Origin of the sequence: Modestobacter sp. SSW1-42 (assembly GCF_046635825.1) — a bacterium.
Lineage (GTDB): Bacteria > Actinomycetota > Actinomycetes > Mycobacteriales > Geodermatophilaceae > Modestobacter.
Genome location: NZ_JBISCA010000002.1, coordinates 650338 through 707545 on the forward strand (window position 1 = coordinate 650338; position 57208 = coordinate 707545).

The following is a 57208-nucleotide window of genomic DNA, read 5'->3' on the forward strand; positions in this document are numbered from 1 at the left end:
TCGTCGCGGAAGGCGCGGATGGAGGCGTCGGGCTCACCGGCGGCGTACTGGGTCGCCGGGCGCTCGACGGCGTCGGCGGACAGCGGGCGGCTGTCGAGCTCCCACTTCTTGCGGCCGCCGTCGATCAGCTTGACGTCGCGGTGGCCGTAGACCTTGAAGTACCAGTACGCGTAGGCGGCGAACCAGTTGTTGTTGCCGCCGTAGAGCACGACGGTGTCGTCGTTGGCGATGCCCTTGGCCGACAGCAGGGCGCTGAAGCCCTCACGGTCGACGAAGTCGCGGGACTCGGCGTCCTGGAGGTCGGTCTTCCAGTCCAGCTTGACCGCGCCCTCGATGTGGCCCTTGTCGTAGGCGCTGGTGTCCTCGTCGACCTCGACGAAGACGATGCCGGGCTGACCCAGGTGCTCCTGGGCCCAGTCTGCGGTGACGAGCACGTCGGTACGGCTCATGGGTGTGGTTCCTCCATCAGGTGGGACGGTGGGTGGGGTTCCGTGCAGTGCGCCCGGCCGGTGCCCGCTGCGGCGCGTGGGCCGACGAGGGGGCAGCTCAGACCCGGGGGGATCGAGGCGCGGGAGGGGCTCAGCGAGCCGGACAGAGGCTGCTGCCGACACGGCACAGGTCGACTGTGCGGCGCGAGGTCAGCAGGGTGCCCACGGCGGCAGGGTAGCGGATCACCGTCGTGCGCCGGTGTGGGTGTCGGCCAGGGCGGCCAGCTCCGCCGGTCGCGGCGCGCCGGTGCCCCGCGCGACGACCGCGCCGGCGCGGTCCAGCCAGATCACCGTCGGCGTCGCCGTGACCTCCAGCGCCCGGACGGCGTCGAGGTGGCTCTCGGCGTCCACGTGGACGTACGCCAGCCCCGGGCGGGTGCGCTCCAGCTGCTGCAGGCGCGCCCGCGTGGCCCGGCACGGGCCGCAGAAGGCGGTGGAGAACTGCACCGCCGTCAGGTCGGCGTCCTCCGGCCGCACGCCCAGGTTGCGCAGGACGGCCAGCGTCTCGTCGGGTCCCGGCGTCACCTGGGCTGCAACGGGACCCAGTGCGCCCTCATTCCGGACGGCGCCGGACGGCTCAGCCGGTGAGGACCGTGTCGGTGGCCTCGACCCGGACGTCGACGCCGTCGGCCGCCGGGACCACGCTGGTCAGCTGCAGGCCGAAGGGCAGCGCCGGCACCGGGTACCGCAGGTCGAGCAGCTGCGCGGCCTCCTCCAGCACCGCGCCGGGGACGTCGAGCGAGCCGGCCGAGGCCTCGCCCACGTCGACGACCACGTCGCCGTCCTCCAGGCGCACCGTGCCGGTCGCGGTGAGCGGGACCTCGAGCCCGAGGACCTCCACCCGCCGGGTGACCCGGATGCCGTCGCCCTCCTGGCTCAGCGTCGTGTCGCCGCCCAGCTGCTGGGCCAGCAGCGCGTACGAGAGGGTGGCCGTGCCGTCGACGCGGTCGACCGGGACCTGCTGGACCGAGCCCGACACGACGTCGGACAGCGGGACGTGCACGCCGCGCAGCGACACGTCGGCGGCCGTCCCGGCCGGCTGGCCGAGCTGCTCGGCGGTCAGCTGCAGCCGGACGTCGTCGTACTCACCGCCCAGGGCCTGGGTGAGGAACGGGAACCCGGCGATCTCGACCTCCGGCGGCCCGGCCAGCCCCCCGCGCTGCGCCACCTGCTCGGCGACCCGGTCCTCGGCGATGCCCACGCCGACCCGGTCGACGACGACCAGGAGGCCGACGACGAGCAGGAGCAGGAACACCAGGGCGCCCAGGCACCCGGCCCGGCGGCTCACCCGGTGCCCGAGAGGGCGAGCGCGTAGGCGACCGGCGCCACGGCGGCCAGCGGCAGCACCGACTGCAACACCGGCAGCGACCAGCTGGCCGCGCCGCGCTCGGCCACCACGTAGGAGGCCGCCACCGCCGTCAACGCGGCGACCCCGCCGAGCGAGGCGCCGTAGACCGCCGCCGACAGCGAGTCGACCAGCGCGCCGCCGTCGCGGCGCAGCAGCGCCACCACCACCGCGGTGAGCACCGCGACGACCAGGCCGACCAGACCGCGCGGCACGCCGTCGGCGATCTGCGGACGGGGCAGCACGAGGTCGACGAGGTGGCCGGCCAGCACCGCCGCCCCGACCGCGAGCACCGCGGTCTGCACGGCCCGCTCGCCGTCGTCGACCCGGGCGACGGCCAGCAGCACCGCGAGGGAGCTGACGCAGCACAGCAGGAGCAGGACGCCGGCCAGCGACGCGACCAGGTAGCGGCGTGGGGACGGGCGGGTCATCTGGTGGACGACGGCCAGCAGGAAGCCCAGCCCCAGGACGGCGAGCAGCCGGTCGAGCTCCGGGCGCTCGGGCAGCACCATGGCCAGGTCGGCGCCGACCGCGGCCAGCCCGCCCAGGGCGAGCGAGCCGGTGGACCCGCGGATGCCGGTGGCCACCACCCAGGCGGCCACCAGCGCGAGCTGGAGCACGAGCACGGCGGCGAACCGGCCGGCGTCGCCCAGGGCCACCGGCAGACCGGCGACGAGCGCGGTCGCCACGACCACCGCCCCGGCCGCGGGCAGGTGGTGCACGCGCGGGGACGGCTCCACGTCCACCCCTGCCGCCGTCACCCCCCGATCGTCCCAGAGACCGGCGCCGGAGCCGTGCGGACCCGCCCGGCGGCGACGGGTCCTGGCGGCGTCGTCCGTCCGCTATCCTGCCCTCTCACCTCGACAGCGCGGTCGACGGCCTGGGACTCCACCCCAGTGAGGAGAGACATGCGACTCGTGCTCATGACCTCGGCCCGGCAGGCCACCACGGAGGTCCTCCCCGCGCTCGGGCTGCTGGCCCACCAGGTGCGCGTCGTGGCTCCCGAGCTGTCCAGCCTGCTCGACGGTGACGCCGGTGACGTCGTCCTCGTCGACGCCCGGCACGACCTCGTCTCCGCCCGCACCCTCTGCTCGCTGCTCGCCTCCACGGGCGTGGCCGCGTCCCTCGTCGCCGTCCTGTCCGAGGGCGGCCTGGTCGCGCTGTCGGCCGACTGGGGCGTCGACGACGTGGTGCTCGACACCGCCGGCCCCGCCGAGGTCGACGCCCGGCTGAAGTGGGCCACCGCCCGCCGGCTGGCCGCCTCCACCCCGGCCGACGGCGCCGAGGGCGGCGTGACCAAGGCCGGCGAGCTGGTCATCGACGAGCACAGCTACTCGGCCAAGCTGCGCGGCCGCCCGCTCGACCTCACCTACAAGGAGTTCGAGCTCCTCAAGTACCTCGCCCAGCACCCCGGCCGGGTCTTCTCCCGCGCCCAGCTGCTGCAGGAGATCTGGGGCTACGACTACTTCGGCGGCACCCGCACCGTCGACGTCCACGTCCGCCGGCTGCGGGCGAAGCTGGGCACCGAGCACGAGGCGCTGATCGGCACGGTCCGCAACGTCGGCTACAAGCTCGACCAGCAGGTCGCCGACGCCACGGCCGCAGCCGGCGTCGCCGCGGCCGACACCGTCTCCTGAGCACCGGTCCCCTGAGCACCGACCCGCCCGTCCTCTCCGTCGAGGTCACCGACCGGCTGTCCGCGCCGGTGGTGGCCGCGGTGGAGGCCCTGCTGGCCGCCGCCCTGGCCGCCGACGGCGTGCGGCCGGTCTCGGAGGAGTCGCAGCTGCGGCTGGCCCACGGCGGTCCGGCCGGCGGCGCCGACGTCACCGCCCGGGACGCCGCGGGGACCCTGGTCGGCTACGCGCGCCTGGAGCGGCCGGACGGCGACCCCGAGGCCGAGGCCGAGCTGGTCGTCGCACCGTCCGCCCGCCGCCGCGGTGTCGGCACCGCGCTGCTGGGCCGGCTCGAGCAGCTCGCCGGCGACCGGCCGCTGCGGGTCTGGGCGCACGGCGAGCTGCCCGGCTCCGCCGAGCTGGCCCGCGGGCGCGGGTACGAGCGCGCCCGGGTCCTCCTGCAGATGCGCCGCCCGCTCGACGGCGTCGACCCCGACCCGCAGCCCCGCCTGCCCGCCGGCGTCACGGTGTCGACGTTCCGGCCGGGCGCCGACGAGGACGCCTGGCTGCACGTCAACGCCCGCGCCTTCGCCCACCACCCCGAGCAGGGCCGCTGGACCGCTGCCGACCTCGCGCTGCGCGAGGCCGAGTCCTGGTTCGACCCGGCCGGCTTCTTCCTCGCCTGGCGCGAGGAGCCGGCGGGCCCGCGCCTGCTGGGCTCGCACTGGACCAAGGTCCACCCCGCCGGCGAGGCGGGGGACGCCCCCGTCGGGGAGGTCTACGTGCTCGGCATCGACCCCGACGCGCAGGGCCTCGGGCTGGGCCGGGCACTGACCGACCTCGGGCTGGCGCACCTGCGCGGCCGAGGGCTCTCCCACGTGCTGCTGTACGTCGAGGAGGACAACACCGCAGCGGTCGCGCTGTACGAGCGCAGCGGTTTCACGCGGTACACGGTCGACGTCTCGTGGCGGCGGCCGACCTCTCGCTGAGGGTGCAGTTCCGGTTCCCCATCGTCTCGCCACGCGGGCGTTCACCCGTTGGACGGACAGCGTCCGCCGAGTCGTGGCCGACGTCTCAACGGGCGTTCACGCCTCGTTCACCGAGGCTGCCGGATCCGTCCACCTGGCCTGCTTAGCGTCTTGCCACGTCACGCAGACTGCCCGGCTTCGACGTCCGGGCACCCTTCAGTTGAAAGGCACTGAGTTGAAGCTCAGCACCACGACGCGCGCCGCGGCGGTCTCCTCCGCCCTCGCTGCCACCCTCGCCCTGGCCGCCTGTGGCGCCTCGAACGAGACCGGTGGCGACGCTGGCGCCGCCACCTCCGGCGGCAGTGCGTCGAGCGCCGCCCCCGAGCTCAGCGGCGCCCTCGCCGGCGCCGGTTCCAGCGCGCAGCAGTCCGCCATGGAGGCGTGGCAGGCCGGCTTCGAGGGTGAGTACCCCGACGTGCAGTTCAGCTACGACCCGAGCGGCTCGGGCAACGGCCGCAAGGCCTTCCTCAGCGGTGCCGCCGACTTCGCCGGCTCCGACGCCGCGCTGAAGGACGAGGAGCTGGCCCAGGCCGCCGACCGCTGCGCCACCGCCGACGTCTTCGAGCTGCCGAACTACATCTCGCCGATCGCCGTCGCGTTCAACCTCGAGGGCGTCGACTCGCTGAACCTGAAGCCGGCCACCGTCGCCGACATCTTCAGCGGCAAGATCACCACCTGGAACGACCCGGCCATCGCCGCCGACAACGCCGGCGTCACCCTGCCGTCCACCGCGATCGTCCCCGTGCACCGCGCCGACGACTCGGGCACCACGGAGAACTTCACCGAGTACCTGCACGAGGTCGCCCCCGACGCGTGGACCGCCGAGCCGGACGGCGTCTGGCCGCTCGAGGGCGGCGAGAACGCCAACGGCACCTCCGGCGTCATCGACGTCGTCACCAGCACCGCCGGCGCGATCACCTACGCCGACGCCAGCCGGGCCTCGGACCTGGGCATCGTCAGCGTCGCCGTCGGTGGCGAGTTCGTCGCCCCGTCGGCGGAGGCCGCCGCCGCCGTCGTCGAGAACTCCCCGGTGGTCGAGGGCCGTGGCGAGTACGACTTCGCCATCGAGCTCAACCGCGCCACCGAGGGCACCGGCGAGTACCCGGTCGTCCTGGTCAGCTACCACGTCGGTTGCGTCCAGTACGACGACGCCGCCAAGGCCGCCAACGTCAAGGGCTTCATGCAGTACGTGATCAGCGAGGAGGGTCAGTCCGCGTCGTCGGAGAACGCCGGCAGCGCCCCGATCTCCGAGACCCTGCGCACGCAGGCCCAGACGGCGATCGACGCCATCACCGCCGCCGGCTGACACCGGCACACCGCGCTGGCCCGGGACGTCGACCGACGTCCCGGGCCATCGCACCGCCCGGCCCCGGGCACCCTGCACGACACTGAGAACCTCCACGGCACCCCACGAACCACACGGAGCACCGGTGACCGCCACGAAGGCCCCGATCGAACCACCGTCGCAGCAGCGAGCCGTCCGCCGACCGGGTGACCGCATCTTCTCCGGCGCGGCCCGGGGATCCGGCGTCTTCATCCTGCTGGTCCTGGCCGGCGTCGCCGCCTTCTTGATCAGCGAGGCCGTCCCGGCCCTCACCGCCCCCGCCGCGGAGATCCCCGACGGCAACGGCCTCGCCCCCTACATCGGCCCGCTCGTGCTCGGCACCCTGCTCGGCGCGGTGATCGCCCTGCTGGTCGCCACGCCCCTGGCCGTGGGCATCGCGCTCTTCATCACCTACTACGCGCCCCGGCGGATCGCCGCGACGCTGGGCTACGTCATCGACCTGCTCGCCGCGATCCCCAGCGTCGTCTACGGCTTCTGGGGCCTGGCGGTGCTGGCGCCCCAGCTGGTGCCCTTCCACACCTGGCTGGCCGACACCCTCGGCTTCCTGCCCTTCTTCGCCGGCCCCGCCTCTGCCAGCGGCCGTACGATGCTCACCGTCGGCATCGTCCTCGGCGTGATGATCCTGCCGATCATCTCGGCCATCTCGCGGGAGGTGTTCAGCCAGGCCCCGGCGCTGCACCGCGAGGCCGCGCTGGCCCTGGGCGCCACCCGCTGGGAGATGATCAAGATGGCGGTGCTGCCCTACGGCAAGTCCGGGGTGATCGCCGGCGCGATGCTCGGCCTGGGCCGCGCCCTCGGCGAGACGATGGCGGTCGCGATCATCCTGTCCGGCGGCGCCGGCGCGACCGTGAACCTGATCAGCAACTCGAACCCCTCGACGATCGCCTCGAACATCGCCCTGCGGTTCCCCGAGGCCACCGGCATCGGCGTGAACACGCTGATCGCCAGCGGCCTGGCGCTGTTCCTCATCACGCTCGCCGTCAACATGCTCGCCCGCTGGATCGTCAACCGGCGCGCCGACTTCTCCGGAGCCAACTGATGAGCACCGAGACCCCCCTCGCCCCCGTCGGCGCCACCAGCCTCGGCAACGCGGGCCCGGTGCGCGAGCAGCGCAAGCTGCCGCGCTTCGCCCCGGTCGGCATCTTCCTGGCCGGGGTCGCCCTCGGGGCCCTCCTGTCCGCGCTCACCGGCTTCAGCGTCGCGCTGACCGTCATCTACGGCGTCGTCCTGGGCAGCCTGGCCGTCTACCTGGTGTCCCGCGCGGTCGAGGGCCGCCGCAAGGCCACCGACCGGCTGGTCACCAGCCTGGTGACCACCGCCTTCGCCATCGCCATGGTGCCGCTGGTCTCGCTGGTCTACACCGTGCTGGACAACGGTCTCCCCCGGCTCGACGGCGCGTTCTTCTCCAACTCGATGTACCGGGTCGTCGGTGAGGGTGGTGGCGCCTACCACGCCATCCTCGGCACCGTGATCATCACGGCCCTGGCCACGGTGATCTCCGTGCCGATCGGCCTGTTCGCCGCCATCTACCTGGTCGAGTACGGCACCGGCCGGCTGAAGAAGGCCATCACCTTCTTCGTCGACGTGATGACCGGCATCCCCTCGATCGTGGCCGGCCTCTTCTCCTACGCCCTCTTCACGCTGCTGTTCGGCGTCGAGGTCCGCATGGGGGTCATGGGCGCCGTCGCGCTGTCGGTGCTGATGATCCCGGTGGTCGTGCGCTCCTGCGAGGAGGTCCTCAAGCTCGTCCCGAACGAGCTGCGCGAGGCCGCCTACGCCCTGGGCGTCCCGAAGTGGCGCACGATCGTGAAGGTGGTCATCCCGACCGCCATCGCCGGCCTCGGCACGGGCATCACGCTCGCGGTCGCCCGCGTCATCGGCGAGACCGCGCCGCTGCTGATCACCGTCGGCCTGATCACCGGCACGAACCTCAACCCGTTCGACGGGCGCATGGCGACGCTGCCGGTCTTCGCCTACTACCAGCTCACCCAGCCGGGCACCGCGACGCAGGCGTTCATCGACCGGGCCTGGACCTCGGCGCTCGTCCTCATCATCCTGGTCATGGCGCTGAACGTCATCGCTCGCCTGATCACCCGCTTCTTCGCCCCCAAGACCGGTCGCTGACCGACCCATCCGGAGGACCCACCCGTGGCCAAGCGCATCGACGTCAGTGACCTGGACATCTACTACGGCAACTTCAAGGCCGTGGAGAGCGTCAACATCTCGATCGAGCCGCGCAGCATCACCGCACTGATCGGCCCCTCGGGCTGCGGCAAGTCGACCTTCCTGCGGTCGCTCAACCGCATGCACGAGGTCATCCCCGGCGCGCGGGTCGAGGGCAAGGTCGTCATCGACGGCCAGGACCTCTACGGCGCCGGCGTCGACCCGGTCGACGTCCGGCGGCAGATCGGCATGGTCTTCCAGCGGCCCAACCCGTTCCCGACGATGTCGATCTACGACAACGTGGTGGCCGGTGTCCGCCTGAACAGCACCAAGCTCAAGAAGAGCGACATGGACGACCTGGTCGAGCGCTCGCTCAAGGGTGCCAACCTCTGGACCGAGGTCAAGGACCGCCTCGACCGCCCCGGTGCCGGCCTGTCCGGTGGCCAGCAGCAGCGTCTGTGCATCGCCCGCGCGATCGCGGTCGAGCCCGAGGTGCTGCTGATGGACGAGCCGTGCTCGGCCCTGGACCCGATCTCCACGCTGGCCATCGAGGACCTGATGACCGAGCTCAAGGAGCGGTTCACCATCGTCATCGTCACGCACAACATGCAGCAGGCCGCGCGCGTGAGCACCTCCACCGGGTTCTTCAACCTCAACGGCGTGGGCCAGCCCGGCCGGCTCATCGAGTTCAACCCGACCGAGAAGATCTTCAGCAACCCCGAGGAGAAGGCCACGGAGGACTACATCTCCGGCCGCTTCGGGTGATCCCGCGCTGAGCCACCCGGCTCTCCCGCTGCAGACCACGGCCCCGTCCCCGCTCCCGCGGGGGCGGGGCCGTGGTCGTCCGTGCGGCAGGCCACCGGGCCCGGGTCGGCACGGGGCGGACCAGCACGGGGTGGGTCAGCTGGTACAGGCCCCGTCGCCGGCCTCGGCGGGCGGGGCCGCGGACGCCGGGACGGGCGTGCCGAGGTCGGCCGGCGCCAGGCCGGTGTAGTCGGGGCCGACGACGAGCTGCACGGCGGCGCCCACCGCGGGGGTCTCCAGCAGGACGGCGCCGGGCACCGCGGCGGCCACGGTGCGGGCCGGCTCCAGGGCCGCGGGGCCGTAGCGGACCACCGTGCGGTCCACGGCCCCGGGCTCGACCCCGCGGACGCCGACCCGGAACCCAGCGGCGGCCAGGGCGTCGGCGACCTCCGCGGTGCGGCCGGCGCCGGTGGCGTCCAGCACGTCGACGGTCACCCCCTCCGGCGGGATGGTGACCGTGGTGCCCGCCGGCACCGGGTCGGCGACGGCCGGGGCGGCCGCCTGAGCGGCGTCGGCGGGCGCGGCCTCCCCCGCGGCGGGCTCCTGCGGCGCCGGCAGCCGGCCGCTGTTGATGACCTCGTCGAACAGCTCGCGGGTGGCGAGCGCGTCGACGACGACGGCGGCCTGGTCGCTGCCGGTCGCCACCCGGCCGACCTGGGCGACCGGGAGCGCGGTGACCTCGACGGCCGACTGCCCGTCCGGGCCGAGGGCCAGGCCCAGCGAGCGCACGTCCTGCAGGCTGGTGTCCTCGTCGACGGTGAGCGTGTCACCGGTGCGGGACAGGAACCGGGCGAGCGTCAGCGGGTCGGCGAGTGCGCCCCCGGTCAGGCCGGCGGACAGCGTCGAGGCGAGCACCTGCTGGCCGCGGGCGCCCACGATCGCCCCGGTCACGTCGGAGCCCGCGCCGCCGGGCCGCAGGTGGTCGGCCACCGCGTCCCCGGCCAGCTGCTGCTCCCCGACGGTCGGGCACATCTGGACCTCGCCGAGGACCTCGACCAGGCCCGGCAGCCGGGCGGCGTCCACCCCGACGTAGTGGTCGACCCGCAGCCCGGTCAGCTGCTGGACCGAGCGCACCAGGCAGGACGGCCCGCCCTGCAGCAGCGCCGCGGCGAACGGCTCGGTGGCCGGTTCCCGCAACGAGCCGTCGGCGGCGCGGCAGGCAGGGGTGTCGGTGAGCGCGGTCGGGGGCAGCGCCACCACCACCGCCCGACCGTCGTCGGCGACGTGCGCGACCAGGGCGGCCACCGATGCCAGGCCACTGCGCCCGGGCAGGCCGCTGGTGACCACCAGCGAGGTCTCCGCGCCGGCCTGCAGCTGCGGGGCCAGCACCTCGGGCCCGTCGGGGACCAGCGCGTCGACCCGGCCGATCGCCTGGTCGCCGTAGACGTACAGCCCGCCGTAGGCGGCGACCACCACGCCCAGCAGGGCGAGCAGCGCGAACACCGCCCGGTTGAACCGGCGCCGGGCCGGGCTCGGTGGCGTGCGCACCCGCGCCGGTCGCCGGGCGACGGTCGAGCCGGTCGCGGTGGGCAGGTCACGGCCGGGGATCGGCGGGATCGGCAGGCTCCGGCGGACACCGGGGACCGGCACCGAGTGCTGCGGCCCGCCCGGCGGCGGGACCGCGGGCCGGAGCGGGGTCCCGGGCGCGCCGCTCAGTCCGGGGATCGGGGGCACCGGCACGGACGGCGAGGCACCACGCGCCGGGGCCGCCGGCGCGGCCGGGCTCGGGCCAGGGGCCGGCCGCGGTGCCGGGGACGCGGGCGCCGGCGGGGCCACCGGCACGGGCCAGGCCGTGGCGCCGGACGCGCGCGCCTGCTGCGGCGCCGGCCCGGCCGACGGACGCACCGGTGGGGCCGCGGGTGGGGGTGCGTTCCGCGCGGTCGCCGGCAGCGGTGGGGCCGCCGACCGTCCCGCCGGCCCGGCCACGGGCGCAGCCGGTGACGCGGGCGCCGGGCGGGCGGGGGTCGCCACGTCGGGCGTCCCGGGCAGGAGCCCGGTCGCGGGCGCCGCCGGCGGCCCGGCGTCGGGGGCGGGGGCGGCGGGCTGCCAGCCGGTCGGCAGGACCGGCGGCGACGGGGCAGCGGCCGGGCGGCCGGGTGCACGGCGCGCACCGACGCGGGGCGCGGGGTCGCCGCCGGGTCGCTCGGCACGCCGGGCGTCGTCGGGCAGCTCGGGCGCGCCCCGTCGCGGCAGCCCCTGCTCGTCGACCGCCTGCTGCCGGCCGGTGGCCTCCGCCTCGCGCCGCTCGGCGCGGCGCCCCACCCGCGCGCCACCGGACCGGGCGACGAGCTCGGCCACGGTCAGCGGGGCGGCCGGACCGTCGCCGGCCGCGCGGGAGCCCGTGGCGGACCGGTCGCCGACGGGTCCGCCACCGTCGGTCCCGCTCGGCCTGGGCTCGTCCGCCACCGGTGTCGACATCCCATCGTCGTGTCCTGCGGCGCCGTGGCCGGGCCGCCCGTTCCGCGCCCCGGCCGAGCTCGCGCCGCCCGCCGTGGGACCTTCCCACGATACGGGCGCGGCGACGGCCCGACGGCCGGACGCGCGGACGGCGGGGGCATCTCCTGCCCGGGCTCGACCGGCAGGGACGCGGGCCGGACCGTAGCGTCGGCCCGGTGAAGCTGCCCTTCCCCGGCCCGACCGACGTGCTCAGCGCCGCCGGGGGCCTGCGTGACGGCGTCGCCGAGGCGCTCACCCTGCTGCCCAGGATCGCCGGCGCGATGGGCGAGCTCGAGCGGCTGCTCCAGCGCGGCACCGCCCTGATCGACCGGGCGGAGCTGCTCGCCGACTCCGCCGAGCGGGCGATCGCCGCGGTGGACGCGACCCGCGCGCACGCCGACGAGGCGATGACCCGGATCGAGCGGACCCAGGCGGCCGCGGACGACGCGATCACCGGCGTGGCGGCCACCCGGGCGCGCGCCGAGGAGGCGATCGAGCACATCGGGATCACCCAGCGCGCGGCCGACCAGACGGTGCTGCGCATCGGGGAGACGCAGGCCGCGGCCGACCGGGCCATCGAGCATCTCGGCGTGACGCAGGCGGCCGCCGACGAGGCGGTGACCCGGATCGGCGGCACCACCGACGCGGCCGAGCAGGTGGTGGCCCGGATCGGCGGCACCACCGACGCCGCCGAGCAGGTGCTGGGCGTGGTCGGCGGGACCGCCACGGCGGCCGGTGGCCTGCTGGGCCGGGCCGAGGACCTGCTGGAGACCACCGCTTCCCTGCTGGACACGGTGACCCCGCTGGTCGGTTCACTGGTCCCGCTGGTCGACCACTACGCCGACCCGCTGACCCGCCTGGCCCCGGCGCTCACCCGGTTCGCCGAGCAGCTCGACCCCGACGAGGTCGCCGCGCTGATCGCCCTGGTCGACCGGCTGCCCGACCTGGTGGTGCACCTGGACGAGGACGTCGTCCCGGTGCTGGTGACCCTCGGCGACGTGGTGCCCGACGTGCACGCGCTGCTGGACACCGTGCAGGACATGCGCCAGGTGGTGAAGGGCTTCCCCGGCTCCCGGCTGCTGCGCCGCCGCGGCGCGGAGGAGATCGCCGAGGAGGAGGCGGAGGCGGGCACGCACTGAGCGCACGACCGGCGCCGTCCCCCGCGGGGACGGCGCCGGTCGGAGGCCCGCCGGGGGCTCAGGTCTCGGTCGGGTACCCGAGCGCGCGGACGACGTCGCCGATGCGCTCGTAGGTCTGACCGTCGGGCAGCTTGGCCAGCTCGTCGGCGACCGCGTCGGGCGCCCGGTGGTCGCGGGCGGCCTCTACCAGGTCCGGGCCGGTGGCGGGGAAGTCCGCGCGGTCCAGCCAGCGGGCCAGCTCGGCCCGGGCGACGACCGCGTCCGGCGTCATGCCGTTGGGCACGCCGCCCAGCAGGGTGTCCGCCGGCGAGCTGTCGACGTCGGGCTCGCCCTCGGCTGCGGGCTCGGGGTCCTTCCACTCCTCGGCGTGGGTGGACCGGCCGGCACGGATCATGCCCTCGATCTCGTGCTTGAGCTGGTCGTCCTCGCGCGCGCTGTGCGTGGTGCTGCGGGCGGCCGTGCCCGCGAAGGTGTCGTCGTTCTCGCTCATCGGGTCTCCTCGGTCAGTCCTCGTGCAGGGCGCTGGGCTTGTGGACGGCGGTGCCGCCGCTCTTCTCGCTCTTCACCTCGTACTGCGGGTCGTCCTCGCTGGCCCGCACGGTGCGCCCGGCCGCCTCGGTGTCCTTCGTGATCTTCTTCGTGACCGTGCCCTCGGCCTCGCCGCCGTGGCTCTTCCAGCTCACGTGGTCGCCCTTGTCGAACTCCTGCGCCATCGCCGGCTCCTGTCGTCCGCTCGTCGTCCGCTCGGTGGGTCCGCCCTGCCTGCCCGGGGCGGGACGGGCGCACACATCGGGCTGTGCGCCACCGGGGGCCTCACCCGTTCGGGGGGACTCCACCGGACGGGGTGGGCTGCACCCGCAGTCGTCACGTAGCGTGCTCACTCGACGGGTGGCCCGAGCGTCTTCCCCGGTCAGCGCAGTCAGCTGATCACGCACGGTGAGCACCCGTCCCCGATCGCCGGCCCGGTCGGCCCCATTCCCCCGGGGCTGGCCGGGTCGGCCCCCGTTAACCTGGGGCTCGTGGAACCGACCGAGACCGCCGCCGCCCCGACCGTCGACCCGGCCGTCGACGTGGCCGCCCGTCCGGTCGACGTCCTCACCGTCAGCGCCGTGCGCGACGTGACGCCCGCGGTCCGCCGGGTCACCCTCACCGCCTCCGCCACCGTCGTGGCCGCCGCCGGCCCGACGCTGTCGCTGCTGGTCCCCTGGGTCGGCGACCCGGCACCGCGCTGGCCGCAGGTGGCCCGCGACGGCCGCATCGTCTGGCCGCAGGGCAGCCACGGGGTCGCGCTGCGCAGCTACACCGCCCGCCGCCAGGACCCCGGGGCCGGTGAGCTGGACGTCGACTTCGTGCTGCACGGCGACGGGCCGGCCGCGACCTGGGCCGCGGCCGCCGCGCCCGGCGCGGTGCTCGGCGTGGCCAGCGCCGCCCCGCTGGGCGCCGAGCCGGCCGGCTGGCTGCTGCTGGCCGGCGACGAGACCGCGCTGCCCGGGATCAGCCGCATCCTCGCCGCCGCCGCGCCGGACACCCGCGGGGTCGCGCTGCTGGAGGTGGCCGGCCCGGCCGAGGAGCAGGAGCTGGACGCGCCGCCGGGGGTCGAGGTGCGCTGGCTGCACCGGGCCGGCACCGGCCCCGGCGAGAGCACCCTGCTCGTCGACGCGGTCGCCGCGCTGGAGCGGCCCGCCGGCGACGACCTCTTCGCCTGGGTCGGCGCCGAGTCCGCGACGGTGCGCGCCGTCCGGGCCGACCTGCGCGGCCGGTGGGGGCTGCGGCGCCACCAGCACCACGCAATCGGCTACTGGCGCCGCGGCCGGGCGATGTCCCCCGCCGGCTGAGTCCCCCGCCGGCTGAGTCCCCCGCCGGCTGAGTCCCCCGCCGGCTGAGTCCCCCGCCGGCTGAGTCCCCCGCCGGCTGAGTCCCCCGCCGGCTGAGTCCCCCGCCGACCGAGTCCCCCGCCGGCCGACCGGGCGCCCCCAGCGTCCTCACAGGGAACGTCCAGGCCTCGCGCAGTCCGCCGCCGCAACCTGTCACCATGACCACGACGGCGGCGCAGAGTGCAACGGGAGGCCCCGTGTCCGGCAGCAGCACCGGCTCCACGGCGTCCGGCTCGAGGCCGGAGGCCAGGCTGCTGGTGGTCGATGACGAGCCCAACATCCGTGAGCTGCTGTCGGCCAGCCTCCGCTACAACGGCTTCGAGGTGGCCACCGCCGCCGACGGCCAGCAGGCCCTCGCCGTCGCCGAACAGTTCCGCCCCGACCTGCTGGTGCTCGACGTGATGATGCCCGGGCTCGACGGCTTCGGCGTCGTCCGCCGGCTGCGGCAGAACGGCAGCTCCACGCCGGTGCTCTTCCTGACCGCGCGCGACGCCGGCGAGGACAAGGTCACCGGCCTGACGCTGGGCGGCGACGACTACGTGACCAAGCCGTTCAGCCTCGACGAGGTGCTCGCCCGCATCCGGGCGGTGCTGCGGCGTAGCCAGGGCGTGCAGAAGGCGGCCGAGTCGCCGAAGCTCACCTTCGCCGACATCGAGCTGGACGAGGAGTCGCACGAGGTCCTCAAGGCCGGGAAGCTGGTCAGCCTCTCCCCCACCGAGTTCAAGCTGCTGCGCTACCTGATGACCAACGCCGGGCGCGTGCTGTCGAAGGCGCAGATCCTCGACCACGTGTGGAACTACGACTTCAACGGCGAGGCCAACGTCGTGGAGTCCTACATCTCCTACCTGCGCCGCAAGGTCGACACCACCGAGCCGCGACTGCTGCACACCCTGCGCGGCGTGGGCTACTCCCTGCGCCTGCCCCGCGGCACGTGACGACGACGGACGTCCCGGTCTCCTCGGCGGCGGCCCCACCCCTGGCGCCCACACCGGTCCCCGAGGCACCCGTGCCGATGCCCGGGCCCCGGGTCCCGCTGCGGGTGACCCTGGTGGCGCTGCTGGTCGTCCTGGTCACCGTTGCGCTCTGTGCGACCGCGCTCGCGTCGACGTCCCTGCTGCGCGACTACCTGCTGGAGCAGCAGGACCAGCAGCTGAACAAGACCCTGGACGGGCTGCAGCAGCAGCCGAGCAGCGTGACCCGCAACTGCCTCACCCAGGCACCCCGCTTCCCCAGCACCACCTACGCGGCCTGCCTCGACCTCACCGTGGACGACGGTGTGCTGACCGTGGTGCAGGGCCCGATCGGCGACCGGGTGCTGCCCGACCTGGGCGGCGTCGACGTCGGCGCCATCGACGCCCAGACCCGGGCGCTGTTCACCGCCCGCTCCCTCGACGGCAGCACCACCTGGCGGGTCGGCGTCGTCCAGGTCACCGGCCAGTTCGCCATCGTCGTCGGGCAGGACCTCTCCGACGACCGCAACGCCATCAACCGGCTGGTGCGCACCGAGCTGGTGGTCGGGCTGATGGTGCTCGCCGCCATGGCCACCGCCGGGTACCTGCTGGTGCGCAACAGCCTCCGCCCGCTGCAGGACGTCGAGCGCACGGCGCAGGCGATCGCCGCCGGCGACCTGTCCCGCCGGGTGCCGGTCGGTGACGAGCGCACCGAGGTCGGCCGGCTGTCCAACGCCCTCAACGGCATGCTCGCCCGGATCGAGCGCTCGTTCCGGGCGCAACAGGCCTCCGAGGAGCAGGCGGTGGCCTCCGAGGCCCGGATGCGCCGCTTCGTCGCCGACGCCAGCCACGAGCTGCGCACCCCGCTGACCTCCATCCGCGGGTTCGCCGAGCTGCACCGGCAGGGCGCGGTGCGCGACCCGGCCGAGGTCCAGCGGTTAATGCAGCGGATCGAGTCCGAGGCGACCCGGATGGGCCTGCTGGTCGAGGACCTGCTGCAGCTGGCCCGCCTCGACCAGCAGCGGCCGCTGGACGTCGTCCCGGTCGACCTCGCCGAGCTGGCCGGCGACGCGGCGCACGACGCCCGCGCCGTCCAGCCCGACCGTCCCGTGGACGTGGTGCTCGACCCGTCACTGACGGAGGTGCCCGTGGTGCTGGGCGACGAGGCCCGGCTGCGGCAGGTCATCGGCAACCTGGTCACCAACGCGCTCACCCACACCCCGGCCGGGACGCCGGTGACCGTGCGGCTGTCCGAGCCCGCCGGCGACCCGGACACCGTCTGCGTGGCCGTCTCCGACGCGGGCCCCGGGATGGCGCCCGCCGACGCCGAGCGGGTGTTCGAGCGGTTCTACCGGGCCGACACCTCACGCACCCGGGCGGCCGGGGGCAGCGGGCTGGGCCTGTCGATCGTCGCCTCGCTGGTCGCCGCGCACGGCGGCCGGGTCGAGCTGACCACCGCACCGGGCGAGGGCGCGACGTTCACCGTCCGCCTGCCGCGGTCGGGACCGGCCGGCCAGGGTCCGCTGGAGGACTGAACGGTCCCACCCGGCAGCGCCGCGCAGGCCATGCCGGACACTGGTGCCGGGGAATCCGCATCACGTCGATGCGGTTGCCCCGCTGACGTGTACCGCCGCCCGGCGGTGCGTGCCGCCGTCCCCGGGAGCCCGACAGCGTGACGACCGCAGACCACCGGCTCACCCAGCTGCAGACGCTGGAGGCCGAGTCCATCCACGTGCTGCGCGAGGTGGCCGCCGAGTCCGAGCGGCCGGTGCTGCTCTTCTCCGGCGGCAAGGACTCCATCGTGATGCTGGAGCTGGCCCGCAAGGCGTTCGCCCCGGCGCGGATCCCGTTCCCGGTGATGCACGTCGACACCGGGCTGAACTTCCCCGAGGTGCTGGCGTTCCGCGACCGGCGGGTCGCCGAGCTGGGCGTGGAGCTCATCGTCGCCTCGGTGCCCGACGCGATCGCCGCCGGGACGGTGCGCCAGGAGCCCAACGGCTCGCGCAACCGGATCCAGACGCCGGTGCTGCTGGACGCCGTCGAGCGGCACGGCTTCACCGCCCTGTTCGGCGGCGCCCGGCGCGACGAGGACAAGGCCCGGGCCAAGGAGCGGGTGTTCAGCTTCCGCGACGAGTTCGGCCAGTGGGACCCGAAGAACCAACGCCCGGAGCTGTGGGACCTCTACAACGGCCGCACCCACCTCGGTGAGTCGATCCGGGTGTTCCCGCTGTCGAACTGGACCGAGCTGGACATCTGGGGCTACATCGCCCAGGAGGAGATCGCGATCCCGCCGCTGTACCTGGCGGCCGAGCGCGACGTCGTCGACCGGGCCGGGATGCTCTACGCGGTCAACGAGTTCATCACGCCCAAGGACGGCGAGCAGGTGCAGCGGCAGAGCGTCCGCTACCGCACCGTGGGGGACGCGAACCTGACCGCCGCCGTCCCGTCGGTCGCGAGCACCGTCGCCGAGGTGATCGCCGAGATCGCGGTGACCCGGCTGACCGAGCGCGGGGCCACCCGCGGCGACGACAAGGTCAGCGACGCCGCCATGGAGGACCGCAAGAAGGAGGGGTACTTCTGATGACCGCGCTCGCCCAGGCCGCCGCCGAGCTCGCCACCGCCCGCAAGGACATCCTGCGCATCGCCACCGCCGGCTCCGTCGACGACGGCAAGAGCACCCTGATCGGCCGGCTGCTCTACGACAGCAAGGCCGTCTTCGAGGACCAGTACGCGGCCATCGAGCGGGCCAGCCGCGGCGACCACGTCGACCTGTCGCTGCTCACCGACGGGCTGCGCGCCGAGCGCGAGCAGGGCATCACCATCGACGTCGCCTACCGCTACTTCAGCACCCCGCGGCGCACCTTCATCCTCGCCGACACCCCCGGGCACGTGCAGTACACCCGGAACATGGTCACCGGGGCCTCCACCGCGGACCTGGCGATCGTGCTGGTCGACGCCCGCAAGGGCATGGTCGAGCAGAGCCGTCGGCACGCCTTCCTCGCCTCGCTGCTGCGGGTGCCGCACCTGGTGGTCGCGGTCAACAAGATGGACCTGGTCGACTGGTCGGAGGAGGTGTTCGAGGGCATCCGCGACGAGTTCGCCGCCTTCGCCACCAAGCTCGAGGTGCCCGACCTGACCGTCGTCCCGATCTCGGCGCTGCTCGGCGACAACGTCGTCACCCGCTCGGCCAACACCCCCTGGTACGAGGGTGCCTCGCTGCTGCACCACCTCGAGCACGTGCACGTGGCCAGCGACCGCAACCTCGTCGACACCCGGTTCCCGGTGCAGTACGTCATCCGCCCGCAGACCGACGAGTTCCGCGACTACCGCGGCTACGCCGGCCGGGTCGGCGCCGGCGTGCTGCGCCCCGGCGACGAGGTGCAGGTGCTGCCCAGCGGCCTGACCACCACGATCGCCGGCATCGACGGGCCCGACGGCCCCCTGGACGCCGCCTTCCCGCCCATGTCGGTGACCGTGCGGCTGACCGACGACCTCGACGTCTCCCGCGGCGACATGATCTGCCGGCCGCACAACGCCCCGGCGGTCACCCAGGACCTCGACGCGATGGTCTGCTGGATGGCCGACGCGCCGCTGGTGCCCCGGATGCGCCTGGCGGTCAAGCACACCACCCGCTCGGTGCGCGCCGTGGTCAAGGACCTGCAGTACCGGCTCGACGTCAACACGCTGCACCGGGACACCGAGGCCACCGGCCTGGGGCTCAACGACATCGGCCGGGTCACCCTGCGCACCACCCAGCCGCTGTTCGTCGACGACTACCACCGCAACCGGGTGACCGGCCGGTTCATCCTCATCGACGAGGCCACCAACGCCACCGTCGGCGCGGGGATGCTCACCCCCCGCTGACGCCCGGGGTGCCGGCGTGGTCGCCGGCACCCCGTGCAGCCCCGGGACGTGACGATCAGCGGGGCGGGCCCAGCACGGTGCTGCCGTACGCGGTGGCCACCTCCGGTCGCGGTGTGACGCTGAAGCCGTCGGGTCGCGGGGTGGACCGGTCGCGTCCGGTCTCCCGGAACATCCCCTCGATGCCGGCCGGGGTGTTGATCATCAGCAGGTCGGCCTTCTCCGAGGTGATGCGGTACGAGTGCGGCACGTTCCTGGGCAGCCAGACGATGCCGCCCGCGGTCAGCTCGCTCTCCTCGTCACCGGCCCACACCAGCGCGGTGCCGCTGATCAGCAGGAACACCTCGTCCTCCCTGCTGTGCACGTGCCAGGGCGGCGCCTCACCCCTGCTCACGTCGAAGCGCCCGACCATGAGCCGGCCGTCGGTGGCTGCACCGTCGAGCAGGATGGACAAGGTGTCGCCGTGCAGCCACTCCAGCTGCTGGTGCTGCTCGGGTCGTGCGAGGTACGGGATGCTCATGGCTCGACGACGACCTTCCCGGTGACGCGACCGGCGGCGGCCTCCGCGTGCAGCGCGGGCAGCTCGGTCAGCGGGATGCGACGGGTGACCTCGAGCCGCAGGTCGCCGCTGTCCACCAGCGACGCCAGCTCGGCCAGGCGGTCCCGGTTCGGCAGCACGAACACGGTCGCCGCACTGACGCCGCGGGCCTCGTCGCCGGGGGTGGCCATGAAGGCGGTGGTGCTGACGACCCTGCCGCCGTCGCGGACCACGGCGACGAGCGCGGCGAACTGGTCCGGCTCGATGGGCGCCAGGTTGAGCAGGACGTCGACCTGCCCGTCGACCGCGCCGAGCACGTCCGTGGTGGTGTGGTCGATGACCTCGTCGGCCCCGGCCGCGCGGACCGCGTCGCTGCTGCGCGGGCTCGCGGTCGCCACGACGTGCACGCCGGCCCGCTTGGCCAGCGCGACGGCGTACTTGCCGACCACTCCCCCCGCGCCGTTGACCAGGACCCGCTGCCCGGCGGTCAGCTCACCGAGGTCGAACAGCGCCTGCCAGGCCGTCAGCGCCACCGACGGCAGACCGGCCGCGTCGGGGAGCGGGACCTTCGTGGGTGCCAGCACCAGCGCGTCGGCCGGGGCGATGACGTACTCCGCCGCGCCGCCGTCCCGCTCCATCGGCAGGAACCCGATCACCGCGTCCCCCACCTGCAGCCCACCCTCGCCGACGACCCGGCCCACGCCGTCCCCGAGCGCGTCGACCGTGCCGGAGACGTCGTAGCCGGGCACGTGCGGCAGCTGGACCGGGATGGGGAGGAACCCACCGCGCATGCCGTTGTCGGCGGCGTTGAACGCCGAGGCCGCCACCCGCACGCGCACCTCACCCGCGCCGGGAGCCGGCAGGTCGACGTCCTCGTACCGCAGGACCTCCGGACCGCCGACCTCGTGGAACCGCACTGCCTTCATCGCTGGACCTGCCTTCTCCGGGTGCCGTCGGGGGCGTTGCCCGACCAACGTCGCAGGTCCCGGCGAGATCATCCTGGGCCGGACTGGCCCACCCTCACGACCGCACGGCTCTCGGCTGCACCGACCACCTCGACCAGCCGGGCTGCGTCGCGCGAGCCCGGCGCCGCGGTCAGCATGACGGCCGCGAGGTCGTCGCCGGGGAGCGCGATCAGGTTCCCGACGAGGGTGACCGAGTCCCCGTCGGACTGGGTGAAGGTCGCGGCGCTCTCGTAGGCCGCCACCGGTCGCGGCGCCCGCCACAGCGTGTCGAACCGCCGGCTGCGGCTGCGCAGCTCGTCCACCAGGGCCGCGAGCGACGCATCGGCGGGGTAGCGCAGCAGCGCGGCCCTCAGCTGGGCCACCTGGATCGTCTCCTGCATGGCCGCGTCGGCCGGGGACTGCTGGAAGGCCTCGAACGGACTGCAGAAGATGCGCCACGCCACGTTCCAGTCCCAGCGCTCGCCGGGGAGGTCCCAGTGCTCCAGCGCCAGGAAGGCGCTGTTGACCGCGACGAGGTTCATCGCCGCGTCGGTGACGATCATCGGGGTGTCGGAGAACCGCTCCAGCAGCCGCGTCGCCCCCGGGCCGAGGTCGGTCGGCACCTGCCCGTCCGCGGCGGCGTACCCGGCCAGCGCGGACAGCCGCTCGTAGTCCGCCCGCCCGGCGCGCAGGGCCCGGGCGATCGCCCGCACCACGCCGGCCGAGGGGTGGCTGCGCCCCTGCTCGAGGCGGCGCACGTAGTCCGCGGACATCCCGGCCAGCTCACCGAGCTCCTCCCGGCGCAGCCCGGGCACCCGGCGCCGGCCCGCCGGCAGCCCGACGACGACGGGGTCCGTGCTCTCCCGCAGATGGCGCACTGCTGCGCCGAAGTCCGAACGCTCCACGGCGCGATTCTGCCGGGCCCGGACGCCCTCCGGGCCCGGCCCGGCACGCCGATCGGGACGGGGCGGCCCCTGCGGGACCACCGTCGTGTGCCGGAGCGCACGCACGTCGACATGTCGACTCACGTGCGGTCCTGGGTGAACCTGTGCGTTCCTGGGTGGTTACTGTGCGGCAGGTCACCTCCCACCCTGAAGGGACCCCATGAGACACCGTCGTCTCCACCGCTCCGCCGTCGTCCTCGGCGCCGTCGGGCTGGCCCTGACCACCGGCACCTCCCTCGCCTCGGTCGCCACCGCCGCGCCGCCGGTACCGCCGCCCGCGGCCCACGTCTGGGTCACCACCCCCGACCGCGCCGAGCTCCTGCACGACCGCGGGTACGTCGGCTTCGGCACGACCCCGAGCAGCGCGCCCACGATCACCGTCGACCCGAGCCGGACGTACCAGACCGTCGACGGCTTCGGCGCGTCCATCACCGAGTCGACCGCCGAGGTCCTCTACTCGCTGACCCCGGCCGCCCGGAACCGCGCGATGCTGGACCTCTTCCAGCCCGTCCAGGGCATCGGCATCAGCGCGCTGCGCCAGCCCATGGGCTCCTCGGACTTCACCGGCGGCGACCACCACACCTACGACGACGTCCCGGCGGGGCAGACCGACTTCGAGCTGCGGCACTTCTCCATCGAGCGCGACAAGGCACGGATCCTGCCGCTGCTGCGCCGGGCCATCGGGCTCAACCCGCACATGACCATCGTCGCCACGCCGTGGAGCGCGCCGGCGTGGATGAAGACCAACGACTCCCTCATCGGCGGCCGGCTCAAGGACGACCCGCGGATCTACGCGGCCTACGCCCAGTACTTCGTGGAGTTCGTGAAGGCCTACGCCGCCAACGGCGTGCACGTGGACTACCTGACGCTGCAGAACGAGCCCCAGAACCGCAAGCCCCTGCAGTACCCGGGCATGGACCTGCCGGTCGAGCAGGAGGCGGAGCTCGTCGCGGCCGTCGGGCCCGCGCTCAAGGCCGCCGGCCTGGACACGAAGATCCTCGGCTACGACCACAACTGGTCGACCCACCCGGACGACGTCGCGACCACCCCGGTCGGGTCGGACCCGGAGACCGACTACCCGTACCGGCTGCTCGACCACCCGGCCGCGCAGTGGCTCGCCGGCACCGCGTTCCACTGCTACTCCGGTGACCCGAGCGCGCAGACCGCGCTGCACCAGGCCCACCCGGACAAGGGCGTCTGGTTCACCGAGTGCTCCGGCTCGCACGGCGCCACCGACACCCCCGAGCAGTACTTCCGCGGCACGCTGACCTGGCACGCCCGCACGATCACCGTCGGCGTGATGCGCAACTGGGCCAGGTCGGCGATCACCTGGAACGCCGCGCTGGACCCGCGCGGCGGCCCGCACAACGGCGGCTGCGACACCTGCACCGGCCTGGTCACCGTCAACGACCACGGCACCGTCACCACCAACGCCGAGTACTACACGATCGGTCACCTGTCGAAGTTCGTGAAGCCGGGGGCGGTGCGGATCGCCAGCACCTCCTTCGGCACGACCGGCTGGAACGGGGAGATCACCGACGTCGCCTTCCGCAACCGGGACGGCTCGACGGCGCTCGTGGTGCACAACGAGAACGACGCCCCGCGCGCTTTCGCCGTCGCCGTCGGCGGCCGGACGCTGGAGTACACGCTGCCCGGCGGGGCGCTGGCCACCTTCACCTGGCCGGCCACCGGGCTGCTCGCCGACGACCGCACGCTGCTCCCGGCGGACGGCGTGACCGCCACGTCCTCCAGCGGCGACGCGACCACCGCAGTCGACGACGACGCCTCGACCCGCTGGTCCAGCGGCGCGGGCCAGACGCCCGGGCAGTTCCTGCAGATCGACCGGGGTGCCGGCGCCCGGCCGTTCGAGCAGGTCGTGCTGGACGCCGGCGCGAGCACCGGGGACTTCGCCCGTGGCTGGGCGCTGCAGGTCAGCGACGACGGCAGCACCTGGCGGCAGGTCGCCGCGGGCGTGGGCACCGGCCAGCTGACCACGATCGGCGTCCCGGCCACCGGCGCGCGGTTCGTGCGGGTGCAGCAGACCGGCTCGGCCGGCAACTGGTGGAGCGTCGCGGACGTGCGCTTCTACGCCTGAGCAGGCGCCCCGGGAGCAGGCCGGCCGCGTGCCGGCCTGCTCCCGGGGTGACGCACCCCCGGCTCAGGCCGAGACGGCGTCGATCGCCTTGTAGATGCGCTGCTCGGAGATCGGGCGGGGTGTGCCGACGGTCTGCGCGAACAACCCGACCCGCAGCTCCTCGACCATCCACCGCACCCGGGCCACCGGGTCGTCGGGCGCCCCGGTCGGGGGCACGGCGGCGCGCAGCTGCTCGTACTCCTTCGTCACCGCCTCGACGGTGGCCGTCCAGAGGGCGTCGCGGGCGGCGTTGGCCGGCAGCTTCTCCAGCCGCAGCTCCATGGCCTTGAGGTAGCGCACCAGGTCCGGCAACCGCCGACGCCCGGCCGAGGCGACGAAGCCGCGGTGCAGCAGCCCGCCCATCTGCTCCCGGAGGTCGGCGATCGCGGCGTCCGGCACCCGCCGTCCCGGTGCGGCACCGATGGCGATGGCGGTCTCCCGGGCCTGGGTGAGCACCGCCTCCACCTTGCGGACGGCGTCGGTGGTGACCGACGGCAGCTGCTCGCGGACCGACGCGACCAGCGCGGCGAACGCGGCCTCGGTGCGCGGCGGGCCCCCGGCGGCGGCGATCAGCTCGTCGGCGGCGGCGTCGACGCAGTCGGCCACCAGGTCGGGGATCTCCCCGTCGGGGTTGAACTGCAGCGCCAGCCGGCTGCGCGGGCCCAGGCCCTTGACCACCTGCTTGACCGGGGAGCCGACCACCAGCAGCACCAGCCGGCGGGTGCCGCGCCAGCCCAGCCGGCTCGCCTCCGCCTGCGTGGGCACGACCCGGACACCGACCGTCTCGCCCTCGTCGACGAGCGCGGGGAACGCGGTGACCACGTGCCCGCCGCGCTCGACCTCGACGGTGGCCGGCAGGTCGCCGAACGTCCAGGTGGTCTGCCGGCTGCGCTCGTAGGTCGAGGCCGCGCGGGCCAGGCTGGCCCGGGCCTGCGGGGCGACCTCGGCCCGCAGCGCGGCGAGGTCCTTGCCCTGCGCCAGCGGGCGCTGGGCGTCGTCCAGCACCCGGTAGGTGGCGCGCAGGTGCGCGGGCACCTCGGCCGGCCGCCAGGCGTCGGGCGGGATGACCACCGACGTGGCCCGGCGCAGCTCGCGCTCCAGCGCCGGCAGCAGCGCCTCGGTCGGGTCGATCTTCGGCAGCACCTCGCGCACCCGGTCGGGGATCGGCACCAGCCCGCGGCGCAGCTGCTTGGGCAGCGAGCGCAGCAGCTCGGTGACCAGCTCGGCGCGCTGCCCGGGCACGGTGAACGCCAGCGACTCCCCCGCGGTCCGCTGGGCCACGGTGTCCAGCACGCCCAGCGGCACGTCGACGGTGACGCCGTCCTCGGCCGCGCCGGGGGCGAAGGCGTAGGACAGCGGCAGGGTCAGGCCCTGCGTCAGCTGCACCTCGTCCGGGAAGTCCTCGAGCTGGACCTGCCCGGCCGCCGCGGCGTTGGTGAGCATCTCCGGGGTGAAGGTCAGCAGGTCCGGTGTGGCGCGCCGGGCCTCCTTCCACCAGCGGTCGAAGTGCCGGGTGGAGACGACGTCGGCCGGGATGCGCGCGTCGTAGAGCTCGAAGATCGTCTCGTCGTCGACCCGGATGTCGCGGCGGCGGGCCCGCTCCTCCAGCTCGGCGACCCGCTCGATGGCGCGGGCGTTGTCGGCGGCGAACCGGTGGTGCGTCGTCCACTCGCCGTGGACCAGGGCGTGCCGGATGAACAGCTCACGGGAGACCACCGGGTCGATCGAGCCGTACTGCACCCGGCGGCCCACCACCAGCGGCAGGCCGTAGAGGGTGACCCGCTCGGTGGCCACGACCGAGCCGCGCCTGGCGTCCCAGCGCGGCTCGCTGTACTGCCGCTTGACCAGGTGGTCGGCCAGCTTCTCGACCGTCTCGGGGTCGATCCGGGCGACGGTGCGGGCGAACAGCCGGCTGGTCTCGACCAGCTCCGCGGCGACCACCCAGCGCGGCGGCTTCTTCGCCAGCGGCGTCCCGGGGGCGAGCACGAACCGGGTGTTGCGGGTGCCCAGGTACTCGCGGCTCCCCCGCTTGTCCCCCCGAGAAGGGCCGTTGTCGCGACTTTGGCCCTTCGCGGGTTCGGCCTGCATGCCGACCTGGGACAGCAGGCCGGCCAGCAGGGACGCGGTCACGCCGCGCTCGTCGGGCGCGGGGGCCAGCTCGCCGAGGGTCATGCCCAGCCGGCGGGCGGTGCCGCGGAGCTGGCCGTGCAGGTCCTGCCACTCGCGGATGCGCAGGTAGTGGAGGAACTCCTTCTTCACGGTGCGGCGGAACTGGTTGCCCGACAGCTCCTCGGCGCGCTCCTCCAGGTAGCGCCAGAGGTTGAGCAGCCCGAGGAAGTCGGAGTTCTCGTCGGCGAAGCGCTTGTGCAGCTCGTCGGCGGCCTGCTGGTGCTCGGCCGGGCGCTCGCGGACGTCCTGCACGGTGAGCCCGGCGGCGATGACCAGCACCTCCTCCAGCACCCCGCGCCGGTCGGCCTCCACGACCATCCGGGCCAGCCGCGGGTCCAGCGGCAGCGTCGCCAGCGAGCGGCCGGTCGGGGTGAGCCCGCCCTGGGCGTCGAGGGCGTCGAGCTCCTCCAGCAGGGCGACGCCGTCGGCGATCGCGCGCCGGTCGGGCGGGTCGATGAAGGGGAACTCGGCGACGTCGCCCAGCTCGAGCGAGGCCATCTGCAGCAGCACCGAGGCCAGGTTGGTGCGCAGGATCTCGGGGTCGGTGTACTCGGGGCGGCTCTCGAAGTCGGCCTCGGTGTACAGCCGGATGGCGATGCCCTCACTGGTGCGCCCGCAGCGGCCCGAGCGCTGCCGGGCCGAGGCCTGGCTGATCGCCTCGATCGGCAGCCGCTGGACCTTGGTGCGATGGCTGTACCGGGAGATGCGCGCGGTGCCCGGGTCGACGACGTACTTGATGCCCGGCACCGTCAGCGACGTCTCGGCGACGTTGGTGGCCAGCACGATCCGCCGTCCGGTGTGCGGCTGGAAGACCTTGTGCTGGTCGGCGGCCGACAGTCGGGAGTAGAGCGGCAGCACCTCGGTGTGCGGGAACCCGCGCTCACCCAGCGCGTCGGCGGTGTCACGGATCTCCCGCTCACCGGCCAGGAAGACCAGGACGTCGCCCGGCCCCTCGGCCACCAGCTCGGCGCAGGCGTCGACGATCGCGGTGACCTGGTCGCGGTCGGGGTCGGCCTCGGGGTCGTCGGGGTCGATGACCGGGCGGTAGCGGACCTCGACCGGGTAGGTGCGCCCGCTGACCTCGACGACAGGGACGGCGGCGCCGTCCACGGAGAAGTGCTTGGCGATCCGGTCGACGTCGATGGTGGCCGAGGTGATGACCAGCTTCAGGTCGGGGCGTCGGGGCAGCAGCCGGGCGAGGTAGCCCAGCAGGAAGTCGATGTTGAGGCTCCGCTCGTGGGCCTCGTCGATGATGATCGTGTCGTACTGGCGCAGCATCCGGTCGCGCTGCACCTCGGCGAGCAGGACGCCGTCGGTCATGAGCTTGACCAGCGTGCGGTCGCCCACCTCGTCGGTGAACCGGACCTTGAAGCCGACGACGTCGCCCAGCGGGCTGCCCAGCTCCTCGGCGATCCGCTCGGCGACGGTGCGCGCGGCGATCCGGCGCGGCTGGGTGTGCCCGATCCGCCCGCGCACGCCGCGACCGAGCTCGAGCAGCACCTTGGGCAGCTGCGTGGTCTTGCCCGAGCCGGTCTCGCCGGCGATGACGACGACCTGCGAGCTGCGCAGCGCCGCGGCGATGTCGTCGCGGCGCTGACTGACCGGCAGGTCCTCGGGGTAGCTGACCGCCGGGACGGCGTCCCGGCGGCGGGCGATGCGCTGCTCGGCGGCGCCGACCTCGGTGGCGATCTGCTCGAGCTGCCGGGCACGCGCGGCGGGGTCCTTCGTGCGGCGGGTGCCGTCGAGCCGACGGCCGAGACGGTGCTCGTCGGCGAGGGTGAGTGCGGACAGCCGGGACCGGAGGTCGTCGTGCGGGGTGGTCACGGTGTGCTCGCAGTTCCTTCCATGGGCAGTGGCTCCAGGGTCTCACCCCGGCGGGTGCGGTCGCGCGCCTCACAGCGGGTCCGGCGCCGCAACGATTGCATGCACAGCGCAACGGCTTGTACCGTGCACGTGTTCCTCCCGGCGCAGTGCGGCGCCCCCGCCGACCCCCGGAGTGCCCCCGTGTCCGAGACGGCCGTGTCCGAGAACGCCTCCCCGTCCGACCCGCTGTCCCTCCCGGAGGAGCTGGTCCACCTGGTCCGGGTGATGCACCTGCTCAAGAACCAGAGCACCGGCGGCGCCGGGCCCGAGGCGCGCGAGCGCGCGGCGCACGTGCTGCTCTTCCCGCTGACCCGGCTGGGCCCGCTCCGCCAGGGAGCGCTCGCCGAGCTGGTGCACGCCGACCCCTCGACCGTCAGCCGGCACGTGACCCTGCTGGTCGAGCGCGGACTGGTCCGCCGGGTCGCCGACGCCTCCGACGGCCGGGCCAGCCGGCTGGTCGTCACCCCGGCCGGCGAGGCCGTGCTCGACCAGATGCGCCAGGAGCGCGCCGCGCTGTTCGCGCAGGTGACCGCCGACTGGGACGCCGGCGAGCTGCACACCTTCACCCGCCAGCTGCACCGCCTGGTGCGGCAGCTGAGCGACCACCTCCCCACCCTGGGCACCGCACCCGGCGGCGCCACCACCACCCCCGAGAAGGACCGATGACCCAGACCTCCGATCGCGGGACGGGGGCACAGCGCCGCGACGCCCGCGCCTCGGCCGCCGCGCCCGACGCCTCCGGGGCGTTCACCCACCGGCAGATCATGACCATCCTGGTCGGGCTGCTGCTGGGCATGTTCCTGGCCGCGCTGGACCAGACCGTGGTCTCCACGGCCATCCGCACGATCGCCGACGACCTGAACGGCTACGACCTGCAGGCCTGGGCGACCACGGCGTTCCTGATCACCTCGACGATCGCGACGCCGCTGTACGGCAAGCTCAGCGACATCTACGGCCGGCGGCCGTTCTACCTGTTCGCCATCGCCGTCTTCGTGATCGGGTCCGCGCTCTGCGGGCTGGCCGACACGATGTACCAGCTGGCGGCCTACCGCGCGGTGCAGGGGATCGGCGCCGGTGGCCTGATGTCGCTGGCGCTGGCGATCATCGCCGACATCGTCCCGCCGCGGGAGCGCTCGAAGTACCAGGGCTACTTCATGGCCGTCTTCGGCACCTCGAGCGTGCTCGGTCCGGTCATCGGCGGCTTCCTGTCCGGGCAGTCGTCGATCCTGGGCATCACCGGCTGGCGCTGGATCTTCTACGTCAACGTGCCGCTGGGCATCCTGGCGCTGGTCGTCGTCTCCAAGGTGCTCCACCTGCCGCACACCAAGCGTGAGCACCGCATCGACTGGCCCGGTGCGCTGGCGCTGATCACCTTCCTGGTGCCGCTGCTCATCGTCGCCGAGCAGGGCCGCACCTGGGGCTGGGGCTCCACCCGGGCGCTGGTCTGCTACGCCATCGGCGCGGTCGGCTTCGTCCTCTTCGTGCTCGCCGAGCGGGCCTACCGGGACGACGCCCTGCTGCCGCTGCGGATGTTCGCCAACCGCACCTTCTCGGTCAGCAGCGTCAGCAGCATCGTGCTCGGCGCCGGCATGTTCGGCGGCATCCTGCTGCTCCCGCAGTACCTGCAGATCGTGCACGGCTCCAGCCCCACCGAGGCCGGCCTGCAGATGATCCCGCTGGTCCTGGGCATCATGTCCGGCTCGGTCATCGCCGGTCAGACGATCGCGCGCACCGGCAAGTACAAGCTCTTCCCGCTGGTCGGCGTCGTCTTCATCGTCACCGCGCTGGTCTCGCTGTCACGCATCGTCGGCGCGGACACCTCGATCTGGGCGCTCGTGCCCTTCATGCTGCTGCTCGGTCTGGGCCTGGGTTTCAACTTCCAGCCGGTCATCCTCGCCGTGCAGAACGCGGTCAGCCCGCGCGAGATCGGGGTGGCGACCTCCTCGGTCACCTTCTTCCGCCAGATGGGCGGCACCCTCGGGACGGCGGTCTTCCTGTCGGTGCTCTTCACCCGCCTGCCCGGCGACATCGGCGGCGCCGTGCAGGACGCCGCGGCGGCGGACCCCGCGATCGCCCCGCAGCTGCAGCAGGCCGGCGCCGGCGGCACCGACCTGTCGAACACCTCGTTCATCCAGGAGCTGCCGGCCGAGATCGCCCTGCCCTTCAAGACCGGTTTCTCGCACTCGCTGGACGTCGTCTTCCTGCTCGCGGCGGTCGTCGTCGCGCTCGGGTTCTTCGTGCTGCTGTTCCTGCCCCAGCTGCCGCTGCGCACCCAGTCCGGCATCCAGGCCGCCCAGGGCGGCGCGGACGGCGAGCAGCCCGCCGACGGCCCCGCGCTGGCCGCCGCCAACGCGGCCGGCGCCGCGGCCCCGACCTCGGTCGAGCCGCCGGTCGACGACGCCGACCGCACCGGGGAGAGCGACATCCCGTCGGCTGCGCCCCGCGCGGCCACCGGACCGGCCGTCACCCGGGCCGCCACCGGGCCGGCGGCCGGAGGTGGGGCCACCGCAGCCCGCCACGCGGGCCGGCACGAGGCCGCCGACGGCGACGTCGACGCCCCCGAGGGCGGGAAGCACGAGGCCACCACCGCCGACCAGCCCACCGGGCTGGCCAGCGTCCCGGCCGACCACCTGCCCGAGGAGCTGCGCCCCCGCGACTGACCTCCCCGTCCACCCGACCGGCCCCTGCCGCCCGCCCCCGCGGGCGGCAGGGGCCGGTCGCGTCCGGGGGAGCGACCGCGGGCCGATCACGGGCGTCGTGCCACCCGACACGCGGCGGTCCGCGTGCCTTCCGGCCATGACCATCGGCAGGAGGTCGGACGGCGGACGGGCCCGGACGTGCGACGACGGCGGCCCTCGGGGAGGACCGCCGTCGCGATGTCGGTGGCGCCGGGTTGCGGCGCGGGGGTGCTAGAGGACGGCCGTGGCCGCCGCGGTGGCGCGCGCGGCGGACTCGGGGGCCGTGTGCCGCACGGCGGAGGCGGCCTGCTTCTCCGCCTCCCAGCGCTTGGTGGACTGCATGCCCATCAGGACGACGAGTGCCGTCAGCACCAGGAACCCGAGCACGCTGACTGCCGGCCACATCACCATCTGGTCTGCTCCACCTCTTCGTTGCACGCCGGTCTCCCGGCGACGTCCCGCAGGAGTCCGCTCCCCCTGCCTGACGCACACTTCCCGGCCCGAACCGCCGCGAACCCTGCGCAGAGCGACTTCTTGGTGGACAGCGTGTGACGGTCATCGCACTTCCCGGTGCCGGCCCGGTGCCACCGGCGGGTTCGGCCGGCACCGGGCACCGGTCCGGACCGGCCGTTGCCGGAATCCGGCGCCGGTGCGCGTGGCGTGGCCCCGGACGGGGCACCCAGCATCGACCAGCCAGTGTCACACCCACCCGGAGGCCCCCATGGCCGGAGCCAGTGCACGAGCCCCCCGAGAGGGAGCACGCGGCGGCACCGCGCAGGACAGCAGGGACGCGGGGCGCGACACCGCGCCCGGCGACGACAACATCACGCACGAGCGGGCCGACTACGCGCCCACCGGCACCGACACGAAGGCCACCACCGGCGGCACGTTCAAGCGCACGCTGAAGGAGTTCAGCGAGGACGGTCTCACCGACTGGGCGGCCACGCTGACCTACTACGGCGTCCTGGCGCTGTTCCCGGCGCTGACCGCCCTGCTGTCGATCGTGGGGCTGCTGACCAACCCGCAGCAGCTCACCGACGCGATCACCCAGGTGGTGCCGGCCCAGGCGGCCGACACCCTGACCCCGGTGATCCAGCAGATCGCGGGCAGCTCGAGCGCGGCCAGCCTCGGCCTCATCATCGGCATCGCGGCCGCCATCTGGTCGGCCTCGGGCTACGTCGGCGCCTTCACCCGGGCCGCCAACATCGTGTACGAGACCCGTGAGGGCCGGAAGATCTGGAAGCTCAAGCCGCTCCAGCTGCTGGTCACCCTGATCGGCATCCTGTTCGCCGCGCTGATCCTGGCGATGCTGGTGCTCAGCGGCCCGGTCGTCGACGCCATCGGGCAGAGCATCGGTCTCGGCGAGACCGTGCTCAACATCTGGAGCTGGGCCAAGTGGCCGGTCATCCTGGTGCTGCTCGCGCTGATGATCGCGGTGCTGTACTACGCCACCCCGAACGCCAAGCTGCGTGGCTTCAAGTGGGTCAGCCCCGGTGCCGGTGTCGCGATCTTGGTCGCGGTCGTCGCCTCGGCGGCGTTCGCGTTCTACGTCGCCAACTTCGGCAGCTACAACAAGACCTACGGCGCTCTGGCCGGCGTGGTGATCTTCCTGATCTGGTTCTGGCTGATCAACCTGGCACTGCTCTTCGGCATCGAGCTCGACGCCGAGATCGAGCGGACCAAGGAGCTGAAGGCCGGCGTCCCGCGCGCGGAGAAGGAGATCCAGCTCGACGCCCGCGAGGCGCCGAAGCGCAAGGAGACGACCTGACCTGAGGGTCGCCCCGCACGACGAAGGCCCCCGCACTCCGTGAGGAGCGCAGGGGCCTTCGTCGTCGTCGTCGTGGGGTCAGCGGCTGGTCGGTGGCCGGTCACCCCGGCGGGACAGCGGCACCCGCTCCACCCAGCCGGCCACTGCGGCCAGCCCGCGGCTGACCGCCCGGCCGACGGGCGCGAGCCGGTCGGGGGCGTGCTGGACACCGGCGTCGACCAGGTCGCGGCTGCGGTCGAGGACCGACAGCGGGAGCCCGGAGACCGCGTTGCCCGGGGGACGGCGGGACACGGTCGGGTGCGGCCGGGTCGGAGACACCCGGCGGGCGATCTCCCACTGCCGGCCGAGCCGGCGCAGGGCAGGGCCGTCCAGCGCCTGCTGCAGCCGCGGGAACATGACGTCCTCCTCGTCCCGCACGTCCTCCCGCAGGACCTCGACCAGCCGGGCGAGCGTCGCGGCGCGGCGCGGGTCGTCGTGCCCGAGCGTCTCCAGCTCGCTGACGAGCTCGTTGACCTCCTGGTGCTCCTCCTCCACCTGCAGGGTGAGCGCCTCGCCGTCGGGCAGGACCCGCCGGATGACCGGCCAGAGCACGGTCTCCTCGGCGAACGCATGGCTGAACACCAGCCGGTCGATCCGGCGGAGGACACGCTCCTGCTCGGTGCCGGTGGTGCCGTCGAGCTCCTGCAGCAGCCGGTCGAGCTGCTCGTGGTCGGCGCGCTGGCGGACGAACACGCTGCCCGGTCCGCCGAGCTCGGTCACGGTCTGGTGGGCGATGGACCTGGTCATCCGCTGCTCCTGCGTACGTATACGTACCGGCGTCCATGGCTCGGACGCCGCTCCTCCCTGCCCACGGCCACCGGGTTGCATGCACCACCTGGGCCGACGGGCGGGTCCACCGACGGGCAGTGCATGGTGGGGGCATGGCGAACCTGGTCGGACGCTCCCGGCGGAGTGCAGACGACAGCGGCCCGGCCGGCGAGAGGCTGGCCGGGCCGCTGCACGCGGTGCCCGAGGCGGTGGGCCGGGTGGCCCTGGAGTCGCACGAGGACGTGCCGGCGCTGTGCGGCCAGCAGGTCCAGGTGATCGCCGTGGAGGACGTGCCGGACGACGTCGGCCTGTGCCGGGTCTGCCAGTACGGCTCCTGAGGGGTCAGCCCGCGGCGACCGGGGCGGCGATGAGGCTGCTGAGCCGGTGGGTGGCCACCAGGTCGGCGCCCACCGCGTCGAGGACCGCCGGGCGCGGGGTGGGCACCAGGTCCAGGACCATCCGCGTCGGCGCGAACGCCTCGGCGTAGCCGATCCGGGCCTGCGCGCCCCAGTGCCGGGCCGAGGCCACGACGGCGTCCGGCTCGACCATCGCCGACATCTCCACCTGCGAGGCGTGCGCGCCGAGGGCGGCGAGCTTGCCGGACAGGTGGGCGGTGACGTCGACGAAGACCGTCGGGGTGAAGGTCAGCGTCGAGGGGCTCTGGTAGTGCATGACCCGGGACAGCCGGCGCGCCGCGGACAGCGTCGCCGCGGACACCGCGCGGTGGTCCTGGTGGCTGTCGTCGGGGGCGTGGACGTAGACCAGGTCGGCGCCGGTGGCCCGCAGCGCGGACTCGATGATGCCGATGGTCGCGGAGTCGGGGACGACCGTGCAGTCGCGCAGCCCGCCCCACCGCAGCTCGGCGCCGAGGGTGCGGGCGGCCTGCTGCTGCTCCTGGCGGCGCCGGCTGGTCTGGCCGAGCTCGTCGCCGGGGCCGTTCTCCCCGCCGGTGAGCACCAGCATGGTGACGCGGTCGCCGGCGGCGTGGTGGGCCAGCAGCGTGGCGCCGCAGCCCAGCTCGATGTCGTCGGGGTGGGCCCCGACGGCCAGCACGCTACGCATCGACGGTCTCCTTCACGGGGGTGGCGCCCGCCCGGCGGCGCGCACGGTGCACGACCAGCGCGCCGAGGCCGGCGGCGACGGCCAGGGCCCCCACCACACCGGTCCCGTTGCCGTCGGCGGGCATCTGGGTGTCCTTGGGGCAGGCGGCCGCGGCGGTCCGGCTGATGGTCAGCTTGGTGCTGCCGAGCGTCCAGTAGACGGTGCCGGAGCTGACCGGCAGCGAGAAGACGCCGTTGTAGGTGCCGGGCTTGAACGTGGTGGGCTGCCGGCCGTTGTAGGACGACGGGGAGAACACGTTGTAGTCACCGGTGATGCTGTAGGTGCTCGTGCTGGTGTTCCGGTAGCCGAGCACCGCGGTGAAGGCACCGTTGGAGCCGGACTGGATGCAGTTGAGCACCGGGAAGACCACGACCGGGCCGGAGTACCCGCCGCCGCTGTACCCGCCGTTGTAGCCGCCGTCGTACCCGTAGTAGCCGGTGGCCGAGGCGGAGGCCGGGGTCAGCAGTGGGGCGACCACCGCGAGCAGAGCGGTCAGCACGGCGAGCGCCGCTGCGCGCAGCGGGCGCCGGGTGCGCTGCCCGGTCACTGGTGTCTTCGTCATCTGCCTGCCCTCGACTCTGTGGCGAACGGTCCGCCTGGTGCTCCTGTCATCGACAAGTCAGCGCCTCGGCTGGAGCCCCGGGAGGGGATGTCCTGCCTCCGGGTGAGGGACCCGGCCACGGTCGGGTGGGCGATCACGGAGAGTGCGCGCTCCACGGCCTCGGGGAAGGTGTCGGTGACCGCCCACGCAGCCGGGACGTCGGGGGCGCCGGCGTACTCGCCCTGCCGGACGCGGATCGCCCAGGCGCCGACGGCGGCCGCGACGGCGACGTCCTTGCCCGGCCGGTCGCCGATCATGAGCAACCGGTCGGCCGGGACCCCGAGCCGCGCGGCGATGGTCAGCAGTCCGGCCGGCGAGGGCTTGCGGGTGGCCCGTCCGCCCAGCTCGTCGCTGAGGACGACCAGGGGCAGCAGCCGCTCCAGCCCGGTGCCGGCCAGCTTGGCCCGCTGGATCGCCGGGGCGCCGTCGGTCAGGCAGGCCAGCGGCGCGGCCGCGGCGAGCGCGGTCAGCGCGGCCTGCACACCCGGGTAGGTGGGCAGCCGGTCCGGCACGTGGCCGGTGAACGCGGCGACCAGCGGCGGCAGCAGCGCGGGCAGCGCCGCCGCGTCGACCCCGGTCGCCAGCAGCGCGCGGTCGATGGTGCCGCCGGTGTCGGAGCCCGCGGCCAGCTCGGCGGCGAGCGCGGCGTGCACGGCGGCGCCGTCCAGGCCGGCGGTGGCCGCGGCCGCGCCGACGGCCGCGGCCGCCCCGGCCAGGTACGAGGACTGCGGGTAGAGCGTGTCGTCGAGGTCGACGACGACGGCCAGCGGCGGCGGCCCGGACCAGCCGGTCACCACGGGAGCCGGCCGTCGGTGAAGTCGGGCTCGGGGAGCTCGAGCAGGGCGTCGGTGCGCTCGTCGGCCAGGATCGCCGCGATCCGGGCGCCGGTCGTGCCGTCGCCGTAGGGGCAGGGCAGCGCGGCGGCCCGGGCCTGGCCGGCGGCGGAGGTGTGCGCGGCCGCGGCGTCCAGCACGGCCTCGGCGGCGCCGTCGTCGGTCAGCCCGGCCAGCGTCGTCGTCCCGGCCTCCACGCCCTCCCAGCGGGGGGTGGAGGAGCGCAGCACCACCACCGGGACGCCGAGGTGCGCGGCCTCCTCCTGGATGCCGCCGGAGTCGGTGACGGCGAGCTTCGCCGAGCGCAGCGCGGCGAGCAGGGTGTCGTGGTCGACCGGTCCGGTGAGCCGGATGCCCGGGTGCTCGAGGGCGCCGGTGAGCCCGGCGGCGGCCAGGCGCGCGGCGGTGCGCGGGTGCACCGGGAAGGTCACCGGACCGACCCGCTCGGCCAGGCCGTGGACGACGGCCACCAGCCGGGCGAGCCGCACCGGGTCGTCGACGTTGGTCGGGCGGTGGGCGGTGACCAGCACGCCGGTGCGCTCGGCGACCGGGACGGGCGTCACGCCGCGGGTGACGAGGGTGTCGATGACCGGGTTGCCGACGACGAACACCCGCTCGGCGGGCACGCCCTCCCGGTGCAGCGAGCCGGCGGCCCGGACGGTGGGCGCCAGGTGCAGCTGGGCGGTCGCCGCGGCGACCCGCCGGTTGACCTCCTCGATGCTGCGCATGTTGTAGCTGCGCAGCCCCGCCTCCACGTGCGCGAACGGCACGCCGGCCCCGCGGGCGGCCAGCGCGTAGGCCGGGACGGTGTTCGTGTCGCCCAGCGCCAGGACGACGTCGGGGCGGAAGCGGGCCAGCGCGGTGGCGGCGTCGGCGTGCAGCGCGCCGGTGCGGGCCGACGCCGGCTCGGTGGGCAGCGTGAAGCGGTGGGTCGGGGTGAGGCCGAGGGCCTCCTGCAGCTGCGAGGCCATCGCCGCGTCCGCGTGCTGCCCGGTGTCGACGACGTCCACCCGGTGCCCGGCGGCGACCAGCGCGGACACCACCGGGGCGAGCTTGACGACCTCCGGGCGGGTGCCGAAGGGCACCAGCACGTGCCGGCTGCGGCTCACCGGGTCACCGCGGGGGCCGCGCACGGGTCGCTGACCGGCGCGCCGTCGAGGGACGTGTAGGTCTCGGCGAAGTACCGGCTCATCCGCACCCCGGGGCTGAAGTACAGGTACGGCAGCTGGGCGGCCGGCTCGCGGACGCCGGCCAGGTAGGCGCCGACGACGTCGGCGCCGGCGGCGAGGGTGAGCGGGAGCCCGCCGCTGAAGCGGGGGTTGATCTCCACGACGGTGACGGTGCCGTCGTCGGCGACGAAGCCCTGGACGTTGGCCGGACCGGTCAGCCCGACCGCCTCGAGCGCGTCGGCGACCACGGTGGTGACGGCCTCGGACTCGAAGGTGGTGCCCTGCACCGAGATGCCGGCCTTGGTGGCGTCCCGCCAGCGCGGCACGACGGTCAGCAGCTCGCCGTCCCGGGCGACGAGCGCGTCGGCGGTGAACTCCCGGCCGGCGAGCCGGGTCTGCACGATCAGGCCGGGGTCGGCGGTCATCGCGGCGGTGACCTCGGCGGCGGAGTCCAGCAGCTGCACGCCGCGGCTCCCCCGCCCGGCCCGGGGCTTGACGATCCACGGCCCGGGGACGTCGGCGGCGCCCGCGACGGTCGCGGCGGTCGCCGGGGTCGGCACCCCGGCCTCGACCAGCCGGACGGCGAACGCGGCCTTGTCGCAGCACAGGTCGACGGCGGCCACCTCGGGCAGCCAGGTCGCGAGACCGGCGGCGGCGAACCGGCCGGCGGCGGCGGTCAGCGCGGGCAGCTCCTCGGCGACGGTGCTGACCAGCGCGTCGGCGCCGTGCTCGGCGGCGAACGCGAGCAGGGCGTCGACGAAGCCCGGCTCGTCGGCGCGCGGGACGACGCCCCCGACGGCGGCCAGCGCGCTGCCGGCGGCGATCGGGTCGATGTCGACGGCGACCACCCGGTGCCCGAGGGCGACCAGCCGGCGCACGACCGCGACCCCGGCCGGACCGCCCGAGCCGGTGACCAGGACGGCGGACCCGGACGCGCCCCCGGCGGCCGGCGCGGCGGCCGGGATGACCGGCTCGGAGGTGCGCTCCAGGGTGGTGGGCTCCGGGGTGGTGGGCTCCGGGGTGGTGCGCTCCGGGGTGGTGGGCTCCGCCGCCCGCGGGACGGGCAGCACCGGCACGCCGGGGCGGGGCAGGCTGCGCACGTCCACCACGGCCACGCGCGGCGGCGGGACCGGCCAGGGGTGCAGGGAGCGGGTCATCGGGGGTCCTCGGCGTCGGGTGTGGGCGGGGTCGGGGTGGCGAAGCTGCGCGGGGTGGGACCGGGGCGCGGCGCGGGGCGGGACACCGGTGCGACGGCGACCGGCGCGGGCACGGGGAGGGCCGGGGCGGGGGCGGCGGGCTGGACCGCGCGGCTGAGCTTCCAGCCGCGCGCCCACAGCCGCAGCGACGAGACCCGCTCGTTGGTCACCGGCTCCCACTGGCGGGCGGCGACGGCGTCGGCGAGGGCGTCGAGCACGGTGACGTCCTGCTCGTAGGTGGCCACGGCCAGCAGCGAGGCGGTGTGGGCGCCCAGGCCGTCGGCGGCCAGGGCGGCCACGCGCTCCCGGCGGGCGTCCACCGGCAGGTGGCCGATCCGGTAGTCGATCCGGGCGGCCTCCCGGCGGGCGCCCAGCCAGCGCGACACCCGGCGGGGCAGCACGAAGCGGTGCACCAGCCCGGCCAGGTTGCGGCCCTGCACGGGCGCCTTCTGGTCGAGCTCGGGCAGCCGGTAGCCCAGTCCGGGACGGGCCCAGCTGCTGGGACGGCGGGCGGTGTGCCGGCCGGCGACGTCCTGCTCGGCGCGCACGCTGGAGGGCAGCGTCACGCAGACCATGAGCAGGAACCCGCCCAGGGTGGCGGCGAGGTTCCACAGCGTGCCCACCCAGTCGTGGAAGAGCACCAGCGAACCGTCTCCCCACTGCAGCCCGATCACCGTCGACAGCAGCAGCCGCACGTGGTTGGCGATCAGCACGGCGACCGTCGCGACGGCCAGGCCGGCCACCGCGTGCCAGCGGCGGCTGCGCAGCACCGAGGCGGTGAGCGCGGTCAGGCCGACGACCGACAGGATCGACGAGCAGGAGGCGGTGACGACGGCGTTGAGCAGCTCGCCGTCCTCGCGGAAGATCAGGATCCGGGTGGGGAGCACCCCGGAGACGGAGTCCACGCCGAACAGGTGCAGCACCCACACGACCCAGGTGGCCTCCTGGACCTGCATCCAGTACGCGCCGTAGCCGAAGCCGGCCAGGCAGATCAGCAGGGCGAGGAGCAGGTCGGCGACGACGGCGAGCTGGCGGCGGGTGCTGGCCCGCGGCCGGCGCGGGACCGGCGGCACGAGGACGGCCTCAGCCACGGGAGGTCACCTCCCGGGTGTCGGCCGCGGCGGCGGCGGCGGCGAAGGAGCGCGGCCGGTCGGCCGGGCCAGTCAGCGGGACGGCGGCCGGGGCCGCGACCACGAGCGGCGGGGGGACCGCGCCCGGGGCGAGGGTGGAGGTCGCACCGGAGCGGGTGGTCTTCACCCAGGTGTAGGGGCGGCCGAGCATGCCGTCGACGTACGCGCGGGTGGTGATCCAGATGGAGAGCGCGAACGAGGGCAGGAAGCCGATCAGCTGCCAGGCCGCCCGCCGCTCCACCCGGCTGACCAGCAGGCCCACGCTCAGCTCGGCGAGCGGGCCGACGAACAGCAGCATCGACAGCGGCAGCAGCCCGATCAGCGGGAGGTCGCCGATGCCGAAGGCGCGCAGCACGGTCAGGGCCAGGCCGATGCCCGACAGCACCGGGACGTGGTAGGTCAGCAGGAACATCATCGACTCGGCCTTCTCGACCAGCGTCAGGTGCTCGGTGCGCAGGATCGGGCGCCAGTAGTCGCGCATGCACTTCTGGTGGCCGCGGGCCCAGCGGTAGCGCTGCTTCCAGAAGCGGCGCGCGGTGACCACGGCCTCCTCGTAGTCGACGGCCGAGACGTCGTAGCGCACCCGCTGCCCCGAGAGCAGCACCCGCAGGGTCAGGTCGGTGTCCTCGGTGACCGTGTTCGGGTTCCACCCGCCCAGGGCCCGCAGCGTCGACATGCGCACCGCGCAGTTGGCGCCGCCGTAGGCGGGCAGCTCGAACATCGCCTGCCGGCCGTACTCGTTGACCAGGTAGCCGGAGAGGTAGTCGACGAACACGACCGAGGCCAGCGAGGAGTCGTGGCCGTTGCGGATGACGCAGCGGCCCATCACGGCGCCCACCTGCGGGTCGCGGAAGTGGCGCACCAGGCGGCGCAGGGCGTTGGGGTCGGGCTCGTGGTCGGCGTCGAAGACCAGCACGACCTCGGCCTCGACGGTGCGCAGCGCCTCGTTCAGCGCGCCGGACTTGCCACCGCCGGAGCCCGCGGCCCGGTGGATGACCCGCAGCCGGGGCTCGCGCACGGCCCATGCGTCCAGCCGCGGCCCGGTGTCGTCGTCGGACCCGTCGTCGACGACGACGAGCTGGAGCCGGTCGGCCGGGTAGTCCAGGGCCAGCAGCGCCCGGATCATCCCGTCGACGACGAGCTCCTCGTTCTTGCAGCCCACGAAGACCGCGACCGAGGGCGTGTAGCCCTCCAGGTCGACGTCCGCGGCGAGCAGGTCGGCCTCGGCCCAGCGCGCCGCGGAGACGGCGAAGGCCAGGTGGCGGCAGAAGTAGATGCCGAAGACGACGTTGATGACGCCGGCGACCACGCCGAGGGTGCGGTCGACGCCGAAGAGGGCGAGGGCGCTGACGGCGAGCACCGCGTAGACGACGAGCGCGCCCTTCCGCGCCTCGGGACGGTCGGTGTGCGAGCCGACCGACGGGACGACGGGCGCGCCCTCGACGACCGCTGGCTCTGCGGGCACGACTGGTCCTCTCCGGGCGACGGTGGTGTCCCGGTGCTGGTCAGCTCCGGTCTCGGTGGTCATCGGCAACCCGTTCGGGTCTCTTGAGCACGACCTGCTGCACGTGGTACAGCGGCGGTGTCGGACCCGTGGGCGAGACTGCGTGGGTGACCGTCGAGCTGCCCGGGCGCGCGGACGCCCCGGTGCAGCGGGTGCTGCTGGCCCGGCGCGGAGCCGACGTCGTGGTGGCCCGCGACCTGGCCGCGGACGGGACGACGCTGCGGCTGGCCGAGGTGCCGGCCGGGCAGCTGGCGCGCTACGTGGCCGCCCGCGAGCCCGAGCGACCGCGCTGGGTCTGGGACGACACGACGCGCTGGTACCCCCAGCTGCTGGCCGCCGGCGTGCGGGTCGAGCGGTGCACCGACCTGCGGCTGGCGCACGCGGTCCTGCGGCGCTCCCCCTTCGCCGACCCGGCGTTGCTGACCGGCCCGGACACCGCCGGCTGGGACTCCCTGGAGCCGGTCTCGGCGGCCGAGCCGGCCCTCTTCCCGCTCGACGACCCGGCCGACCGGCTGGACCCGACCGCCGAGCACGACCGGCAGCAGACGACGGTGGCCGCCTCGCCGCAGCGGGCGCGGCTGGGCCTGCTGCTGGCGGCCGAGTCCGGCGGGGCGCTGGTCGCCGCGGAGATGACGCACGCCGGCATGCCGTGGCGGGCCGACGTGCACGACCGGCTGCTCACCGCGCTGATGGGCCCGCGGCCGGTGCGCGGCGCGCGGCCGGCCGGGCTGGAGCGACTGGTGCCCGCCATCCGGGCGGCGCTGGGCGCCCCCGACCTCAACCCCGACTCCCCGCCCGACCTGCTCCGGGCGCTGCAGACCGCCGGGCTGCCGGTGGCCGACACCCGCTCGTGGACGCTCGAGCAGCTCGACCACCCGGTGGTCGGGCCGCTGCTCGAGTACAAGAAGCTCTCCCGGCTGCTGGCTGCCAACGGCTGGGCGTGGCTGGACGCCTGGGTGGCCGACGGCCGGTTCCGCCCCACCTGGCTGCCCGGCGGCGTGGTCACCGGCCGGTGGGCGTCCTCCGGCGGCGGCGCGCTGTCGGTGCCCGCCCCGGTGCGCCCGGCGGCCCGGGCCGACGAGGGCTGGCGGTTCGTGGTCGCCGACGTCGCCCAGCTCGAGCCCCGGGTGCTGGCCGGGATGAGCGGCGACACCATGATGGCCGAGGCCGCGCGGGCCGCCGACCTCTACCAGGGCATGGTCGACAGCGGGGCGGTCGCCACCCGCGCCGACGCCAAGATCGGGATGCTCGGGGCGATGTACGGCGCCACCCGCGGCGAGAGCGGCCGGATGATGCCCGGGCTGACCCGCCGCTACCCGCGGGCGATCGGGCTGGTCGAGGAGGCCGCCCGCGCCGGGGAGCGCGGCGAGGTGGTGCACACCCTGCTCGGCCGCGGCTCGCCGCTGCCCACGGGCGCGTGGACGGTGCCCGCCGCCGAGGAACCCGACGGCGGCACGAGCGCGGAGGACCGCGGACGCGAACGCCGGTCGTGGGGTCGCTTCACCCGCAACTTCGTCGTCCAGGGCACCGGGGCCGAGTGGGCGCTGTGCTGGCTGGCCGACCTCCGCAACCGGCTGTGGCGGCTGGGCGACGGCGCCCTCACCACCCGCCCGCACCTGGTGTTCTTCGTGCACGACGAGGTGGTCGTGCACACCCCGGCCGACCTGGCCGACGAGGTCTCCGCGGCGGTGCGCACCGCCGCGGCCGGCGCCGGACGGCTGCTGTTCGGCACCTTTCCGGTCGACTTCCCGCTCGACGTCGCGGTCGTCCGCTCCTGGGCCGACGCGCACTGAGCTGCTCACGCCCGGAGCAGGGTCAGCAACGACTGCGCCGACTGGTTGGCCTGGGCGAGCATGGCGGTGCCGGCCTGGGTGAGCACCTGGGCGCGGGTGGACCGGGCCGTCTCCGCGGCCATGTCGGTGTCGCGGATCCGTGACTCCGCGGCGGTGGCGTTCTCCAGGGACACCCCCAGGCGGGCGACGGTGTGCTCGAACCGGTTGTGGACGGCGCCCAGCTCGGCGCGCTGCGTCGACACCGCGCTGATCGCCCGGTCGATCACCGTGATCACGTCGAGGCCCGGGGTGTACCCGGGCGTGGCCGCCGCGAGGTCGGCCGGTGTGGAGCCCGCGGGCACCGGGCCGGTGAACACCAGCGCCGGCCCGTCGTCGGCGGACCCGTCGGCGACGGTGGCCAGGGCGAACGCGTCGTCCTCGGTCGTGATGCCGGCCGCCTTGGCCGCCGCGTTCAGCTCGGCCAGCGCCTGCGCCCCGCCGGCGCCGCTGTAGACAACCCGGTCCAGGTCGAGGGTGCGGCCGCCGACGGTGATGGAGCCGCGCAGCGTCGGCAGGTCGTCCAGCGACGTCCGGGTGAAGACGAGCGCGCCGGGCGCCGGTGGAGGCGCGGCCACCGGCGCGGCGACGTCGACGGAGAGCCCGAGGGCGGGGACGGGCGGGGTGAAGGCCGGCGTGAGCGGGCCGAGGTCGGCAGCCGTGTCGGTGTCGGCGGGCGTCGCCGACCGGAAGAGCAGGTCGTCCCCGTCGTCGATGAACGGGGCGTCCCCGGAGCCGGTGGACCAGGTGGCGCCCTGGCTCACCGCGTACGCGTTGAGCTGGGCCAGCGCCGTGGCGTTGTCGACGACGCCCGGGCCGGGGACGTAGGGCACCGCACCGAGGTCGATGCTGACGCCGCCCACCGTGACCACGCCGCGGAGCTGGCCGATCCCCGTCGGCGAGACGGTGGCCCCCAGGAAAGCCACCCCGCCGCCCAGGGCCTGGCCCCGGCCGCGCGGCTCGACGGTGCGCACGGCCGAGGGGTCCCGGGTGACGTCGAGCCGGGCCACCCCGAGGCCGAGCGCCCCCATCGCGCCGCCGATCCGCACGTCGATCGTGTCGCCGGCGTCGGCACCCACCAGGAAGGTGGCGTCGAGGGTCCCGTCGAGCAGCCGGGTGCCGTGGAACGTCGTGGCGTCGGCGATGCGGGTCAGCTCCTCCTTGAGCTGGGCGATCTCCGCCTGCACCGCCGACCGCGCCGCGTCGCCCAGCCCACCCCGGTTGGCCGCCTGGACGGCGAGGTCGCGCATCCGCTGCAGCACCGAGGTGCTCTCGGCGAGCACCCCCTCCGCCGTCCGGACGACGCTGATGCCGTCCTGGGTGTTGCGGACCGCCTGCCGCATGCCGCCGATCTGCGCGCGCAGCCCCTCCGAGACGGCCAGCCCCGCGGCGTCGTCCGCCGCGCGGTTGATCCGCAGACCGGAGGACAGCCGTTCCAGCGCGCTGCGCGCCGCCTGGTCGGCCGTCCCCAGGTGCCGGTACGCGGTCATCGCCGTGGTGTTGGTGACGACGCTCAGTCCCACGCCGTCCCTCCCTGGGCAGCTGGACCGCCACATCCGTGCGGCGGGTGGTGCACGAGCAGGTACGACGGGCCGGAGCCCGGCCGGTGGGTCAGCGGGCCCCGACCACCACCAGGGAGCAGCCGGAGTCGCCGAACGGCTCCACCTCGAAGCCCAGCTGCAGCAGGCACTCGGCCAGCGCCAGGTTCATCGCGGCCTGCACCGCGCCGTGCGCCGCGGCCGAGCGCACGTCCTCGGAGCTGGCCCGGTGGTGCTGGTGCCAGCTGACGACGATGCCCGGGCGGCCCGGCTCCGGGCTCAGGCAGACGCCGCCGGCGGTCTCCTCCCCCACGCAGTCGTGCAGCTGCAGCCCGGACTCCACCAGCGCCGAGGCCACCTCCACGACCAGGGTCACCAGCTCGTCGTCGTCGGCGAAGTCGTGGTCCCACTCGGCGGGCAGCCGGTCCAGCTGGTCGCTGAGGTCGGACAGCCACGCCCGCTCCTCCGGCAGCTGCCGGCGCACGACCCGGCCGTCGGCGCGGCGCACCCCGTGCACCGGCTGACCCGCCCCGGTCAGCCCGGCCCACTCGGCCTCGATGCGGTCCGGGAAGGGGCCGGCCACGACCTGCTCGCCCGGGCGCTCCTCGGACTCGGCGACCAGCCACCACGCCGCCGGCCCGTGCTCCCCGACCCGCTTGCCCGCGGGGTGCGCGGCCAGCCCGGCCGACCGCGCCTCCTGCTCGGTCCGCGGCTCCGGGACCACCGCCGCGACCGGGGCCACCTCGTTGGCCGCCGGGAGCGCCGCCTCGGCCGCGCCGACGACCGCGCCGGCCGTGGCCAGCACCGGCGCCTCGGCCCGGGGACGCTGCGCCTGGTTGCGCTGCACCTGGTTGCGCTCGAACTCGTACCGCTCCGTCGAGCTCTGGGCGAGGGCCACGACCAGCGCGGCCAGCACGACGAAGCCCACCACCGCGACCACCGGCCAGACGATCACTGCCCGGCCTCCGTCGCGACCGAGGTGGAACGGGGGACGACGACGGCGGCCGGCTCGACCGCGACCGGCAGCACAGCGGTCGAGCCGCCGGCGGCCGGCGGGGCGACGGCGCCCCAGGCGGCGGCGCGCCGGGACGAGGACCGCGCCCACCCACGCAGCTGCGCACCGGAGCGGCGGAGGGTGCGGCGGGCCGACACCGGCGCCTCGTCGGCGAAGAACTCGAGCAGTGCGTCCAGTCCCACCTCCTGCTCGGCGGAGGGGGTCCGGCCGGACGACGGTCGGGGCAACAGGTCAACGGGCGTGCTCACGCGGGACTCCTCGATGCGCTCCGTCGCGGCTGGGGAAGTGCCGCGGACGTAGGGCGAAAGGTAGGCCCCGGCGGGCCGCGCGGAGGCGCCGTCCGACACCTCCCGCCGGGGCCCGTCACCGAATCGTTGTCGGAGGCACCCACGCGGTCGACGACCCGCCTCACCTCAGCCGCCTTGTCGACTTGACACCGTGCTTGACCTGGGATTCCGCACTTGCGGGGGTCGGTGATCACGGTGACGCGCCTGCGCCGCGGCATGTCGCGGCGGGCCCACCGGGACGACGGCCGCCCGACCACGCCCCGGGGCGTCGCGCCCCGCCCGGCTCAGGCGCCGACGTAGGCCGCCAGGTGCTCGCCGGTGAGGGTGGAGCGGGCGGCGACCAGGTCGGCGGGCGTGCCCTCGAAGACGACCCGGCCGCCGTCGTGGCCGGCGCCGGGGCCGAGGTCGATGATCCAGTCGGCGTGCGCCATGACCGCCTGGTGGTGCTCGACCACGATCACCGAGGTGCCGGAGTCGACGAGCCGGTCGAGCAGGCCCAGCAGCTGCTCGACGTCGGCCAGGTGCAGGCCGGTCGTGGGCTCGTCCAGGACGTAGACGCCGCCCTTCTCCCCCATGTGCGTGGCGAGCTTGAGCCGCTGGCGCTCGCCGCCGGACAGCGTGGTGAGCGGCTGACCGAGGCTCAGGTAGCCGAGCCCGACGTCGGCGAGCCGGGCCAGGACGGCGTGCGCGGCCGGCGTGCGGGCCTCGCCGGCGGCGAAGAACTCCCGCGCCTCGGTGACCGGCATGGCCAGCACCTGGCTGATGTCCCGGCCGCCGAGGGTGTACTCGAGCACCTCGGCCATGAAGCGCCGACCCTCGCAGACCTCGCACACGGTGGCGACCCCGGCCATCATCGCCAGGTCGGTGAACACCACGCCGGCGCCGTTGCAGTTGGGGCACGCGCCCTCGGAGTTGGCGCTGAACAGGGCGGGCTTCACGCCGTTGGCCTTGGCGAACGCCTTGCGGATCGGGTCGAGCAGCCCGGTGTAGGTGGCCGGGTTGCTGCGCCGGGAGCCCTTGATGGCGCCCTGGCCGATCGACACCACCCCGGCGCCGGCCGGGATCGAGCCGTGCACCAGGGAGCTCTTGCCGGAACCCGCCACCCCGGTGACCACGACCAGCACGCCCAGCGGGACGTCGACGTCGACGTCGACGAGGTTGTGCGCGTTCGCCCCGCGGATCTCCAGCGCACCGGTGGGCGTGCGCACCGTGTCCTTGAGCGCGGCGCGGTCGTCGAGGTGGCGGCCGGTGAGGGTGCCGCTGGCCCGCAGGCCCTCGACAGTGCCCTCGAAGCAGATGGTGCCGCCCGCGGTGCCGGCGCCGGGGCCGAGGTCGACGACGTGGTCGGCGATGGCGATCGCCTCCGGCTTGTGCTCGACGACCAGCACGGTGTTGCCCTTGTCGCGCAGCTGCAGGAGCAGGGCGTTCATCCGCTGGATGTCGTGCGGGTGCAGCCCGATCGTGGGCTCGTCGAAGACGTAGGTGACGTCGGTGAGCGAGGACCCGAGGTGGCGGATCATCTTCACCCGCTGGGCCTCCCCGCCCGACAGCGTCCCCGACGGCCGGTCGAGGCTCAGGTAGCCCAGGCCGATGTCGACGAAGGAGTCCAGCGTTGCGCGCAGCGCCCCCAGCAGCGGCGCCATCGACGGCTCGTCGAGGTCGCGCACCCACCCGGCGAGGTCGCTGATCTGCATGGCGCAGACGTCGGCGATGCTGAGCCCGGCGATCTTCGAGGACCGGGCGGCCTCGGTGAGCCGCGTGCCCTGGCAGTCGGGGCAGGTGGTGAAGGTGACGGCGCGCTCGACGAAGGCGCGGATGTGCGGCTGCATCGCGTCGACGTCCTTGGAGAGCATCGACTTCTGCAGCTTGGGGATCAGCCCCTCGTAGGTGAGGTTGATGCCCTCGACCTTGATCTTGACCGGCTCGCGGTGCAGCAGGTCGTGCAGCTCCTGCTCGCCGTACTCGCGGATCGGCTTGTCCGGGTCGAAGAAGCCGCTGCCCATGAAGATGCGGCCGTACCAGCCGTCCATGCTGTAGCCGGGGATGGAGAACGGGCCCTCGCGCAGCGACTTGCTGTCGTCGTAGAGCGCGGTGAGGTCGATGTCGTTGACCTGGCCGCGGCCCTCGCAGCGCGGGCACATGCCGCCGGTGATGCTGAACTCGCGCCGCTCCTTGACCGTCTGCCCGCCGCGCTCGATCGACACCGCACCGGCGCCGCTGATCGAGGCGACGTTGAAGGAGAAGGCCTGCGGGGAGCCGATGTGCGGCCGGCCGAGCCGGCTGAAGACGATCCGCAGCATGGCGTTGACGTCGGTCGCCGTCCCGACGGTGGAGCGCGGGTTGGCGCCCATGCGCTCCTGGTCGACGATGATCGCCGTGGTCAGCCCCTCGAGCAGGTCGACGTCGGGGCGGGCCAGGGAGGGCATGAAGCCCTGCAGGAAGGCGCTGTAGGTCTCGTTGATCAGCCGCTGGGACTCCGCGGCGATCGTGCCGAACACCAGCGAGCTCTTGCCCGAGCCGGACACCCCGGTGAACACCGTCAGCCGCCGCTTGGGCAGCTCGACGCTGACGTCCTTGAGGTTGTTGGAGCGCGCGCCCTGCACCCGGATCAGGTCGTGCCGGTCGGCGCTGCGCAGCCCGTCTGCCGTGGTCATCGTGTGCTCCTCCGTCGCCCTGGCTGGATGTGTACCGGACGGGTCGGACAGTCGGGGAGCCCCGCGACGTCGTCCGCTGCCCCGCCTTGCCGGGGAACGCCGGGCACAGCATGGTCTGGGGGTGACCGCGCTCAGGGTGCTCTTCATCGGTGGGACCGGGATCATCAGCTCGGCCTGCGCCCGGCTGGCGGTGGAGCGGGGCATCGAGCTGCACTTCCTGAAGCGGAACCGGTCCTCGCTGCGGCCGGTGCCCGAGGGCGTCGTCGTCCACGAGGCCGACGTCCGGGACCCCGGCAGCGTGCGCAGCGCCCTGGGTGACCAGGACTTCGACGTCGTCGTGGACTGGGTGGCGTTCACCCCCGAGCACGTGCAGACCGACGTCGACCTGTTCGCCGGCCGCACCGGGCAGTACGTGTTCATCAGTTCCGCCTCGGCCTACCAGACCCCGCCCGGGCGGCTGCCGGTCACCGAGTCCACGCCGCTGCGCAACCCGTTCTGGACGTACTCGCAGGACAAGATCGCCTGCGAGGACCTGCTCGTGGCCGCGTACCGGGACACCGGTTTCCCGGCGACGATCGTGCGCCCGTCGCACACCTACGACGCGGCGTCGGTGCCCTTCGACGGGGGCTGGACGGTGGTCGACCGGATGCGGCGCGGCGCGGAGGTCGTCGTCCCGGGCGACGGGACCTCGCTGTGGACGATCACGCACAACACCGACTTCGCCCGCGGCTTCGTCGGGCTGCTCGGCCGGTCGGAGGCGATCGGCGAGGCCTTCCACATCACCTCCGACGAGGCGCTGCCCTGGAACCGGATCTACACGGCGGTGGCGCAGGCGGCCGGGGTCGAGCCCCGGCTGGCGCACGTGCCCTCCGACGCCATCGCGGCGGCGGACGCCGACTGGGGCGCGGGGCTGCTGGGCGACAAGGCGCACTCGATGGTCTTCGACAACAGCAAGGTCCGCCGCCTGGTACCGGACTTCCTGGCGACCGTGCCGTTCGAGCGCGGCGCCCGCGAGATCGTCGACTGGCACGACGCCCACCCCGAGCACAAGACCGTCGATGCCCGGATGGACGCCCTGATGGACCGCCTGGTCGAGTCGTACCGCCCCCGCCCGCTCTGACCCGGACGCGGTTCCGCGGAACCGCCCGCTGCTCGGAGACAGGTGCGCGCCCCGGCGGTTCCGCGGAACCGCCGGGTCGAGTGGGCCCCGTGGGGATCGAACCCACAACCCGCGGATTAAAAGCTCGGACGACACACTGTCCTGACCTGGGCCTTCATTGACCAATAAGGGCATTGACCAGCGGGTTCACCGTTGGAAGGGCATGGTTGCGAACGAGCGTTAACGACCCTTCTGTGGGCGTCTTGTGGGCGCCATGTGGGCGCCGATGTCGCTCAGCGCCTCGGGACAAGCCTCAGTTCGCGCGCAACGGACGGGAACATAGCGAGCACGGTCAAGGAGTTGATCGATCCGTGCTGTTTCTGTATCCGAAACCGGGCGGGCGACGCTCCGCGCCGCCCGCCACCCGTCCCATCAAACGTCGCGAACCGCCGGCGTCCGGACCGCAGCGTCATGGGAGTCGACTCCGCACCCGGTGAAGCTCCGGTCGACCAGGCGTCCTACCAGACGGTTGAGCCGGCTACGCCAGCGCTCCAAGGAGCTCCGCTCCCCTCCCGGCAATCCGAGCCTGCGGGCGCGTCCGCTCCGGTCAAGGTCGTACGTCCTCGCTGCGCTCCGGGCGCTCCACCTTGACCTCCACGGCCTCATGCGCCCGCTGACTTCTTTTTGCCGGGAGGGGGCGGGGGTGGTTGGCCGTCTGGATCCGTGGTGGTGCTGCTGGCGCGCGGCAGTGGCAGTCGGATAGTGGGGTGGTGTCAGCGCGCCCTGCCGGTCCACCACCCCGGCGTCTGCCAGTACCCGAGGACCTTCTCGTCACCTCCTCAGACGACCTCGCCCTGACCCTTGAGGACGCCGACCGACGGCTGGACCCCCCGGTACCGGTGCGGGTCCGGTGGAACGGGGAGTGGCACTCACCGGCGCTGCTGCGCGGCTGGCAGCAGTCCGAGGACCGCGGCGACGGGTGGCTGGGCTGCGTCGAGTACCACCGGCAGATCGCGCCCGGGCTTGGCGTTCGCGGTCGGCCGGTGGACGCAGGCGTGGAACATCGAACGTGTCGAGGATGACCCGCCGTTCGAGGCCCTCGCGCTAGCCTTCGACTCGAGCCCGGCGGCTACCCCCGTGGCCGCCGGGCTCGTCCATCCTCGACGGTCGAGCTGATGAGCGCGCTCGAGGAGCAAGCCACCGCTCAGTGAGCGAAGCGGGCCACCCCACTGCGGGTGGATGAGCTCGGCGGCCATGCATGCCAGCTCCTCGACCGCGACCCGGGTCCGTGACAGCGCCTGAGCGGTCGAGGACGCCGCGGTCGACACCCCGGTGATGTTGGTGGCGATCTCGGTGGACCCGCCAGCGGCCCCGGCCACCGACCGCGGCATCTCGTTGGTAATCGCGGTTTGCTCCTCCATCGCGCTGGCGATGGTCAGCTGGTAGTCGTTTATCGAGCTGGTGATCTCCGAGATCCGGCCGATCGCCTCCACCCCGCCGGTGGTGTCGCCCTGGATCGACTCCACCCGACGCGCGATCTCCTCGGTGGCCCGGGCGGTCTCCTGAGCCAGGTCCTTCACCTCGCCGGCCACCACAGCGACCCCTTGGCGGCCTCACCGGCGCGGGCGGCCTCGATGGTGGCGTAGAGCGGCAGCAGGCTGGTCTGTTCGGGATCGACGTGATTGCCTTGACCACGTCACCGATCTCCCGAAGGACACCCCCAGCGTGGCGGTGGTCGAGTTGGTGACCTTGGCGTCCGCGACCGCCCGCGCGGCGACCCGGGCGGCCTCGTTGACGCTCTGGGAGATCTCCCGGATCGCCATGCTCGTCTCATCGGCTGCCGCGGCCACCGTCGCCACGCCGCGGATCCACCGCTGAAGATCCCCGTGACGGTGACTGCCGCATCACATCACCACACCCTGGGTAGCCAGCGAGCCGGAATTGGAACGAGGGCACCTCAGGTGCCCGCCGAAGTTGAGGGACTGAGCGCATGCGCCCGCCACCGCCCCGCCCCGACTACCTCACCGGTGACCACGTTGGGGGTGCGCTCACCGTCGCCGGTGACGTGCTCACCATGACTGGCGAGATCGACTACGACCTCACCACCCGGTGGCAAGCCGAGCACGACCCGACGCTCCTAGGCATCCAGACCATCGACACCAGCGCGGTCACCTTCCTGGGCAGCAGCGGGCTTCGCTTGATCAGCCAAGTCACCCGCGCCACCGACCTGCCCGTCGTCCTGCGCGGCGCCAGCCCGATGACACATGCAGTGCTGGTGATCAGCGGACTGGACCGACTGCTGGTGCTCAAGGATTGACCTGCTCAGCCGGTGGCCACAGGCCACCGGCTGCACTCGATCGCCGCCATGGCCGCATTCACCGCCGGCGGGCACAAGAGGTGTCACTAGACGCCTGGCGGGGTAACTACCCATTGGGTCAAGACGCGGCCTGGGCGTCGGCTGGTCGAGCAGAGGCGGGCCGGCGTTCCAAATCGGCGCCGCCTCTGCCTCATGGACGGATCGGCGCCAGGTCCTCCTCCTCGTCGCAGGTGAGGTCAGCACGTCAAACAGCCGGCTGTGGCCTGGCTGTACACCCACCCTGTCGCAGGGTTGCTCCACACCCACCGCAGCGCACCCACCACCGGGCAGGGAGGTGGGTGGCTCCGCGCGTTGGGTTCCGTGCTCGACGCTCAGCTGAGGGTGATGCGCGCCCGCACCTGCTCGATGAGTGCCGGGGGCACCTCGGTGAGACCGTGGTCGGCGGTGGCGTGGGCGGTGACCTGGGTGAGGATGCCGTCCTCGTCGGCGGCGGTGAAGGTGATGCCGCAGCCGGGGACGATGTCCCCACAGGAGAAGTGCTTCATCGGTGACTCCGTTTCGTCATTGTTGCTGTCATTCGGTGTCGCCGGCGGGCGGTCGCGCGCCGGCGGTTCCTGGACTCAGCGTGGGACCACCTGCTGGCTGGTGGTGGCCAGTCTGGTGAGCAGGGACTCGACCCGGATCACGCCGACCGCCACGCCGGCGTCGTCGGTGACGACGATCGGGTCGAAACGGCAGGCCTCCGGGCGGGTGACCACCCGCTGGGCGACTTCGGCGACGGTGGCCGACGCGGGCACGCGCAGACTCACCGGCGCGGCGCGGTGACCGGCGGGGTCCCCGTCACGGCGCAGAACCACCAGCAGCTCCACCGGCTGCCCGTAGACGCCCACCCGCACCGCCGTCCTGGCCGTGGTGGGCTGCTGCCCCTCACACACCAGCTCGGCCGGTTCCAGGAGGCTGGCGACGTTCTCCACCAGCTGCGCAGCCAGCACCGACCGCCGCAACCGCTCCCCGGTCTGCTGGTCCAGCCTCGCCCACGGTCGGGCGGGGCGACCCAGCAGGTAGCCCTGGGCCAGCGGGACACCGAGCCGGGTGAAGGCATCCATCTCCGCCCAGGTCTCCACCCCCTCGGCCAGTAGCCAGGCATCGATGCGGCTGCCGAACTCCCCCAGCAACGCCGCCATGGCCAGCTTCACGTCATCGGTGTCGGCGTCGGCGACCAACGCCCGGTCCAGCTTGATGATCTGCGGCCTGACCACGGTCAGCTGCTGCAGACCGGAGTACCCCGACCCCGCGTCATCCAGGGCCACCAGGGCACCGCGGTCCCGCAGCCTATCCCGCAGGTCCAGCAGCGGGCGCACGTCGACCACGTCGTGGTGCTCGGTCAGCTCCAGCACCAGCGGCGCCAGGTCACCGGCATCCAGCAGCAGGTCGGCCAGCTCGGGTTCGGTGAGCAGGTGTGGGCTGACGTTGACGGTCAGGAAGCAGTTCGGTGGCAGACCAGCGCGCAGGACCAGGCACCGCCGCAGCACCAGCGCCTCCACCCGTGCACCGATCCCCGCCCGGTCGGCGGCGGCGAACCACACATCCGGGGGGTGCGGGCTCGGGGAGCCATCAGCGGCGCTGAACCGGGCAAGGGCCTCATAACCGGCGACCTCACCGCGGGCGACGTCCACGATTGGCTGGAACACCAACCGCATCGTGTCCGGGCGCTGCAGCAAGCGGTCCAGCTCGCCGGCCCAGTCGACCGCTGGATGGGTGTCTCCTGTCACGACCGTCGCATCGGTCGGCGACGTCAGGCACTCAAGCTCAACGTCAGGCAGGCTCATCCCAACGGGGTGCATTGACACCTGCCTGCCTGGCTGGAGCAGGGCGGCACCTCATCAACCAGGAGCCAGGGTGAGCCGACAGCGGCCGGCTGGGGTGATCGAATCGGTGTGACGCGCACCGCTGGAGACGTCAGGACATCTCGACGATGCTGCGGGTGACCGCGGACTGCTCGGTGAGCACCCCGGCGATGAGCTGCTGGGTCTCATTCACCCGGTCGACGACCTCCCGGATCGAGTCCAGGGCACCGACGACCTTCTGCACGTCGCCTTGGATCGCGGTGACCCGGTTGCTGACCTCGTCGGTGGCCAGTGCGGTCTCCCGGGCCAGCTCCTTCACCTCCCCGGCGACGACCGCGAAGCCCTTGCCGGCCTCCCCGGCCCGGGCGGCCTCGATGGTGGCGTTCAGCGCGAGCAGGTTGGTCTGCTCCGCGATCCCGGTGATGACCCGCACCACCTTGTCGATCTCCGCACTGGAGGTCCCCAGGTGCGCGACGAAGTCCGCGGCCTGCCCGGCCACCCGCTGGCCCTCACCGGCCACGGTGGTGGCCTCGGCGACGTTGCGCTGCACCTCATCGATGGAGGACACCATCTCCCGTGCCGCGGCGGTGACCCTCTCCGATGCCCGCAGCCGGTTCATCGTCTGGGAGATGAGGAAACCGGTGTTACGCAGCGCATCCCGTCGGCTGTCGGCCATGATCAGCGTCCGCCGGGCCAGGAAGTCCATCGTCCCGACCACGCGGCCATCGACCATGATCGGTAGGCAGACCCCGGACTTCACCCCGGCCTCCACGGCGGCGGGGCGGCGCACGCAGTCGGTGACTTGCCCCAGGTCCTCCACGAACACCAGGTCCCGAGCCTTCCACGTGCGCCCGGCCACACCGACGCCTTCGGCGAAGGACGCCCTACGGCTGACCTCGGCGAACGCCGGCCCGAGGTCACCGGACTCGATGTCGAGGGTGAGGGCGTTGAGGCCCTGGTCCAGGGACCAGTAGGAGGCGTAGTGCCAGTCGAACTCGCGGCGGATCGTCTCCATCGCGGTGCTGATTGCCGCGCGCACCGACGTGGCCTGGGTGAGCTCGCGCAGCAGCGTGTTGATCGCAGCCACATCGCCGGCGGCCCGACGCTGGTCGGCGGCGGCGCGCACCCGGGTGAAGGCCTGGGACACCAGCTTGCCGACCGCGCGCAGCGCCTCCAACCGCTCCGTGCTCGGGGACAGCGTCTCGGTGGCGAAGAAGTCCATCGTCCCGACCACCTCCCCGCCGGTCAGGATCGGGAAGCATACCCCGGACTTCACCCCCACCCGCTGCGCGGCGGGTGCGCGCACGCAGTCGGTCATCTCACCGAGGTCGGCGACGAAGAACAGGTCGCGGGATTTCCACGCCCGCCCCGACAGGCCTACACCCTCGGCGAAGGAGGCATGCAGCGTCACCTGGCGGAACTCCGCCCCGGCGTCCCCGGACTCCACGGCGAACCGCAATGTGTGATCGGTCGGGTCGATCTTCCAGTAGGAGCCGTAGGCCCAGCCGAAACGCTCCCGGACGGTGTCCAGGGCGGCGCGGGCCACCTCCTCCTCGGTCGTGGCCCGGTCCAGGACGGTGACCACCTGGGTGACGGCTGTGACGTCGGATCGTGCCTCGGCAAGCTCGGCGTCCACGTGCCCAGCCCCTCTATCCCTAGACCGCCGCATGATTCTTCTCCCCGTGACGAGTTGTGCCGGCTGACCCCATGTCAGCACCATCGGGTCACCGGTCGCGTGCGGGCCCGAGGAGTCGACCCGATCTTCGGCTGCGCGCAATCAGTCTTGAGGCGAAGCGTCGACCTGTTCGAAGAAGCACATCCATGGCTCTCAGATACGTCCCGGGCTGGCCAGTGCTGTCAACATCTGCGGGTGGATCGTGGCGAGACGGCCGGCGAGGGCAGGAACGACCGGGACAGTCCCGGCGGCACCCGCCTCACGCTGGGAGGACATCAGCCGCTCAGCCGCCCGCCCCGCTGCGGCACATCGGCGGGTGCGCGGCGATGAGCTGCGGCGGGAGGAGGCCGCTGACTCCCTCGGCGCCGCGTCAGGAGCTGGGCACCCAGCTGACCAGCTCATGCCAGCGACCGTCCCGCTGTGAGCACAGCGTGAAGTTCCGCCACCGATCTCCCTCAGTCCGCTGGTCCAGGTTCCCACCGTGCTCGCGGGCCAGCCGCCGACCTGCGGTGATCGCCGTGTCGTCGTCGGCGGCCTCGAACTCCAGCAGGTTGACAGCACGTCCTGCACGTCCGCCGGTGACGGTCAGCAGGTAGCGGTTCACCCCGCGGACGTTACGCACCGATGTCGGCGAGCACCTGTCGATCTCTGGGCGCACCGATGTGGTGGGTCAGTCAGTAGTGGGTGATCTATCGTGCGAGCATGCGGGATCAGGAGCCTGAGCGTTCCTCCCCCTTCAACCTCCCACATCCGCAGTTGGGGCCGGCACCTGACCAGGTGGCTGCCCGAGGTCAGCGTGAGGTGCTGGCCGCGGCCCACTCGTTGACCGCTGCTGGTGGTCTGGACTCCGCGCTGCCCACCGTGCTGGGTGACACCCCGACCGCGGTGCTGCTGATCAACCGCGCCGACGGCCTGGTCACCTACGCCAACCGGGCCGCGATCGCCCTGGCCGGTGAGGTCGGACTGCCGGTGGCCGTGGACGCCTGGGGCGCGGCCGCAGGGCTGACCAATCTCGCGGGTGAGCCCCTGGCCGGCACCGAGGCGCCCTTGTCGCGGGTCGCCGGTGGGCACCCGGTGTCCGGGGAGCCGGTGCGCCTGCAACCCCGCCGCAGCGATGACAGCGACCGCGCCGAGGCCGCCAGCCACAGCGATGACCAGCTGCTGTGGGTCACCGGCTTCCCGCTGCGCGCCGACGGCAGCACCATCACCACCGACCCCGACCAGCCCACCGACCCCGACCAGCCGACCGACCCCGACCAGCCCACTGGTGCAGCCGCCGGGGCCGTCATGGGTGACCTCGCCGATGCCCATCAGGACCTGTCGCTGGTGGTGTTCCTGCCGGTCACCGAGGGGCAGCTGCTGCCCGAGAACGCCGCCGACGGGGCGCTGCGCCGGCTCCGGGAGCAGGCGATCGTGGCCACCGACATCTGCTTTGTCATCTCCGACCCCACCCAACCGGACAACCCGCTGGTGTGGGTGAACCCGGCTTTCACCCGGGTCACCGGGTACTCCCTGCGGGAGTCAGTGGGCCGCAACTGCCGCTTCCTGCAAGGCCCCCAGACCGACCCGGCCGCGGTCGCCCGCATCCGGGAGGCCATCGAGGAGCAGCAGCCGGTGCAGGTCACGCTGTTGAACTACCGCGCTGACGGGTCGGCGTTTTGGAACCAGCTGTCCCTCACCCCGGTCTTCGACGGCCGGGGTGTGCTGGTCAGCTTCGTGGGGGTGCAAACCGACGTCACCGCGCGGGTGAGCATGGAACGGGAACGACAGGCAGCCTTCGCCGCCGAACGCCGCGCCCGGGAGATCGCCCAGTCCGCCGAGCAGCGGCTGGGGCTGATGGCCGCGGCCTCCACCCGCCTGACCGGCACCCTGGACGTCGACGCGCTGCTGGGCCGGCTCACCGAACTGTGCGTGCCCGAGCTGGCCAACTGCGCCTTCGCCGGCCGGCTCAATGACGAACATGTCCTCACCTCCGCCTCCCTGCGGCACACCGCCGGCCACAACCAGGTCCTCGACGAGCTGGTGGAACGCGTGCTGGGCCGCCACCTCACTCCCCGGTCCCCGGCCGCGGACGCCGTGGCCCGCACCACCGGGGTCTACCTGCCCGACGTCACCGCGGCCAGCGCCCTCACCACCTACCCCGACACCCAGGTGCACCACTTCGCCGACCAGCTCGACGTCACCTCCCTGATCGCCCTGCCGCTGATGGGCAGCGACGCGACCCTGGGTGTCCTGGTGCTCACCAGCGCGCAACCCGACGCCTTCCCCCCCGCCCGGCGGGACCTGCTCACCGACCTGGCCGCCCGCGCCGGCCTGGCACTGGACAACGCGCGCCTGTACCAGACCCAGCGCTCGGTGGCCGAGACCCTGCAGCGGGTCATGCTGGCCCAGCTGCCCAGCATCGCAGGACTGCAGGTGGCCGCCCACTACGAGTCCGCGTCCAGCGCCACCGCGGTCGGTGGGGACTTCTATGACCTGCTGCCCCTGCCCGATGGCAGCATCGGGATCAGCATCGGCGACGT

51 protein-coding genes and 1 pseudogene (2 of these 52 running past the window's edge) are annotated in these 57208 nt (G+C 74.1%); 22 read left to right on the forward strand and 30 right to left on the reverse strand.

The features are described from left to right. From ACGBYP_RS08405 to ACGBYP_RS08420, 4 genes are all read right to left on the reverse strand, one after another. Positions 1 to 449: the 5' portion of a sulfurtransferase gene (locus ACGBYP_RS08405; protein WP_411582927.1), read on the reverse strand. Its footprint begins 385 nt before the window's first position; 449 of the gene's 834 nt are visible here — the first part of the coding sequence; the start codon lies at positions 447 to 449; the stop codon falls past the left edge of the window. A gap of 222 nt (positions 450 to 671) precedes the next feature. Then, a complete protein-coding gene (locus tag ACGBYP_RS08410; protein ID WP_411582928.1) occupies positions 672 to 1013 on the reverse strand; it encodes a thioredoxin family protein in 342 nt (113 codons plus the stop codon). 52 nt (positions 1014 to 1065) lie between these two features. Further along, positions 1066 to 1776, reverse strand: coding sequence for a DUF2993 domain-containing protein (locus ACGBYP_RS08415; RefSeq protein WP_411582930.1), 711 nt, complete (start codon positions 1774 to 1776; stop codon positions 1066 to 1068). Continuing rightward, positions 1773 to 2594: a hypothetical protein gene (locus tag ACGBYP_RS08420; RefSeq protein ID WP_411582932.1), complete on the reverse strand. Its 822-nt coding sequence runs from the start codon at positions 2592 to 2594 to the stop codon at positions 1773 to 1775. Before ACGBYP_RS08420 ends, ACGBYP_RS08415 begins: the two co-directional genes overlap by 4 nt. A 147-nt stretch (positions 2595 to 2741) precedes the next feature. Between ACGBYP_RS08420 and ACGBYP_RS08425 the strand changes: the two genes are divergently transcribed. The 6 genes from ACGBYP_RS08425 (at position 2742) to pstB (ending at position 8747) form a co-directional block, all read left to right on the forward strand. After that, positions 2742 to 3470: a winged-helix domain-containing protein gene (locus ACGBYP_RS08425; RefSeq protein ID WP_411582934.1), complete on the forward strand. Its 729-nt coding sequence runs from the start codon at positions 2742 to 2744 to the stop codon at positions 3468 to 3470. A 56-nt stretch (positions 3471 to 3526) separates the two neighbouring features. Beyond that, a complete protein-coding gene (gene mshD / locus ACGBYP_RS08430; protein WP_411583694.1) occupies positions 3527 to 4435 on the forward strand; it encodes a mycothiol synthase in 909 nt (302 codons plus the stop codon). A gap of 214 nt (positions 4436 to 4649) precedes the next feature. Continuing rightward, positions 4650 to 5780, forward strand: coding sequence for a phosphate ABC transporter substrate-binding protein PstS (pstS, locus tag ACGBYP_RS08435; protein ID WP_411582936.1), 1131 nt, complete (start codon positions 4650 to 4652; stop codon positions 5778 to 5780). A 124-nt stretch (positions 5781 to 5904) separates the two neighbouring features. Further along, positions 5905 to 6858 (forward strand): phosphate ABC transporter permease subunit PstC, encoded by a 954-nt coding sequence (gene pstC, locus ACGBYP_RS08440; RefSeq protein ID WP_411582938.1) that lies wholly within the window; start codon positions 5905 to 5907, stop codon positions 6856 to 6858. Next, positions 6858 to 7943, forward strand: coding sequence for a phosphate ABC transporter permease PstA (gene pstA / locus ACGBYP_RS08445; protein ID WP_411582940.1), 1086 nt, complete (start codon positions 6858 to 6860; stop codon positions 7941 to 7943). Before pstC ends, pstA begins: the two co-directional genes overlap by 1 nt. Positions 7944 to 7967: 24 nt before the next feature. Next, a complete protein-coding gene (gene pstB, locus ACGBYP_RS08450) occupies positions 7968 to 8747 on the forward strand; it encodes a phosphate ABC transporter ATP-binding protein PstB (protein WP_411582942.1) in 780 nt (259 codons plus the stop codon). A gap of 135 nt (positions 8748 to 8882) precedes the next feature. On the opposite strand, the gene ACGBYP_RS08455 is transcribed toward pstB, so the two are convergent. Next, entirely contained in the window at positions 8883 to 10376 is a 1494-nt protein-coding gene (locus ACGBYP_RS08455) for an LCP family protein (protein WP_411582944.1), read from the reverse strand. A 1022-nt stretch (positions 10377 to 11398) separates the two neighbouring features. On the opposite strand from ACGBYP_RS08455, the gene ACGBYP_RS08460 reads away from it, so the two are divergent. Beyond that, entirely contained in the window at positions 11399 to 12361 is a 963-nt protein-coding gene (locus ACGBYP_RS08460; protein ID WP_411582946.1) for a hypothetical protein, read from the forward strand. 58 nt (positions 12362 to 12419) lie between these two features. Here ACGBYP_RS08460 and ACGBYP_RS08465 read toward each other — a convergent pair whose 3' ends face one another. Together ACGBYP_RS08465 and ACGBYP_RS08470 are read right to left on the reverse strand one after the other, a co-directional pair. Beyond that, positions 12420 to 12851, reverse strand: a complete 432-nt coding sequence (locus tag ACGBYP_RS08465; RefSeq protein ID WP_411582948.1) for a DUF2795 domain-containing protein — start codon at positions 12849 to 12851, stop codon at positions 12420 to 12422. Positions 12852 to 12864: 13 nt separating this feature from the next. Further along, entirely contained in the window at positions 12865 to 13074 is a 210-nt protein-coding gene (locus ACGBYP_RS08470) for a DUF2945 domain-containing protein (RefSeq protein ID WP_411582950.1), read from the reverse strand. 306 nt (positions 13075 to 13380) lie between these two features. Between ACGBYP_RS08470 and ACGBYP_RS08475 the strand changes: the two genes are divergently transcribed. From ACGBYP_RS08475 to ACGBYP_RS08495, 5 genes are all read left to right on the forward strand, one after another. After that, the gene (locus tag ACGBYP_RS08475; protein ID WP_411582952.1) at positions 13381 to 14196 is read left to right on the forward strand and encodes a siderophore-interacting protein; all 816 of its coding nucleotides are present in this window, start codon (positions 13381 to 13383) and stop codon (positions 14194 to 14196) included. A 197-nt stretch (positions 14197 to 14393) separates the two neighbouring features. Continuing rightward, positions 14394 to 15170 (forward strand): response regulator transcription factor, encoded by a 777-nt coding sequence (locus tag ACGBYP_RS08480; protein WP_411582954.1) that lies wholly within the window; start codon positions 14394 to 14396, stop codon positions 15168 to 15170. 77 nt (positions 15171 to 15247) lie between these two features. Continuing rightward, on the forward strand, positions 15248 to 16720 hold the full coding sequence (locus ACGBYP_RS08485; protein WP_411582956.1) for a sensor histidine kinase: 1473 nt from the start codon (positions 15248 to 15250) through the stop codon (positions 16718 to 16720). A 137-nt stretch (positions 16721 to 16857) separates the two neighbouring features. Further along, entirely contained in the window at positions 16858 to 17766 is a 909-nt protein-coding gene (cysD, locus tag ACGBYP_RS08490; RefSeq protein ID WP_411582958.1) for a sulfate adenylyltransferase subunit CysD, read from the forward strand. Next, positions 17766 to 19049 (forward strand): sulfate adenylyltransferase subunit 1, encoded by a 1284-nt coding sequence (locus ACGBYP_RS08495; protein WP_411582960.1) that lies wholly within the window; start codon positions 17766 to 17768, stop codon positions 19047 to 19049. Before cysD ends, ACGBYP_RS08495 begins: the two co-directional genes overlap by 1 nt. Before the next feature lie 55 nt (positions 19050 to 19104). On the opposite strand, the gene ACGBYP_RS08500 is transcribed toward ACGBYP_RS08495, so the two are convergent. The 3 genes from ACGBYP_RS08500 to ACGBYP_RS08510 all read right to left on the reverse strand — a co-directional run bounded on the left by ACGBYP_RS08500 (position 19105) and on the right by ACGBYP_RS08510 (position 21433). Then, on the reverse strand, positions 19105 to 19566 hold the full coding sequence (locus ACGBYP_RS08500) for a cupin domain-containing protein (protein ID WP_411582962.1): 462 nt from the start codon (positions 19564 to 19566) through the stop codon (positions 19105 to 19107). After that, on the reverse strand, positions 19563 to 20510 hold the full coding sequence (locus ACGBYP_RS08505) for an NADP-dependent oxidoreductase (protein WP_411582964.1): 948 nt from the start codon (positions 20508 to 20510) through the stop codon (positions 19563 to 19565). The genes ACGBYP_RS08500 and ACGBYP_RS08505 overlap by 4 nt, the downstream gene beginning before the upstream one ends. 68 nt (positions 20511 to 20578) lie before the next feature. Further along, entirely contained in the window at positions 20579 to 21433 is an 855-nt protein-coding gene (locus tag ACGBYP_RS08510; RefSeq protein ID WP_411582966.1) for a helix-turn-helix domain-containing protein, read from the reverse strand. A gap of 199 nt (positions 21434 to 21632) precedes the next feature. Between ACGBYP_RS08510 and ACGBYP_RS08515 the strand changes: the two genes are divergently transcribed. Further along, positions 21633 to 23567, forward strand: a complete 1935-nt coding sequence (locus ACGBYP_RS08515) for a discoidin domain-containing protein (RefSeq protein WP_411582968.1) — start codon at positions 21633 to 21635, stop codon at positions 23565 to 23567. A gap of 63 nt (positions 23568 to 23630) precedes the next feature. Here ACGBYP_RS08515 and hrpA read toward each other — a convergent pair whose 3' ends face one another. Beyond that, the gene (gene hrpA / locus ACGBYP_RS08520) at positions 23631 to 27599 is read right to left on the reverse strand and encodes an ATP-dependent RNA helicase HrpA (protein ID WP_411582970.1); all 3969 of its coding nucleotides are present in this window, start codon (positions 27597 to 27599) and stop codon (positions 23631 to 23633) included. Positions 27600 to 27779: 180 nt separating this feature from the next. Here hrpA and ACGBYP_RS08525 point away from each other — a divergent pair, with 180 nt between their 5' ends. Next, the gene (locus ACGBYP_RS08525; protein WP_411582971.1) at positions 27780 to 28304 is read left to right on the forward strand and encodes a MarR family winged helix-turn-helix transcriptional regulator; all 525 of its coding nucleotides are present in this window, start codon (positions 27780 to 27782) and stop codon (positions 28302 to 28304) included. Beyond that, complete coding sequence (locus ACGBYP_RS08530; protein WP_411582973.1) at positions 28301 to 30298, forward strand: MDR family MFS transporter; 1998 nt, start codon at positions 28301 to 28303, stop codon at positions 30296 to 30298. Before ACGBYP_RS08525 ends, ACGBYP_RS08530 begins: the two co-directional genes overlap by 4 nt. A gap of 249 nt (positions 30299 to 30547) precedes the next feature. Here ACGBYP_RS08530 and ACGBYP_RS08535 read toward each other — a convergent pair whose 3' ends face one another. Next, positions 30548 to 30727 (reverse strand): hypothetical protein, encoded by a 180-nt coding sequence (locus tag ACGBYP_RS08535; protein WP_411582975.1) that lies wholly within the window; start codon positions 30725 to 30727, stop codon positions 30548 to 30550. 310 nt (positions 30728 to 31037) lie between these two features. Here ACGBYP_RS08535 and ACGBYP_RS08540 point away from each other — a divergent pair, with 310 nt between their 5' ends. Then, entirely contained in the window at positions 31038 to 32084 is a 1047-nt protein-coding gene (locus ACGBYP_RS08540; protein ID WP_411582977.1) for a YihY/virulence factor BrkB family protein, read from the forward strand. A 78-nt stretch (positions 32085 to 32162) separates the two neighbouring features. Here ACGBYP_RS08540 and ACGBYP_RS08545 read toward each other — a convergent pair whose 3' ends face one another. Then, positions 32163 to 32870 carry a hemerythrin domain-containing protein gene (locus tag ACGBYP_RS08545; protein ID WP_411582979.1) on the reverse strand — a complete coding sequence of 236 codons (708 nt, stop codon included), beginning with the start codon at positions 32868 to 32870 and terminating at the stop codon, positions 32163 to 32165. Positions 32871 to 33004: 134 nt separating this feature from the next. On the opposite strand from ACGBYP_RS08545, the gene ACGBYP_RS08550 reads away from it, so the two are divergent. After that, positions 33005 to 33229, forward strand: coding sequence for a hypothetical protein (locus tag ACGBYP_RS08550; RefSeq protein ID WP_411582981.1), 225 nt, complete (start codon positions 33005 to 33007; stop codon positions 33227 to 33229). Positions 33230 to 33233: 4 nt separating this feature from the next. On the opposite strand, the gene ACGBYP_RS08555 is transcribed toward ACGBYP_RS08550, so the two are convergent. The 7 genes from ACGBYP_RS08555 to ACGBYP_RS08585 are packed head-to-tail and all read right to left on the reverse strand — an operon-like array spanning position 33234 to position 40386. After that, entirely contained in the window at positions 33234 to 33953 is a 720-nt protein-coding gene (locus ACGBYP_RS08555; RefSeq protein WP_411582983.1) for a PIG-L deacetylase family protein, read from the reverse strand. After that, entirely contained in the window at positions 33946 to 34554 is a 609-nt protein-coding gene (locus ACGBYP_RS08560) for a hypothetical protein (protein WP_411582985.1), read from the reverse strand. The genes ACGBYP_RS08555 and ACGBYP_RS08560 overlap by 8 nt, the downstream gene beginning before the upstream one ends. Continuing rightward, on the reverse strand, positions 34551 to 35387 hold the full coding sequence (locus ACGBYP_RS08565; protein ID WP_411582987.1) for an HAD family hydrolase: 837 nt from the start codon (positions 35385 to 35387) through the stop codon (positions 34551 to 34553). Before ACGBYP_RS08565 ends, ACGBYP_RS08560 begins: the two co-directional genes overlap by 4 nt. Further along, on the reverse strand, positions 35384 to 36535 hold the full coding sequence (wecB, locus tag ACGBYP_RS08570) for a non-hydrolyzing UDP-N-acetylglucosamine 2-epimerase (RefSeq protein WP_411582989.1): 1152 nt from the start codon (positions 36533 to 36535) through the stop codon (positions 35384 to 35386). Before wecB ends, ACGBYP_RS08565 begins: the two co-directional genes overlap by 4 nt. Then, positions 36532 to 37752: an ATP-grasp domain-containing protein gene (locus ACGBYP_RS08575; protein WP_411582991.1), complete on the reverse strand. Its 1221-nt coding sequence runs from the start codon at positions 37750 to 37752 to the stop codon at positions 36532 to 36534. Before ACGBYP_RS08575 ends, wecB begins: the two co-directional genes overlap by 4 nt. Then, the gene (locus ACGBYP_RS08580; protein ID WP_411582993.1) at positions 37749 to 38882 is read right to left on the reverse strand and encodes an exosortase/archaeosortase family protein; all 1134 of its coding nucleotides are present in this window, start codon (positions 38880 to 38882) and stop codon (positions 37749 to 37751) included. The genes ACGBYP_RS08575 and ACGBYP_RS08580 overlap by 4 nt, the downstream gene beginning before the upstream one ends. Then, positions 38875 to 40386 carry a glycosyltransferase gene (locus ACGBYP_RS08585; RefSeq protein ID WP_411582995.1) on the reverse strand — a complete coding sequence of 504 codons (1512 nt, stop codon included), beginning with the start codon at positions 40384 to 40386 and terminating at the stop codon, positions 38875 to 38877. Before ACGBYP_RS08585 ends, ACGBYP_RS08580 begins: the two co-directional genes overlap by 8 nt. A gap of 128 nt (positions 40387 to 40514) precedes the next feature. Here ACGBYP_RS08585 and ACGBYP_RS08590 point away from each other — a divergent pair, with 128 nt between their 5' ends. Then, positions 40515 to 42218 (forward strand): bifunctional 3'-5' exonuclease/DNA polymerase, encoded by a 1704-nt coding sequence (locus tag ACGBYP_RS08590; RefSeq protein WP_411582997.1) that lies wholly within the window; start codon positions 40515 to 40517, stop codon positions 42216 to 42218. Positions 42219 to 42223: 5 nt separating this feature from the next. Here ACGBYP_RS08590 and ACGBYP_RS08595 read toward each other — a convergent pair whose 3' ends face one another. From ACGBYP_RS08595 to ACGBYP_RS08610, 4 genes are all read right to left on the reverse strand, one after another. Beyond that, on the reverse strand, positions 42224 to 43777 hold the full coding sequence (locus tag ACGBYP_RS08595) for a flagellin (RefSeq protein WP_411582998.1): 1554 nt from the start codon (positions 43775 to 43777) through the stop codon (positions 42224 to 42226). Between the two features lie 88 nt (positions 43778 to 43865). Continuing rightward, the gene (locus ACGBYP_RS08600; RefSeq protein WP_411583000.1) at positions 43866 to 44747 is read right to left on the reverse strand and encodes a hypothetical protein; all 882 of its coding nucleotides are present in this window, start codon (positions 44745 to 44747) and stop codon (positions 43866 to 43868) included. Further along, the gene (locus ACGBYP_RS08605) at positions 44744 to 45055 is read right to left on the reverse strand and encodes a hypothetical protein (protein WP_411583002.1); all 312 of its coding nucleotides are present in this window, start codon (positions 45053 to 45055) and stop codon (positions 44744 to 44746) included. Before ACGBYP_RS08605 ends, ACGBYP_RS08600 begins: the two co-directional genes overlap by 4 nt. A gap of 323 nt (positions 45056 to 45378) precedes the next feature. After that, entirely contained in the window at positions 45379 to 47748 is a 2370-nt protein-coding gene (locus tag ACGBYP_RS08610) for an ATP-binding cassette domain-containing protein (protein ID WP_411583004.1), read from the reverse strand. Positions 47749 to 47869: 121 nt separating this feature from the next. On the opposite strand from ACGBYP_RS08610, the gene ACGBYP_RS08615 reads away from it, so the two are divergent. Then, a complete protein-coding gene (locus ACGBYP_RS08615) occupies positions 47870 to 48868 on the forward strand; it encodes an SDR family oxidoreductase (RefSeq protein WP_411583006.1) in 999 nt (332 codons plus the stop codon). 908 nt (positions 48869 to 49776) lie between these two features. On the opposite strand, the gene ACGBYP_RS08620 is transcribed toward ACGBYP_RS08615, so the two are convergent. Next, positions 49777 to 50439: a hypothetical protein gene (locus tag ACGBYP_RS08620; RefSeq protein WP_411583008.1), complete on the reverse strand. Its 663-nt coding sequence runs from the start codon at positions 50437 to 50439 to the stop codon at positions 49777 to 49779. A gap of 151 nt (positions 50440 to 50590) precedes the next feature. On the opposite strand from ACGBYP_RS08620, the gene ACGBYP_RS08625 reads away from it, so the two are divergent. Further along, entirely contained in the window at positions 50591 to 50725 is a 135-nt protein-coding gene (locus tag ACGBYP_RS08625) for a hypothetical protein (protein ID WP_411583011.1), read from the forward strand. Positions 50726 to 50837: 112 nt separating this feature from the next. Then, complete coding sequence (locus ACGBYP_RS08630; protein ID WP_411583013.1) at positions 50838 to 51164, forward strand: STAS domain-containing protein; 327 nt, start codon at positions 50838 to 50840, stop codon at positions 51162 to 51164. Between the two features lie 371 nt (positions 51165 to 51535). On the opposite strand, the gene ACGBYP_RS08635 is transcribed toward ACGBYP_RS08630, so the two are convergent. The 5 genes and pseudogenes from ACGBYP_RS08635 to ACGBYP_RS08655 all read right to left on the reverse strand — a co-directional run bounded on the left by ACGBYP_RS08635 (position 51536) and on the right by ACGBYP_RS08655 (position 55290). After that, positions 51536 to 51709 (reverse strand): DUF1059 domain-containing protein, encoded by a 174-nt coding sequence (locus tag ACGBYP_RS08635; protein ID WP_411583016.1) that lies wholly within the window; start codon positions 51707 to 51709, stop codon positions 51536 to 51538. Positions 51710 to 51784: 75 nt separating this feature from the next. Next, positions 51785 to 52936: an EAL domain-containing protein gene (locus tag ACGBYP_RS08640; protein ID WP_411583018.1), complete on the reverse strand. Its 1152-nt coding sequence runs from the start codon at positions 52934 to 52936 to the stop codon at positions 51785 to 51787. Between the two features lie 187 nt (positions 52937 to 53123). Further along, a complete protein-coding gene (locus ACGBYP_RS08645; protein WP_411583696.1) occupies positions 53124 to 53630 on the reverse strand; it encodes a methyl-accepting chemotaxis protein in 507 nt (168 codons plus the stop codon). Between the two features lie 12 nt (positions 53631 to 53642). Further along, positions 53643 to 54731, reverse strand: a pseudogene (locus ACGBYP_RS08650) (GAF domain-containing protein); the annotation flags it as partial. Positions 54732 to 55056: 325 nt separating this feature from the next. Then, on the reverse strand, positions 55057 to 55290 hold the full coding sequence (locus tag ACGBYP_RS08655) for a hypothetical protein (RefSeq protein WP_411583020.1): 234 nt from the start codon (positions 55288 to 55290) through the stop codon (positions 55057 to 55059). Positions 55291 to 55463: 173 nt separating this feature from the next. On the opposite strand from ACGBYP_RS08655, the gene ACGBYP_RS08660 reads away from it, so the two are divergent. Beyond that, a protein-coding gene (locus ACGBYP_RS08660; RefSeq protein ID WP_411583022.1) for a SpoIIE family protein phosphatase crosses the window boundary here: on the forward strand, positions 55464 to 57208 show its 5' portion. It continues 559 nt past the right edge of the window; only the first 1745 of its 2304 coding nucleotides appear in the window; it begins with the start codon at positions 55464 to 55466; its stop codon lies beyond the right edge, outside the window.

What these genes read in the sequence shown, in the direction of transcription:
- ACGBYP_RS08555 (WP_411582983.1), bottom strand. Translation starts at nt 33,953, where the DNA reads ATGCGTAGCGTGCTGGCCGTCGGGGCCCACCCCGACGACATCGAGCTG.
- ACGBYP_RS08635 (WP_411583016.1), bottom strand. Translation starts at nt 51,709, where the DNA reads ATGAAGCACTTCTCCTGTGGGGACATCGTCCCCGGCTGCGGCATCACC.
- ACGBYP_RS08495 (WP_411582960.1), top strand. Translation starts at nt 17,766, where the DNA reads ATGACCGCGCTCGCCCAGGCCGCCGCCGAGCTCGCCACCGCCCGCAAG.
- ACGBYP_RS08545 (WP_411582979.1), bottom strand. Translation starts at nt 32,870, where the DNA reads ATGACCAGGTCCATCGCCCACCAGACCGTGACCGAGCTCGGCGGACCG.
- ACGBYP_RS08425 (WP_411582934.1), top strand. Translation starts at nt 2,742, where the DNA reads ATGCGACTCGTGCTCATGACCTCGGCCCGGCAGGCCACCACGGAGGTC.
- ACGBYP_RS08505 (WP_411582964.1), bottom strand. Translation starts at nt 20,510, where the DNA reads ATGAAGGCAGTGCGGTTCCACGAGGTCGGCGGTCCGGAGGTCCTGCGG.
- ACGBYP_RS08480 (WP_411582954.1), top strand. Translation starts at nt 14,394, where the DNA reads ATGACCACGACGGCGGCGCAGAGTGCAACGGGAGGCCCCGTGTCCGGC.
- ACGBYP_RS08610 (WP_411583004.1), bottom strand. Translation starts at nt 47,748, where the DNA reads ATGACCACGGCAGACGGGCTGCGCAGCGCCGACCGGCACGACCTGATC.
- ACGBYP_RS08535 (WP_411582975.1), bottom strand. Translation starts at nt 30,727, where the DNA reads ATGGTGATGTGGCCGGCAGTCAGCGTGCTCGGGTTCCTGGTGCTGACG.
- ACGBYP_RS08645 (WP_411583696.1), bottom strand. Translation starts at nt 53,630, where the DNA reads ATGAACCGGCTGCGGGCATCGGAGAGGGTCACCGCCGCGGCACGGGAG.
- ACGBYP_RS08630 (WP_411583013.1), top strand. Translation starts at nt 50,838, where the DNA reads ATGCGCCCGCCACCGCCCCGCCCCGACTACCTCACCGGTGACCACGTT.
- ACGBYP_RS08515 (WP_411582968.1), top strand. Translation starts at nt 21,633, where the DNA reads ATGAGACACCGTCGTCTCCACCGCTCCGCCGTCGTCCTCGGCGCCGTC.
- ACGBYP_RS08560 (WP_411582985.1), bottom strand. Translation starts at nt 34,554, where the DNA reads ATGACGAAGACACCAGTGACCGGGCAGCGCACCCGGCGCCCGCTGCGC.
- ACGBYP_RS08485 (WP_411582956.1), top strand. Translation starts at nt 15,248, where the DNA reads ATGCCCGGGCCCCGGGTCCCGCTGCGGGTGACCCTGGTGGCGCTGCTG.
- ACGBYP_RS08500 (WP_411582962.1), bottom strand. Translation starts at nt 19,566, where the DNA reads ATGAGCATCCCGTACCTCGCACGACCCGAGCAGCACCAGCAGCTGGAG.
- ACGBYP_RS08530 (WP_411582973.1), top strand. Translation starts at nt 28,301, where the DNA reads ATGACCCAGACCTCCGATCGCGGGACGGGGGCACAGCGCCGCGACGCC.
- pstA (WP_411582940.1), top strand. Translation starts at nt 6,858, where the DNA reads ATGAGCACCGAGACCCCCCTCGCCCCCGTCGGCGCCACCAGCCTCGGC.
- ACGBYP_RS08575 (WP_411582991.1), bottom strand. Translation starts at nt 37,752, where the DNA reads ATGACCCGCTCCCTGCACCCCTGGCCGGTCCCGCCGCCGCGCGTGGCC.
- ACGBYP_RS08540 (WP_411582977.1), top strand. Translation starts at nt 31,038, where the DNA reads ATGGCCGGAGCCAGTGCACGAGCCCCCCGAGAGGGAGCACGCGGCGGC.
- ACGBYP_RS08550 (WP_411582981.1), top strand. Translation starts at nt 33,005, where the DNA reads ATGGCGAACCTGGTCGGACGCTCCCGGCGGAGTGCAGACGACAGCGGC.
- ACGBYP_RS08465 (WP_411582948.1), bottom strand. Translation starts at nt 12,851, where the DNA reads ATGAGCGAGAACGACGACACCTTCGCGGGCACGGCCGCCCGCAGCACC.
- ACGBYP_RS08470 (WP_411582950.1), bottom strand. Translation starts at nt 13,074, where the DNA reads ATGGCGCAGGAGTTCGACAAGGGCGACCACGTGAGCTGGAAGAGCCAC.